Below are 48,592 nucleotides of genomic sequence, written 5' to 3'. Positions count from 1 at the left end.
CTTTTCAGTGTGCCCTCGACCTTCCGGTGCACCCTGGCCCTGATCGGTCCAAGCTTGGGCACCTTGATCCAGTCGTCGCCGGCCTTGACGCCGACACAGTGATAGCTGGATTGTTTGCCCCGCTTGCTCTTGAAGCGCGGATAGCCGGCCTTCTGCTGGGGATCGAAGAAGCATTGGAAGGCATGATCCAGGTTCAGGCATGCCTGCTGGAGGGCCATGGAATCCGCGTCTTTGAGCCAGCCATACTTGCGCGATTTCTTGGCGACTGGCAACAGCTTCTTGATGTCGTGTTTGGCGCTCAACGACTGGCCGTGGTATTGGTAGCGATGAGATATGATGCGAAGGCCGGTGTTATAGACAAAGCGCACCGCGCCGAACTGGCAGTTCAGAAATGCCGCCTGTTCGGTCGTGGGGTAGATGCGTAATCTTTGTGGCCTTCAGCATGTCAGTGCTCGCTGCTACAATAGCCATAGATTAATAGCGATAACGGGGGATTTCAAGTGAGTGCGGATGCAGTCTACCGACGATGGCGGCACAGCGTCACTCGTATTCCGCGCCTCAGCAAGAGCGCCGCGCTGTGGTCGAGATCGTATTTCGCTTGTAGCGCGGGCGGGGTGACTATCGAAACGTTGAAAGCCTATGTTCAGGGGCAGAAGACACAAAAATAGGGCCGCTTGCGCGGCCCCCGCTGACCTCCCCGCCCGAGTGGGCGAGGGTTCACGCGGGTTTTTGCTGAGCCAGCGGATCAAGACCTGGGCGCTGGAACTGGGCTTTGATCGGGCCGGTATCTGTGACACTGACCTGACCACCCACGAGGCGCATCTGCTGCGCTGGCTGGATCAGGGCCGCCATGGGGAAATGGACTATATGGCCCGTCATGGCACCCGGCGCTCCCGTCCCGAGGCACTGGTCCCGGGCACCCTGCGCATCATCTCCGTGCGCATGGCCTACTGGCCACCTCAAACCCGGGATGCCGGGTCCGTGCTCCACGACTCCGAATCGGCCTTCATCACCCGCTATGCCCTGGGGCGGGATTACCACAAGGTGATGCGCAAGCGTCTACAGACCCTGGCCGAGCGCATCGAGTCGGTCACTGGCCCCTTTGGCTACCGGGCCTTTGTCGACAGCGCCCCGGTGCTGGAAAAGGCCCTGGCGGAGAAGGCCGGACTGGGCTGGATCGGCAAGCATACCAACCTGCTCAGCCGGCACCACGGTTCCTGGTACTTTCTGGGTGAACTCTACACCGACCTGCCCCTGCCCCTGGATACGCCGGAGCGCAGTCACTGTGGTCGCTGCCGGGCCTGCCTGGACGCCTGTCCCACCGGGGCCATCGTCGCGCCTTATGAACTGGATGCCCGGCGCTGCATTTCCTATCTCACCATCGAGCATCCCGGCAGCATCCCCGAGCCGCTGCGACCATTGATGGGCAACCGGATCTACGGCTGCGATGACTGCCAGCGGGTCTGCCCCTGGAATCGCCGGGCCAAGGTGGCGGTGGAACCGGACTTCCGCGCCCGGCATGGGCTGGATGATGTCAGTCTGGTGACCCTGTTCCACTGGGACGAACCCACCTTTTTGCGACTCACCGAAGGCTCGGTGATCCGGCGCATCGGCCATGAACGGTGGCTGCGCAATCTGGCGGTGGGGCTGGGCAATGCCCGGCCCTCACCCACCATTCGGGAAGCCCTGATGAAGCAACTGGAACATCCCAGCACCTGGGTGCGGGAGCATGTGCGGTGGGCCCTGGACCGTCAGGGTCAATGAGACAATGCCGCGGTCATCGGGCCTCGGCCAGACACCGCTCCACCGTCTCCACCATTTGCCGTGACCCCACATAGAACGGTACCCGCTGGTGCAGATCCTCCGGGGGAATCTCCAGAATACGGCGGGCGCCGTCGCTGGCCTTGCCGCCGGCCTGCTCCGCAATCATGGCGATGGGGTTGCACTCGTACAACAGACGCAGCTTGCCCTGGGGGGCCTTCTGGGTGGAGGGATACAGGAACACCCCGCCCTTGAGAAGATTGCGGTGGACGTCCGAGACCAAAGAACCGATGTAGCGGGAGGTATAGGGACGGTGGGTGTCCGGGTCCACCACCTGGCAATGCTTGATGAACTGCTTCACCCCCGCCGGGAAATGGGCATAATTGCCTTCATTGATGCTGTAGATGGTGCCATGCTCGGGGGTGCGGATGTCCGGGTGGGACAGGCAGAATTCACCGATGGTCGGGTCCAGGGTGAACCCGTTCACCCCCTTGCCGGTGGTGTACACCAACATGGTGGAGGAACCGTAGATCACGTAACCGGCCGCCACCTGCTCCGTCCCCGGCTGCAAAAAGTCCGACAGGTCCGCCGGGGTGCCCCGCTCGGTGCGGCGACGATAGATGGAAAAGATGGTGCCGACGGAGACATTCACGTCGATGTTGGACGAGCCGTCCAACGGGTCCATGCAGAACACATATTTGCCATCAAGCGGGAGGCCGTCATCAAAGACGGTGATTTCCTGATCTTCCTCGGAGGCGATGGCGCAGCATTCGCCGGTGGAACGCAGGGCGGCGATGAAATGCTCGTTGGCGAACAGGTCCAGTTTCTGGACATCCTCGCCCTGGACGTTCACATCGCCGGCCCGGCCCAGAATGTCCACCAGTCCTGCCTTGTTGATCTTCTTGTTCACCACCTTGGCCGCCACGCCCACATGGTGCAGCAACCGGGACAGCTCCCCCTTGGCATAGGGAAAATCCGCCTGGCGCTCGATGATGAATTCATTGAGGGTGGTGATGTTGTAAGTGCCGGTTGCTCTTGTCATGATTTATCCGTCAGCCATCATTATGATCGGCAAAAGCATATCATGGGCCTTGCTCCATGACCCTCGAAGCCTGCGGGCTGCCCCTTGCTCGCCGACAGTTTCGGTATCCTGACACCCACCAGCGGTTGCAATACCGCAACCGCCATTCCTCGCGGAGAGATTATGACTGCGTCCACGGAAGCCGGCACATCCACCGCACCCAAGCCGGCCTCGCCTTCCCTCTGGCGGCCCAGGCTGGGGCTGGTGCTTGGCCCCCTGGTCTTTTTCGGCATGTTGCTGGCGGGTCCGCCGGGGGAACTGGCCGCCCATACCTGGGCCGTGGCCGCCCTCACCGCCCTCATGGCCATCTGGTGGGTGACCGAGGCCATTCCCATTCCGGCCACCGCCCTGCTGCCCATCGCCGTGCTGCCCCTGCTGGGGGCCAGCACCATCGCCGAAGCGGCGGCACCCTATGCCAACCCCCTGATCTTTTTGTTCCTGGGCGGCTTCATGATCGCCCTGGCCATCCAGCGCTGGAACCTGCACCGGCGCATCGCCCTGTTGATCCTGGGCCTGGCGGGACAACGACTGGATCACCTGGTGGCCGGCTTCATGGGGGCCACGGCGGGGCTGAGCATGTGGGTGAGCAATACCGCCACCGCCGCCCTGATGCTGCCCATCGGCATCTCGGTGCTGATCCTGCTGGAAGACCGGGGCATGGACAAGGCCCAGGTCCGCAACGTGGGGCTGGCCCTGCTGCTGGGAATCGCCTTTGGCGCCAACATCGGCGGCATGGCCACCCTCATCGGCACCCCGCCCAACGCCCTGCTCGCCGCCTACATGAACGACCATTACGACCATCAGATCGGCTTTGCCCAGTGGATGATGGTGGGTCTGCCGCTGGCCCTGACCCTGCTGGTGGCCTGTTGGTGGGTACTGTGTCGCTGGGCCTTCCCGGTGTCCCGGCGGCCGCTGGAAGGCATCGCCGAACTGCTCACCCAACAGCGGGAACAGCTCGGCCCCATGACCCGGGCGGAACTGCGGGTGCTGCTGGTGTTCGTCGCCGTGGCCCTGGCCTGGATCCTGCGTCCGCTGCTGGAATCCCTGTTCCCTGGCATCTCCATCACCGATCCGGGCATCGCCATTGTCGGCGCCCTGGCCCTGTTTCTGATTCCGGCAGATTTTAGGCGACACCAGTTTCTGCTGGACTGGGAATCCACCCGCCAACTGCCCTGGGGGGTGCTGATCCTGGTGGGGGGCGGCCTGAGTCTGGGTTCTGCCATCGGCGGCAGCGGCCTGTCGGATCACATCGCCGCCTCGTTGGCACAACTGAGCAACTGGCCCACCTGGACCCTGGTGGGCATTGTGGCCCTGAGTGCCATGCTGCTCAGTCACGTCACCAGCAACACGGCCACGGCGGCCACGGTGCTGCCGCTGGCGGCGGCCCTGGCCATCAGCCTGGGTCACGATCCCCTGCTGCTGGCGATTCCCGTGGCCCTGGCGGCTTCCTGCGCCTTCATGCTGCCGGTGGCCACCCCGCCCAACGCCATTGTCTTTAGCAGTGAACGGATCACGGTGCCGGACATGGTGCGGGCGGGATGGCGCATCAGCCTGATCGCGCTGGTACTGGTGGTGGCCGCCGTGTTCGGCCTGGCCATGCCGCTGCTGGCTGGAACCTGAGCCGGGCTTACTCCCGGGCCAGCCGCTTGTAGTAATTGATCAGCCCGTTGGTGGAGGCATCATGCCCCACCACCGGGTCCGGGTCGTGCAGTTCCCCCAGTACGGTGCGGGCCAGTTGCTTGCCCAGCTCCACCCCCCATTGATCAAAGGAATTCACGTTCCAGATCACCCCCTGGACGAAAATCTTATGCTCGTAGAGGGCAATCAGTGACCCCAGGGTACGGGGTGTCAGGCGCTTGAACAGGATGGAATTGGTGGGCCGGTTGCCCTCGAACACCCGATGGGGCGCCAGGGCCTGTACCTGGGCCTCGGACATCCCGGCGGCCCGCATTTCCTCCTGGCATGCCTCCAGGGTCTTGCCCCGCATCAGGGCCTCGGTCTGGGCAAAGAAATTGGACAGCAGAATAGGGTGATGCTCCCCCAGGGGATGATGGCTCAGGCAGGGGGCCAGAAAATCACAGGGGATGAGCTGGGTCCCCTGGTGGATGAGCTGATAGAAGGCATGCTGGCCATTGGTGCCCGGCTCACCCCAGATGGCCGGCCCGGTGTGCCAGCTCACCCGCCGCCCCTGCCGGTCCACCGACTTGCCGTTACTCTCCATGTCCCCCTGCTGGAAGTAGGCGGGGAACCGGTGCAGATACTGGTCATAGGGCAGGATGGCATGGCTGCGGGCGCCGAAGAAATTCACATACCACACCCCCAGCAGGGCCAGGATCACCGGCATGTTCTCCTCCAGCGGCGCGGTACGAAAATGCTCATCCATGGCGTGGGCGCCATCCAGCAGGGCTTCGAAATGCTCCATACCCAGGGACAAAGCAATGGACAGGCCAATGGCGGACCACAGGGAATAGCGTCCCCCCACCCAATCCCAGAACTGAAACATATTGGCCGGGTCGATGCCAAAGGCGGTCACCGCTTCCAGGTTTGTGGACACTGCCACGAAATGACGGGCAATGGCTGCCTCACTGCCCCCCTGTTCCAGGAACCAGCGCCGGGCCGAATGGGCATTGGTGAGGGTTTCCTGGGTGGTGAAAGTTTTGGAAGCGATCACGAACAGCACCGTCTCCGGGTCCACCTGGGCCAGGGTCCGGGTCAGATGGGTGGCGTCCACGTTGGAGACAAAATGCATCTGCAGACGCTCATGGGCATAGGGTTTCAGGGCCTCGCAGACCATCAGCGGCCCCAGGTCCGAGCCGCCGATGCCGATATTCACCACATGCTGGATTGGCTGGCCGGTATGCCCGGTCCATTGTCCCGATCTCACCCGCGCCACAAAGTCCCCCATCCGGGACAGCACCTGGCGCACCTGGGGCATCACGTCTTCCCCATCCACCCACATGGGCCGGTCACTGCGGTTGCGCAGGGCCACATGGAGTACCGCCCGGTCCTCGGTGGTATTGATGCGCTCACCGGCGAACATGCGGTCCCGCCACTGGGACACCTGGGCGGCCTGGGCCAGTTCCATCAGCAGATGGCGGGTTTCTGCCGTGATGCGATTCTTGGAGTAGTCCAGCAAAATATCTTCAAATTGCAGGCTAAAACGCTGAAAACGCTGGGGGTCCTGGCGAAAAAGCTCACCCATGTGAAGATGGCGTACCGCCTCATAATGGGCTTCCAGGGCTTGCCAGGCGAGGGTTTGGGGCAATGGGTTGCTCATCGGTGACTCCATTTCTATGTTCACGAACACGGGATGATTTATTTATTATGATGGCCCTAAACCCATCATAAACAGGGAGCGCTTCATGGTCGTGACCTCACCCTACCGGGACGGCGCGACCGTGACATCGGCCTATGCGAATTCTCTTCGCCACCAGCGAGGCACACCCCCTCATCAAAACCGGCGGCCTGGCGGATGTGTGCGGCAGTCTGCCCCCGGCCCTGAAACGGCTCCGGCACGATATCCGCCTGATCCTGCCCGCCTATCCCGCCGCCCGGGCTGCCGCGGGCAAGCTGAAGACGGTGGCCGAGTTCTCCGTGGCCGGCAGTGAGCAACCGGTACAGATTCTGGAAGGACTGCTACCCAAAACCCGGGTCAAGCTCTATCTGGTGAACTCACCCCTGCACTTTGATCGTGCCGGAGATCCCTACCGGGCCTCCGACGGGCGTGACTGGCAGGACAATCACTTGCGCTTTGGCGTTTTTGCCCGGGCCATTGTGACATTATCCCTGGACCAGGCCGGTCTGGACTGGAAGCCCCAGGTTCTGCATTGCAACGACTGGCAGACGGGTCTGGCTCCGGCGTTGCTGACCCAGCATCGGGACCGGCCAGCCACCCTGTTCACCATCCACAACCTGGCTTACCAGGGCCTGTTCCCCCGTCATGCCCACGAGGATCTGATCCTGCCGCCGGAATTTTGGGGCATGTACGGCCTGGAATTTCATGGTCAGCTCTCGTTCATCAAGGGGGGGCTGGTCTATGCGGACCATCTCACCACGGTCAGCCCCACCTATGCCCGGGAAATTTGCAGCGCCCAGTTTGGTCATGGTCTGGATGGACTGCTCAACGCCCGTGCCCAACATCTCAGCGGCATCCTCAATGGTGCCGATTACCGCCACTGGGACCCGGCCAAGGATCGGCATCTATCCCGGCGCTACAACGCCGAACAACCCGAAGGCAAGGCCGACTGCAAGGCTGACTTGCAGGCCCGGTTGGGTCTGGAGGTCAATCCCCACATCCCGCTGCTGGGCCATGTGGGGCGTATGGTGGCACAAAAGGGAGTGGACCTGATCCTGTCTGCCTGTGAACCCCTGCTGGCGGCTGGACAGGCGCAACTGGTCATTTTGGGCAGTGGCGACCGGGCTTTGGAGTCCCATGCCCGGGCCATGGCTGGCCGTTATCCGGGGGCCATGGGCCTGCATGTGGGGTATGACGAGGCGCTGGCGCACCAGGTGGAGGCGGGGGCAGACCTGTTCCTGATGCCTTCCCGATTTGAACCCTGCGGCCTGAACCAACTCTACAGTCTGCGCTATGGCACCGTGCCCGTGGTCCGCCGCACCGGTGGACTGGCAGACACGGTGGTGGATGCCAATGCCGAGCATCTGGAAGCTGGCACGGCCACTGGTCTGGTTTTCGACGCCCCCACCACTGAGGCCCTGAGCGAGGCGATTCAACGGGGCCTTGCCCTATACCAGGACCATGGCACCTGGACCCGTCTCATGGGCCACGGCATGCGCCAGGCATTCAGCTGGGACCGCAGCGCCCAGACCTATCAGGATCTCTACAAAAAACTGGTGAGCCGCTAATGTCATTCAAGGATACCTCCCGCTTTTTGGTCCCCAGGGACCGGGAACTGCGTGCCCGGGTGAAACTGTTCGGCAATCTGCTGGGCAACATCATCCGGCGCCTGGAAGGGGACGCGGTACTGCAGGCGGTGGAGACCCTGCGCAAGGGTTTTGTTGCCCTGCGCAAGAAAGACAACCCGGACAAACGGGAACGTCTGATGCGCTATATCGACGCCCTGGACCCCAAAACCCTGGAAACCATCATCCGGGCCTTCAGCATTTACTTCAGTCTGGTCAATCTGGCGGAAGAGGAATACCTGCATCGGGAACGACGCCGTCAGGTGGCGGAAGGCGGCCCCCTGTGGCTGGGCTCCTTTGATCACACCATCCGGGTGTTCCAGGCCCAGGGCATTCCCCCCGAAACCCTGGCCAGCCTGCTCAGTCATCTGGAATACATGCCGGTGTTCACCGCTCATCCCACCGAAGCTCGTCGCCGCACGGTGATGGAGGCCCAGCGACGCATCTTCCTGGCGGCGGAGCGCCTGGACATGCCGCGTCTGGGTCGGGAGGAACGGGAAGAACTGACCCGCCAGCTTGAGATGCAGATCCAGATTCTATGGCGCACCAATGAAGTACGCATGAAAAAACCCCAGGTGCAGGACGAAATCAAATACGGACTGTTCTATTACGTGGAAAGCCTGTTTGCCGCCGTGCCCCATACCTACCGCCTGCTGGAAAAGGCGATCCGGCGCAGCTACGGCAGCGATGAACACGGCAATCCGGCCATTCCGGTGCCCGGTTTTCTGCGCTTTGGCTCCTGGATCGGCGGCGACCGGGACGGCAATCCCTACGTCACGCCGGCCATCACCGAGATGGCCTGCCGCCTGGCCATGGAGCAGGTGCTGTCGGAATACCTGCGCCGGGTCCATACCCTGCGTTTTGTCCTGACCCATTCCCTGCTGATGTGCCGCCCTACCGAGGCCTTTATGGAAAGCCTTGAGGAGGACGAAAGCCTTTCTCCGGCGGTGTTCAAGGATCTGCCGGACACGATGGAATCAGAGCCTTACCGGCGCAAGCTCTACATCATCCGTTACCGGCTGCGGGAAACCCTCGATACGGTGCAGCGCCGGCTCGCCGGGGAAGCGGCGGTGATCCCCACCCATGCGGCCTATGGGTCCAGCCAGGCCCTGCTGCGGGATCTGACCCTGATCCGGGACTCCCTGATCAGCCACGGGGATGGCAATGCAGCCCGTGGAGAACTGACCGACCTGATCCGCCTGGTGGAAACCTTCGGCTTTCACCTGCATCACCTGGATGTGCGCCAGGAGTCCACCGTACACACTGCGGCGGTGACAGATATTCTGGCCCAATGGGAACCAGAGCCGGACTACAGCACACAGGACGAAGCCTCCCGCCTGGAACGACTCTCGGCCCTGCTGGCACGGGAACAGTTGCCGGACCTTCCCGATGACGCCCTGTCCGAAACCACCCGGGAAACATTGGAGGTTTTTCATGTCATTGCCCGCATGCGCGGCGAGGTGGGGGCAGAAGGCATCGGTACCTATGTGATCTCCATGACCCACGCCGCTTCTCATGTCATGGAAGTGATGTTGCTGGCACGGCTGGCGGGGCTATGTGGCCATACCGATCCGGGCCAGCCCTTTTGTCATCTGCGGGTCTCGCCCCTGTTTGAAACCATCGAAGATCTGCGCCATGTGGAGTCGGTGCTCAAACATCTGCTGGGCAACAAGGTGTACCGCGACCTGTTGCGGGCCTCAGGCAATCTTCAGGAAATCATGCTGGGATACTCAGATTCCTGCAAGGATGGCGGTATCCTGGCCTCTGCCTGGAATCTCTACCAGGCCCAGCAGCAGATTATCGCCCTCACCGATGCTCATGAAGTGGAATGCCGTCTGTTCCATGGCCGGGGTGGCACCATTGGTCGGGGCGGCGGCCCCACCCATGAATCCATCCTGTCCCAGCCACCGGGCACGGTACAGGGCCGGATCAAGTTCACCGAACAGGGGGAGGTGCTGTCCTACAAGTACAGCAACACTGAAACTGCCATCTATGAACTGAGTATGGGCACCACCGGGCTGATCAAGGCCAGTGCCGGCCTGATTGGCCTGGGTCACGAGGATCAAGCGGCCCACCTTGAGATCATGGATACCCTGGCCCAGTACGGAGAAACCGCCTATCGCACCTTGACCGATCAGACCCAAGGGGTACTGGATTATTTCTACGAAGCCACCCCGGTGGAGGAAATCGGTCGTCTCAACATCGGCTCCCGCCCCTCTCACCGACGCCAGACGGATCGCTCCAAGGGGTCCATCCGTGCCATTCCCTGGGTCTTCGGCTGGGCCCAGTCACGACATACCGTGCCAGCCTGGTACGGCCTGGGTACCGCCCTGAAACAATGGCGGGGAGAAGACCCCAGACGCCTGGATCAGCTTCGCCGGATGTACGAACAATGGCCATTCTTTCGCGCCCTGCTCTCCAACAGCCAGATGTCCCTGGCCAAGGCGGATATGGACATTGCAGGGGAATACGCCCGGCTTTGTCATGACCGCACTCTGGCGGCGCGGGTGTTTGGTCTGATTCGGGAAGAGTACCTGCGGACGGTAGAAGAGGTGCTGACCATCTCCGGCAAGGATAACCTGCTGGATGACCACCCGGTACTGGCCCTGTCCCTGATGCGCAGAAACCCTTACCTTGATCCCCTCAACCATATTCAAATCACCCTGCTGCGACGTCATCGCGCCCTGCAAGGGACCGGGTCCGGCACAGCCTATGACCCCTGGCTCTCCCCGTTGCTGCGTTCCATCAACGCCATTGCTGCAGGCATGCGCAACACCGGCTGACCAAAGGGCTAATTCACAAGACAAAAGGTAGCGTCCAGACGGCGGGATGGCGGGCAAAATCCGCCAAATCAGCCATACTCGATAAGGCATGGCTTAATGCACCATTATGGTGCAATGCAATATGGCCCGGTGAGTGGACGGTCCACCACCACTTCCGCGGCTGTCATACTACAGCCGCCATCCCTCCCCGCCCTGAAGGACGGGTTTTCTCGCGGAGGAAACAATGAATCTGGCCACTGTTCGCTATATCGCACTCAACAAAGGCATCGACCCCGGCGGCCTGCCCAAGATGGAACTGATCCGCACCATTCAGGTCACAGAAGGGCATTCTCCCTGCTTCGGCAATGCCGAAACCGGGTATTGCGAGCGTACGGAATGCCACTGGCACCTGGATTGCCTGAGCCGGTCAAGACACCAGCGCAGCTGCTGATCCCGTAACTGTACTTTTTTGCGCCCGCCCCGTCCAGAGGGCGGGCGCCGTCGGATCAGGCCGCCTGGGTGGCGATATCATCGCCGGTACCGGTAACGTGATTATGTTCGTTCAAATAGACCAAGGAAGGCTTGAACAGATCAGCCTCCGCCGCTGTCATCTGGGCATAGGCACAGATGATCACCCGATCTCCCGGGCTGGCCTTATGGGCGGCGGCACCATTAACTGAAATCACCCGACTGCCCGCCTCGGCACGGATGGCATAGGTGGTGAAACGCTCTCCATTGGTCACGTTATAAATCTGGATCTGCTCATAGGGGCGAATGCCCGCCAGTTCCAGAAGATCCGAGTCGATGGCACAGGAGCCTTCATAATCCAGCTCGGCATGGGTCACTGCCGCTCTGTGCAGCTTGCATTTGAGCAGAGTCAAAAACATGATCGCAAACATCCTCCAGGCATTGCGCCCCTTCGAGTCCCCGAGGGGCTTTCGTTGTCGTCCTTGGATTTGAAGACCGGCCCTGGCCGGTGCTGACTACACCCACCCCCTCATTCACTCAAGTGAGGGTAAATCCAGGCATAGGTTATCAATAAGCCGAGCCCGGCCCAACCAGGCAGCAGCCAGGATCACCCATTGGGTATCTCCAGGCTGAGGCGGTAATAAATCCTGCCTTCGCCGCACTGCAACATAATCGGGCCGTAGCCCCCGTTTTTCAAGTGTTTTCTCTGCATGGCGGGCCAGCCCATCGGGATCGCCCCCATCAGCCTGCAACCCCTCAGCCAGTTCACAAAGGGTCTGATAGAGGGCTGGAGCCAGGGCACGCTCCTGGGGAGTCAGGTAAACATTACGGGAACTCAGGGCCAGACCGTCGGCCTCACGAACCGTGGGCAACCCCTGGATACTCACAGGCAGATCCAGATCGGCCACCATGCGCCGGATCAGCAGCAACTGCTGAAAATCCTTCTCGCCAAATACCGCCACATCCGGCTGGATCAGGTTGAACAGCTTGCACACCACGGTGGTCACGCCGGAAAAATGCCCCGGTCGATGGGCGCCCTCCAGCAGATCGGACAGTCCAGGGACCTCCACCCGGGTCACTTGATCCCGACCTGCCGGGTAGAGGGCATCTTCGGCAGGAGCAAACACCAGGTCCACGTTCGCCTCCGCCAAAAGCCGGCAATCCTGTGCCAGGGTGCGGGGGTAGGCCGCCAGATCGTCTGCCCGGTCAAACTGCAGGGGATTGACGAAGATGCTGACCACCACCCGGTCTGCCAGGGTCCGGGCATGATGCACTAAAGCCAGATGGCCTGGGTGAAGATGCCCCATGGTGGGTACCAGGGCGACACTATGGCCCTGGGACTGCCAGGTCCGGCGCCGGCTCCGCAGTTCCGCAACGTGATGTAGGATATCCATAATCAGATCAGGCAAGAAAACTATGTTCGGGAGCGGGGAATGCACCGGATTTGACCGCCTGAACATAGGCGGCCAGCGCGGCCTGAATATCGGGCTGACCGGCCAGGAAATTCTTCGTAAAGCGGGGGGCGTGATCCGTCATGCCCAATAGATCCTGCACCACCAGAATCTGCCCATCACATTGAGGGCCAGCGCCGATACCAATCACCGGAATCCGGGCCAGGGTGCGAATCTCTGCCGCCAGGGCGGATGGCACACATTCCAGCAGCAACAGGTCAGCACCTGCATCCTGCAGGGCCATGGCATCCTCCACCATGCGTCGGGCGGCGGTAGCTTCACGGCCCTGAACCCGGTACCCACCCAGTTTATGTACTGACTGGGGCCGTAACCCCAGGTGGGCGCAGACCGGCACCCCCTGATGGGCCAGGGCAGCCACCACGGCCACCTGCTGGGCATCTCCCTCCAGCTTGACCATCTGTGCCCCCCCCTCCTGCATGAGTCGGGCCGCATTGCCCAGAGCCTGATCCACCGAAGTGTAGCTCATGAAAGGCATGTCGACCATCAGCAAGGCCCGGCGCAGGCCACGGGCCACGGCCCGGCTATGATAGATCATATCGTCCATGGTCACCGGCACCGTGGTCTCATAGCCCAGCACCACCATGCCCAGGGAATCCCCCACCAACACCAGATCCACGCCTGCGGCATCCATCAGGCGGGCCTGAGTGGCATCGTAGGCAGTGAGGCTGACAATGGGTTCCTGCTTCTCACACAGACCCTGGAGATCCCTGAGGGTCAGTCGTTTTATCTGGGAATGTACGCTCACGCTATATCCGCGGTTGCAGAGAAAAGAAGGGAAACCGCGCCACTGAACCATCCGGCAGGGCGCGGGATGATCACCCGTGGATCAAACTATACTTGGCCACTGCGTCGACTCCAAGCCTGTTAAAGCCTTACCGGTGTCATCGGCAATGAGGGAGCCGGCAACCGTTCCAGTCCCCCCAGGGGACAGCAGGCCAGCAGGGACGTCAGTGGTCCCAGACCGGGAACGGACAGCTCCGGGGCAATTTCTGCCAGGGGATACAAGACAAAGGCACGCGCCCCCAAGCCAGGATGAGGCACCGTTAAACGGGGGGTCTGGATGATCCGGTCACCGTGGAGCAGGATATCCAGATCCAGGGTACGCGGACCCCAGCGTTCTCCCTGACGTACCCGGCCATGCTGCCGTTCCAGGTCCAGTAAAAGCCGCAACAGCGCCATCGGGGACAGGGCGGTATCCAGTTCAGCCACCGCATTGATGTAATCTGGCTGATCTGGTGGTCCCATGGGCGGGCTACGATACAAGGAAGAATGACACCGTAGCCGGGTCCGAGGCAAACACGCCAAAGCCGCCAGAGCATCACGCACCTGCTGTTGTGGCTGCCCCAGATTGGCACCGATACCGATATAGGCCAGGGTGGACACCATTGGGGTCAGGCGTTGCCGGATACGCTACGCCGGGATCGGCGCCGGCGGCGGGTACGGGTCTTTTTGTCGGCAACATCGACCATGCGGCGCTGCTCTGCCTCATCCACCGCCTGCAGACGGGTCCACCATTCACATCCTTCACTGAGCGCTTCACCCGAGGCCGCCCGCAGGCAGTAAAAATCGTAGGCGGCCCGAAACCGGGGATGCCCCAGCAGGCGCAAGGCCCTGGCGCCACGCCGCTGCTCGAACCGGGGTTGTAGTTCCCAGATCTCCCGCATGGGCAAGGCAAACCGCTTGGGAATCAGGATATGTCGGGCCTGCCGGGACAGGATCACCCCACCGGCATGCTGCAGGGCCGGCAATTCTGCTTCACCATCGTCCATCAGTTGCCCAACCACATGCCGAACTGGCTCCCAGAGCAGAACCGCATAGAGAAAAGCGGGATTGACACCCTTGCCGGACTGGATACGTTCGTCGGTGTTATTCAGGGCATTGGCGACGAAGGTGATGGGAAAACCGTCTTCCTCATGGGCCAGGGCGTCCTCGGTCAGCGGGAAGATCTGGCCAAACAGGCCATAATGGCGCAGGGCTTCAAAGGTCTGTAGGCCGTAACCGGCATGGAACAGCTTGATGACTTCGTCGAACAGTCGCGCCGGAGGCACATCCTGCAGCAAAGGGCCCAACCGGAGCAGTGCCTCCTGGGTGGCCTTATCCAGACGAAACCCCAGTTTGGTGGCAAAGCGCACGGCCCGCAGCATCCGTACCGGGTCCTCACGGTAGCGCACTTCCGGATCACCAATCAGTCGCAGCACACCCTGCTTAAGGTCGTCCATACCCCCGGTGTAATCCACCACGGAAAAATTCTCGATGTCGTAGTACAGGGCATTGACGGAAAAATCCCGGCGCCAGGCATCCTGTTCAATGGTGCCGTAGACGTTATCCCGAATAATACGACCGTCTTCTACCAAAGCCTGACCACCGTTTGCGGTGTCTCCATCATCGGCAAAATTGTCATGGGGCGCCCGGAAGGTGGCCACCTCGATAATTTCCTGCCCATAGAACACATGGGCCAAACGGAAACGACGGCCAATCAGACGACAGTTGCGGAACAGACGCCGAACCTGCTCTGGATGGGCATCGGTAGCCACATCGAAGTCTTTGGGTTCCCGACCCAGCAACAGATCACGCACCCCGCCCCCCACCAGGCAGGCGCGAAACCCTGCATCCTTGAGGCGATACAGTACTTTAAGGGCGTTATCGCTGATATGGGCTCGGGAAATCACATGCTCTGCCCGGGCATAGACCCGTGGAGCATGGTCGCCGGTTTCAGACTGGACTGGTTGAATTTCGTTGGACACGCAGGTCTCATGCTGCTGATCGAGGGCGCTATCATAGCAGCTTCCCTTGGACAAAGATTATCTGACAAGGCCGGCGCCCACGGACGGGACAGTGCCCGTCCGGCGGCCTATGGGTCACATGGCCATTTCAGCATACGGCAGCAATGCCACCTGACGGGTCTGGCGAGGGCCTTTGACTTCCGCCAGCAGGGTGCTGCTCACTTTCTGGAAACGCCGGAGATCCTCGCCGGTGAGCCGTTCGCTGCGAGGCAATTCGGCCCGCATGGCATCCACAGGACGACCGTTAACATGGAGTTCGTAATGCAGATGGGGGCCGGTGCTGCGCCCGGTATTACCGGACAGGGCAATGCGCTGCCCCCGCTCCACCGTCTGGCCCGGACGTACCAGGGCACGGCTCAAATGCAGGTAACGGGTGGTATAGCCCTGTCCATGTTCAATCACCAGGAAGCGGCCCGCCAGGGGATGCTCATCCACCCGCACCACCCGGCCATCGGCAGGGGCAAGAATGGGGGTACCGATGGGCATGGCAAAATCTGTCCCGTGATGGGGCGCTACGGTGCCGGTCACCGGATGGCGGCGACGCAGATCGAAGGGAGAACTGATGCGATAGCTGCCGGTAAAGGGCCGACGGTCGAAAGGCGGCAACAGGCTATGCCCTTCGGCGGTGTAGAAACGGCCATCCACATGCCGGGCAGCACTGATGTTCAGTTGTGCACCCTGGTAATCAAAAGCCAGCAGTCGCAGTTCGATGGGGTCGGATTCCCCCGCCAGGGTTTCCTGTTCCACCAGCAGGGAGAACATGTCTCCGCTGCGGGCATGGGCACGTACCGGCAGATGACGATCCAGCAACACAGCCAGGGCGGCGGCAGCGCGGCCAGACAGTTCCTCCCGACCCGCCAGGGCGGCGGAAATGCTCCCCTCAACCTGGGCTGTGATCACCATGTGGGTGATCTCGCGGACGTTTTCCACCTCACGGCGCTCAAAGTCCCAGCCATCGGCCACCCGTTCCCATTCCACTCCCTTGCCCCGTTCGGTCCAGATTCGCAGATGGGTCAGGTAGCCCTCCTCGTCGGTCTGCCACTCCACCTGCTGGCCCACACTGAGGCGATTGAGTATGCGGGCGTTTTCCCCGTCTCCCAACAGCCGGTACAGGGTGGCCAGGGGCAGTCCCCAGTCATTGACCCACAAGGACGACAGACGATCCCCCCGGGCCACGGTATATTCAAACCATTGGGATGCCGGGGAGGAGAGGGTGTCGTCATCTCCCAGGTCAAAAGACTCGTAGGATGTGGGATTGTCATCGACACTGGGGGCGGGGACAGCCCGTTCCTGCTGAATGAACGCCGTACGCTGCAGATCACCGGCACCCACTTCGGCAGCAGAGGCAACCGCCATGCGGCGGCGGGGTTCAGGAGGGGGGGGGTCAAAGGCGACCGGAGCACCATCGGCCGGAAGCTCACGGGGAATCTCAAGGGATGTGACCAGAGGGTAGGAAGCGGTGCTTTGTTCAGTGCTGAATCCGGATAAAATGTTGGGATACAAAGCAGTAATGATAAGACAAATGGCAAAGATACCCATCACCACTGAAAAACTTGGTCTTGAAAACGGCATAATGCCCCCGTAATTTGCTCACATTGCCTTGCCCTGATCCCGCCAGATTCTGACGGCACATCTGCTTCGGGCACCGGACCCTGCCGGCTATCGGCCAGAGCCACATGGTCAAAGCGCTGGAGACATCGGCGGCGCCGACGTCCCTTTTGCGGGCGATGCCATTGCCCGCCAGATGGGACGAAAGTCCCTTGCGGAACAGCTAACCCCAAAAACAGAGGGGAGAATACCCCACATAAAAGTGCCTGGGAATAACTATCATCAAATCAAGCAACCAGGATGCATTTTTACTGTATCACTTTTACTTTTTTGTGATGAGCGTCACACTTTTGAATCCAGGCAGGGCACAAAAAACGGGTCCCGAAGATGGGACCCGTGGGAACGAACGTGCCGCAATTCACCACGTCGCCGTGGCAAGGAGGGATCAGAAGGAGGTGAACAGACCGCCGTTGACGGGGATATTGGCGCCGGTGATATAGCCGGCTTCCTCGTCACAGAGCATGGCCACCACAAAGGCGATGTCATTGGTGCTGCCCATCCGTCCTGCCGGAATCTGGGCCACGATGGCATTGCGCACATCTTCGGGCATGGCATCGGTCATGGCCGTGGCTGTGTAGCCGGGGGACACGGTATTGACGGTGACGCCCTTGGCCGCCGTTTCCTGGGCCACTGCCATGGTGAAGCCGTGCATGCCGGCCTTGGCTGCGGAGTAGTTGGCCTGACCAAACTGACCCCTTTGGCCGTTCACCGAAGAGATGTTGACGATGCGCCCAAAACCCCGACCCGTCATGCCTTCCACCACCTGGCGGGTGACATTGAACACGCTGTTGAGGTTGATGTTGATGACATCAAACCACTGGTCTTCGGTCATCTTGCGCAGGGTCTTGTCCTTGGTGATGCCGGCGCAGTTAACCAGAATGTCGATGGGCCCCAGGCGGGACTCAATGTCCTGCACCATATTGGCGCAGGACTGGAACGAGGACACGTCACCGGGGACGATGTGCATCTCCAGCCCATCCGCCTTCATCTGCTGCTGCCAGGACTCGGCATCAGCCTGCAGTGCAGGCAAATAATTGGCCACCACCGTGTGCCCCTGCCGGGCCAGTCTCTTACAGATCTCGGTACCAATACCACCGGTACCACCGGTTACTAATGCTACTCGCTTGGTCACTATCGGAACTCCTTCAAGGTTCACCCCCGCAGCCGCAGGGAACAGACGGTTACTGGACTGATCGGGGGAAACCGACCTGCATCATGCACATCAGGCCGCTTTCCTGGCGACAGTACCCACATGCTTGACTGTCTCCTCCGCCACCTTCACGGAGTCGTCCATCAACCGGTTCATGGAATGGCGGGCATCGTTCAAAATCTCGTGACCCTGTTTGAATGTCGTGGTCATCTGCTCACTGTATGCCCGCAGCAGGCCGCCCTGCAAGGTCACGAGTTCCTGATATCCCTTGGCTTTGCCCACCTGCTCAAGGTGCTTCATGCTCACACTCACAAGGCTGGTGGTCAAGTCCAGTTGCTGCTCCAGCAGCTTCTGGAAGGTCTGCTGGTTGATGTCAGTGAGCTTGCGGACCTGCTCAAGGCTGGCCTGATTGGTCTTGTTAAACAGTTCGATGGTGTCCATCAGTACCTCCACGGGCACTCCCATCCTTCATGGGCGGGAGCAGGGTTGACGTTGATGTTTCTGAATACCAAGGATAAACAGACGCAGCGGATGATTCCGGCATCGCCGATGCTGCAATGCAACATATACCTTCACCCGATACCGGCGTCAAGCCGGTCACATGATCGATGCCCCGCAGTCTGGGGGATGAGCCCCCTTAGCGGCTATCCCCCCCCTTCGGCCCGGTGGAGGACGGATCTTCCCCCACAGCTGGAGGTTTGGCCTCTACCGAAGGGGTGGATGGGTCCCGTTTGGGGTCATGGCTTCCGGCCGGAAACACGGCAGCCTTGAAAAACTGGTCCTGCATGCCTTTCCAGAATTCCAGATTGCGACGGGTCATCTCCGTGATATCCCAGGTGGCCCGGCCCCCCAGCACATCCCGCATCCGGTCATTGAAATCCCGCTGCTGCTCGGCAAAAAATCGCAGGCTTTGGTCCAGATAGCCGGAAAAGGCCTCATGGACGGCCTCATCGTAGAAACGGATGAACCGCACCAGCATTTCAGTGGTAAACAGGGGTTCTCCTGCGGTTTCCTGCTCGGTGATGATCTGAATCAGGATGCCCCGGGTAATATCCCGGCCTGACTGGCTGTCCACCACCTTCACATTGATCCCGCGCCGCACCAGTTGCTGCACATCGGCCAGCGTGACGTACCGGCTTTCCTCGGTATCGTAAAGTCGCCGATTGGGGTATTTCTTCACTATCCGCGGCTCGTTCACCCGCATCTCCCATCATCTGTCATGCACTGCAAGCAGGCAGCAGGCCCGGCGGCGGAAACACCGCCGGACCCACCCTGGACCCTTCGTCCCGTCAGACGGCCTCCACCGCCAGGGCCACGCCCTGACCACCACCGATGCACAGGGTGGCCAGACCCCGCCGGGCACCGGTGCGCTTCATGCCGTGCAGGAGGGTCACCAGCACCCGGGCACCGGAGGCACCGATGGGATGGCCGATGGCAATGGCCCCACCGCTCACGTTCACCTTGGACAGGTCCCAGCCCAGCTGCTTGTTGACAGCGATGGCCTGGGCGGCAAAGGCCTCGTTGGCCTCCACCATGTCCAGATCCGCGGGACGCCAGCCGGCCTTCTCCAGACACTTGATGGTGGCGGGGATGGGACCGGTACCCATGATCGCCGGGTCCACGCCGGCGGCGGCAAAGGACACAATACGGGCCAGGGGTGTCAATCCCAGGTCGTTGGCCATGGACTCACGCATCACCATCACGGCAGCGGCGCCATCATTGATGCCAGAGGCATTGCCGGCGGTTACCGTACCTTCCCGGCTAAAGGCAGGCCGCAACTTGCCCAGACCTTCTGCCGTGGTGCCGTGACGGGGGAATTCATCCGTATCAAACACCTTGACTTCACCCTTTCGCTGGGGAATCTCCACCGGCACGATCTCGTCCTTGAAGTATCCCGCCTTCTGGGCAGCCTCGGCCCGCTGCTGGGACTGGGCGGCAAAGGCATCCTGCTCTTCCCGGCTGATCCTGAATTCGGTGGCAATGTTCTCGGCGGTGGTGCCCATGTGGTAATCATTGAAGGCACACCACAGGCCATCCTTGATCATGGTATCCACCATTTTCCAGTCTCCCATCTTGCTTCCCTGGCGAGAACCGGGGAGCACATGGGGTGAGGCAGTCATGTTTTCCTGACCACCGGCAATCACCACGCTGGAATCACCACACAGCACCGACTGCCAGGCCAGATGCACGGCCTTGAGACCGCTGCCACACACCTTGTTGATGGTCATGGCTGGCGCGGCATGAGGAATACCCGCTGCCAGGGCAGCCTGACGGGCCGGATTCTGACCCACCCCCGCCTGCAGCACCTGCCCCAAAATCACCTCGTCCACCTGCTCGGCAGACAGACCCGTGCGGGCCAGCAGCGCCTTGATGACCGCAGCGCCCAGGGCCGAAGCCGGGATCTGGGACAGGGAACCGTTAAAGGTGCCAACCGGGGTGCGTGCCGCACCAACAATGACAATGGATTCAGCCATGAAAGTCCTCCTGATCAGGGGCATTTACTGCCTGGATAATGGCATGACCACAACACCACCCCGCCCTTGACGAGCCGGGAACAGCGCACACGACAGGTGACATGCCCTTGCTTTCCTGCCCTGTTTGATCCAAAAGAGAGGCATAACCCCCGAAGGATCGGGCAAGTGCTCCGGCTGTTTATACCAGAACCGGCGCATCCATGACCAACCGGGAATCATCATTGCCAATGTTGCACTGCACAAATCTATGCTAACCTTGACAGATAATCCTGTATGCTGTCGCCTTCTCCCAGACACCGAAACATCCCGACCGCCACCCTATCCGGTCGAACATTTTGATTTTCCGGTCGCAAACCGCGATCCTCTCAATGACAACCACCTGGCCCGGAACGGACCCAAAGGAGATCATTAAATGGCTGATAACCCCTTCACCCCCGAAGACTGGATGGAAGCCCAGCGCAAGTACTGGTCGGCCTGGATGGACATGAGCCGCAAGGCCATGGGCAACCACAATCCAGGCCACACCGGCTGGGCCGATGGCCTGGATCAGTGGTGGAAGACCGTGGGTAGCGGCATGCCCCTCTCTGGCAATGAGGCCATGGAGCAGATGCTCAAAATGGGCCGGAATTATTTTTCCATGGCCGAAAACCTCTACCAGGGCAACAATGCCACCGAAGCCCTCAACCGGTGGCTTGACCAGATGAACAGCGCCTTCCAGGGCTTTACCCAGATCCCCGGTGCCAGCAAGGATGCCAATGCCTTCTGGCAGATGCCCATGGATACCTGGCGACGGGCCACGTCCTCCTTCATGCCCATGCCCGGCGATTTCATGCAGGCCCTGCGTCCCCCGGCCCGCGCCCCCTACGGCGATGCGGTGCAGGAACAGCTTGACCGTTTCCTGTCGGTACCCGGCGTGGGCTACACCCGCGAATCCCAGGAGCAGTACCAAAATCTGGCCAAGGTGGTGATCAATTACCAGCAGGCCATGCAGAACTACCAGGCCGCCTTCAACAAGGTGGGCATGGATTCCATCGACCGCTTCCGCGCCCGCCTGGACGATGCCGGACGTCAGGACCAGCCCATCACCTCCATGCGCGCCCTGTATGACGAGTGGATAGATGTCTGCGAGGAGGTCTACGGCGAATTTGTCATGTCCGAGGAGTACGCCAAACTGTATGGCGAAATGGTCAATCACCTGATGGCGGTCAAGCACCAGGGCACCCGGTTGATGGACGAAGTCAGCGAAAGCCTGAACATGCCCACCCGCTGCGAGGTCAACACCCTCCATCGTCGCCTGCAGGAAAGTCGGCGTGAACAGCATGCCCTCAAGTCTGCACTGCGCAAACTGACCGATCAGGTCAACAGTATGGCACCTCCGGCCAAGGCCGAATCCGGGACCAGCACCGCCAGCCAGAACAAGGACAACGCCAGCGCCTCCCGCACGGCCAGTGCTACGCCTGCCCGCAGCGGCCGCACCACGACCCCGAAACGCCAGACCGCATCCACCAAGGCCAAGCAGAACGACTAAAAGGAGAGCCGGCCAATGCTTCCGATTCAGATTAGACCCGATCAGGTCATGGACGAACTGACCACCTTCCAGAACAAGCTGACCCAAGGCTTGCAGAACCTGGCCGATGCTGGCGATATTCCCGCCGGCGTGACCCCCAAGGAAGCCGTATACCGGGAAGACAAGCTCACCCTGTACCGCTTCCAGGCACCGGCCTCCGTTGTACAGCACCCGGTACCCTTGTTGATTGTTTATGCTCTGGTGAACCGCCCCTACATGACCGACCTGCAGGAAGACCGTTCCACGGTCAAGGGCCTGCTGGATGCGGGCATGGATGTCTACCTGATCGACTGGGGTTACCCGGATCGGGCTGACCGTTTCCTGACCATGGACGATTACCTCAACGGTTACCTGGACCGCTGTGTGGACGAAATCTGCCACCGTCACAAACTGGACAAAATCAATATTCTGGGCATCTGCCAAGGCGGTACCTTCAGCCTGTGCTACAGCGCAATGCATCCAGAAAAGGTGCAAAACCTGATCACCATGGTCACTCCGGTGAATTTCCACACCCCGGATAACATCCTTTCCCACTGGGTCAAGCACGTGGACATCGACACCCTGGTGGACACCATGGGTAACATTCCAGGTGAACTGCTCAACTGGACCTTCCTCAACCTCAAGCCCTATCAGCTCATGGGTCAGAAGTATCTGGATATGGTGGAAGTGCTGCAGGACAAGTCCAAGCTGGACAACTTCCTGCGCATGGAAAAATGGATCTTTGACAGCCCGGACCAGGCCGGCGAAACCTACCGCCAGTTCATCAAGGACTTCTACCAGCAGAACAAGCTGATGAACGGTGGCCTGCGTATCGGTGAGCATGAGATCGATCTGGCCAATGTGACCATGCCAGTGCTCAACATTTTTGCCGAGCAGGATCATCTGGTGCCGCCCGATGCCTCCAAGGCCCTGGCGGGCAAGGTGGGCACCAAGGACTACACCGAGCTGTCCTTCCCCGGTGGCCATATCGGTATCTATGTGAGCGGCAAGGCACAAAAGACCGTGCCGCCGGCCATCGGCAAGTGGGTCAAGGAACGCAACTGACCCCCATGGGCACCCTGTTCCCGGCCTGCAGGCCGGGAACAGGGCTGTCAATCCAGCCCTATGTCTTGCCGATAAAACGACGGATATGCCGCCGGTCCCGGCGATCCGGGCGATGATCGGTATGGGGTGCTGCCAGCCGGGCCAGACGTCGGGCCTCGGCCTCTTCCTCACGACGGACCTGACTGGCCCTGGACTCCTGGTATAAAGTCCGGGCTTCGGCGGCGGGCCGCCGGCGGTCGTTCAATGCCATGACCTCCACGTCCCACACTGCGCTTTGGCAGGTGATCCGCAACTGATCCCCGGTTCTGATCTGTCGAGAAGGCTTGACCCGTTGTCCGTTCACATGGACATGCCCCCCATTCACTGCCTCGGCGGCCAAGGGGCGGGTTTTGAAGAAACGGGCGGCCCAGAGCCATTTATCAATTCTCATCAGCTTTGTACCATGCCGTTGTGATCCCTATCGGGCCAATCTACAATCCGGGCCGTCCAGTCCCCCCGCATCTGCGCTTCACACAGACTTCGACCGCGCACTGATACCCCCGACCGGTGCACACTTTCCGGGTCACCACTGCGCAGGGGATGCCACGGTGCCAGCCCCCGGCCTTCATATAACCGGCGATAGGCACAAGTAGGCGGCAGCCATTCCACCTGGGTCACCTCCGCTGGGGTCAACTGGATACAGTCCGGGACCAGATCCAGGCGATCCGGGTAAGACCGACAGCGACAGGTCCAGGGGTCCAGCAGACGGCAGGCCACATCGGTGTAATAAATGACACCGGTGTCCTCATCCTGCAACTTGTGCAGACAGCAGCGCCCACAACCGTCACACAGGGCCTCCCATTCATGGGGCGCCAGATCGGTGAGCAAACGCCCCACCCAAAAATCGGCCTTGGGAACGGCCCCGGTCATGGCTGGGGCCGGGCCGGGTGCTGACCGGTCAGGATAGCGGTGACCACCGCCTCAAACCGGGCTGGTGCGACGTAATGCAGCACATCCCGACCCTGGGGATTAAACATCAGCACCAGCCCCTGTTGCGGGTATAACCAGTAACGGCGACCGTCGTCCATGGCCACCTCGTCATGGGGTTCACCAAAGCGACCCAATACCGAGGCGTCGTCATAGCGGGCACGGGGCTCATAAATGATTTCGGTCACCGGCAATGCCTGGGCGATCTGGGCCTGGGTGGCCGACAGGGTGCCCTCTGCCCCCTTGGCATCCTGCCACCATTGGGCCGGCGGCGTGTCATCCACGGCAGATACCGCCAGGAACATGGCCTCAAAAGGCCCCAGTTTTACAGGTCCAAAATCAGCCAGTACAGCCGGTGAAGCCTCCTGATACCCCACGACGGTCAACTCAGGCTGCACCACAAACCGCGCCTGCAGATCGGTCAACGGCGTCTGTTCCAGATGGATACCAAAAACACTGGCGGTCCCGTCATCATGAACCGTCACCTCCCAGGGCAGGTCGTCATAATGAATCCGGGGTGGGGCGCCGGTCAGCAACAGGGCCAGACCGAAAAAAGGGATGGCCACGGACAACGTGAGCAGAATTTTTCTGAGCATGATGATGTCAAAAGAGTGCCTTGGAGTCGCAAGGTTAACATTCCTGGCGACACCGGGCGCTACCACCATAGGCAGGAAAATCCAGCCCACGGCAGACAAGTCCCCAATATTGGACTACACTTATAGTAAGCCCCAATCCAAGATACGCTTATGCTCATCTCCGCCGCAAACCACAACGCACTGACGGGTATCCATACCGGCATGCAGGGTCTGCGTGCCGGCGCGGCGGAAATCGCCAGCGCCGGACAGATGGATGGCACCGCGCCGCGAGGTCTGGCAGCGCCCTTGGTGGAGCAGATTCAGCACGTTAATCAGGTGGAAGCATCCGTCAAGGTGCTACAGACGGCAGATCGGATGCTAGGCACACTCATCGACGTGAAGGCCTGAAAACAGGTCTTGAAGGTGCATGGTATGCCTCTGATTTTTGTGGCTGCCCCATCGCAGTAGCCCGTCCACCCCTGACTCCGGTCAGGGCTTTTCCTGCGGAGGTTTTATGATCGTCACGACCCCAGTTATGAATCCCGTACAGCCGGTCATCCCCAACGCGGTGGTTCCCGCTCTGGTGGAGCGGGAAGGCGGCGGTGGCACCATCACCGCTACCGACATCGAGCGGGCCGTGCTCAACAGCCAGGAAGCCGAGCAGGGGCGCGCCGATACCTCCCGTTCTGCAGAAGAGGCCATCGCCCGTCAACAGGGCAGCAGTGAACTGGCGGCCCAGGCCCGGATGCAGGCGGCCCGCGAGGGGGACACCGCACCCAATGCCGGCCCCGATCCTGCCCGGATGGCGGTGACCGCTCCGGCTCCCCAGGCCACCCAGGCCCCCGGCCCGGACCCACTGGGCAACACCGGAAATGACCCCAATCCGGCAGCCCTGTCCCAGCTTCAGGAGCGGCTGGAAGCCCGTATCGCCCGGGATATGTTCCCCGACCCCAACCGTCCGGCAGACTCCAGTCGGTTCTTTGACGTCACCTGATGCCGGATGACACCCGCCCTCCGATACGGGGGGCGGGCCATTATGGTGGTGCTGTGTTGGCGTTGCCTTGCCTGCCCCGTATACTGGGGGGCTTATCCCTAGCTCCCACCAGGCAATGACTGAACCGGACATCCAGGCTCCCGCCCATTTCATCCGCAACCGTATTCGCAAGGCACTGGATGCAGGCCAGTACCAGCGGGTCATCACCCGTTTTCCACCAGAACCCAATGGCTACCTGCATCTGGGCCATGCCAAGTCCATCGCCTTGAACTTCAGCATGGCCCAGGAGTTTGGTGGGTATACCAATCTGCGCTTTGACGATACCAATCCGGCCAAGGAAGAACAGCGTTACATTGATGCCATCAAGGAGGACGTGCGCTGGCTGGGCTATACCTGGAAACATGAGTGCCATGCCTCTGACTACTTTGAGCAGCTCTATGCCTGGGCACTGCACCTGATCGACCAGGGTCTGGCCTATGTGGACAGCCAGGATGCAGAAACCATCCGTGCCCAACGGGGTACCCTGACCGAACCGGGCGTGGAAAGCCCCTTCCGCCATCGCCCCCCACAGGAAAGCCGGGATCTGTTCGAGCGTATGCGTGCCGGCGAATTTCCCGATGGTGCCCACGTACTGCGGGCAAAGATCGACATGAACGCGGGCAACATCAATCTGCGGGATCCGGTCATATACCGTATCCGCCACCTGAGCCACCCCCGCACTGGCGATCAATGGTGCATCTACCCCAGCTACGACTATGCCCACGGCCAGAGCGATGCCATCGAGCATATCACCCATTCCCTGTGTACATTGGAGTTTGAGGACCACCGTCCTCTGTACGAATGGCTGCTGAACCATTTACCCGTGCCATCCCATCCGGTGCAGATCGAATTTTCCCGGCTGAATCTGGATTACACGGTACTTTCCAAACGTCGGCTGACCCGTCTGGTGGACGAAGGCCATGTGAACGGCTGGGATGATCCCCGTATGCCCACCCTGGCCGGGGTTCGGCGCCGGGGATTTACCCCTGAAGCCATCCGGGCCTTCTGTAGCGAAATCGGCGTTACCCGATCCGATTCGGTCATTCCATTTGGGGTGCTGGAAAACGCCCTGCGCAATGACCTGAATACACGTGCCCCCCGCACCATGGCGGTTCTTCGGCCTCTCAAGCTGATACTGACCAACTTCCCGGAAGGGGAGACAGAATGGCTGGATGCTGCCATTCATCCCCAGCGGCCAGAGTTAGGCACCCGTCGGGTGGCCATGACCCGGGAAATTTTTATCGAGGCCGACGACTTCATGGAAGAAGCGCCCAAAAAGTTTTTCCGCCTCAAGCCCGGTGGTGAAGTGCGCCTGCGCAATGCCTTCATCATCCAATGTCACGAGGTGATCAAGGATGAGCAAGGCCATGTGCTGGCACTGCATTGCACTTTGGACCCAGACACCCGCTCTGGCAGACCTGGCGCCGACCGCAAGGTCAAGGGAACCATTCACTGGGTATCTGCCACCCACTCGGTAGCTGCCGAGGTCCGGCTTTATGATCGTCTATTCCAGGTTCCCCAGCCAGACGGTGACAAAACCGTAGACTTTATCACCCACATCAACCCCGAATCCCTGGTTGTGGTAGCCGATGCCCGCATCGAACCGGCCCTGGCGGAGGCCAGTCCTGGTGAACCTTTTCAGTTCGAGCGTCTGGGCTACTTCACCCCCGACCCGGACAGCACCCCAAAGCGGCCCGTATTCAACCGGGCCGTGACCCTGCGGGATACCTGGGCAAAGCTGGAAAAGCAGGGGGCATGATCAGGGGCATTATGGGGCCGTTTCCACCCGGTTCCGACCCAGGCGCTTGGCACTGAACAGGGCATCATCGGCCCGCTTCAGGGCATGGTCCACCTCCTCACCGTGGCGCAACAGGGTGACGCCACTGCTGATGGACAACTGCAAAGGCGGGACAGATGGGTCATCACCGACGGTGATGCCCTCTACCGCCTGGCGCACCCGTTCCAGCACCTGAACGGCCTGGGGCAGGGGGGTATCAGGCATCAGCAGTAAAAATTCCTCTCCTCCCCAACGACCATGAATGTCGTAGCGCCGCACACACCCGCTCATCACTTCCGCAATCCGGCACAGGGCCTGATCGCCAGTTTCATGGCCAAAACCGTCATTGATCTGTTTGAAATGGTCCACATCCATCAGGGCAATGGACAGGCTGGACTGGCGACGACAGGTTCGTTCGGTTTCCTCCTTGAGCCGTTCCATCAGATGACGCCGATTGGCCAACCCGGTCAAGGGATCCTGATTGGCAGCCTGCCGCAAGGTTTCGGTGACTTCCCAAAGGCTGCGCTGATACTGGTCCGAGATCCGGGCCAGTTTTTCCATACGTTTGAGTTGCCGGTCGCAACGCTCGGCCAGGGACAGATTCTGATGCCGTTCAAGTTGATGATAGCCATCAGCAATCCGCAGCAGACGCTCCAGGCGCTGATCCTGGGCATGCAGATAATCCTGCAACTCCATCAGCAAAGGGAGCAGGGGATGGTCTTCATGATCAATACCCTCTATTGCCGCCTGCAAGCGAACCGACAGGGGAATTTCCGATCCCCGCCGGCGGGTGGCAGCGCCGGTCATGGCGCCTCCCTGGGTGTGGGCAGGATATGAAACGGAAAAGTATAATCCTCACGAAATTCTTCAGCCATCTCCATCACCCGTTCATTACGGGGATCGTAATACCAGTTGACGGCAATATCCCTGGTGTCGGCCCAGGCTTCCTCAAGCATGTCGAAAATATCCATCATGGCCTTGACACTGCTGGTATTCATGTAGATCAGCCCAAGTTCCAGATGCAACGGGCCATCCGTGGTGGATAAATGCGCCTGTATCCAGTCAAACACTTCGGTGAAGAACTCAAAGGAATTCTCCGGATAGGAATTACCATCCATGTACAGCCGGCCCCGGGCCCATTCAGAACGGATGGCCGGAGTGGACTGAGTGGCGGGAATATCCAGATCTTTGGTCATCATCAATTACGCCTGTTGACTCAGCTAAATGACAAGGCGGCATCAGACCACGGCACGCAGACTGAACAGCACACGCTCATCATCGGGGATCACGGACACTTGGGCTTGCAATGGCTCTACGGACTTGCGGGCCACATCCACCAGCCCCAGACCGGCGCCGGACAGGGCGCTCCGGGTTCTGGGTTGACGCAATTGCGCCTTGTAGGCCGCCTTGAGTTCGGTTTTATCCATGGCCGCCAACTCTGCCACCCGCTGCTGCAGTCGGACAGCATCTTCGGGTTGTGTCAGATTACCCGACATGATCACATGCCGCCCCTGATCATTGCGGGCCACCACCACGGTGGCGGAACCATCCCGGTCATCATAGCCCATGCGGGTGACATAGTGGCGGATGTTCTGGGTCAGCTCGATATAGATGGCAAACACGTCCATCGCCGCCCCAGGTAATGTGTTATCCGCTTCCAGATAATTTCTCAGAGCGTTACCGATTTCTTCGATCAGACCGCGAGAAATAGGGCCATTGAAACACAGCAGGATCTGGCCGTGATGGAACTGACGCCGCAGGCCAAACAGATCAATTTCGGACATGAAAGCAGGCTACCTTATGATCAATGATGGAAACGGGTACTGGCATCCTGATCCACGCGAAAAGCCAGTACAGTGACGTCGTCCCGTTGCTCGTGGTGACCGCGATAGTCATCCAACGCCTGATTCAGGGCCTGGGCCTGCTCCGACAAAGGGAGTCGGGCATGGTCAATCAAGAGTTTCATGAACAAACTTGAGCCCAGCCCAAACCCCATATCACCACCGGACTGATCCAGATACCCGTCGGTGACCAGATAGTACGTGCTGGCCGGATTCAGAGCCAGTTCCACATCATCGTAGCGGCCACGGCGCCGATCTCCCAACGCCCGACGGCCCCCCTTGATCACCTCAACAGTGTGCCCGTCACTATGATAAAGGCCAATACGGGCGCCCGCATAGCGTAACACGCCCTGGTGCCGGTCCACGAACGCCAGTCCCACGTCCATATGGGTGGCCACTCCCCTGGCCTCACTGTCCCCCAACATATCCCGTATGCTGTGATCTGCCTGCGTCAACAGGGCTGCCGGAGAGGCCATCCCCTGACTGCTGATGGCCTGATCCAGGGCCGCCCGGGCCAGCATGGTCATCAGGGCACCGGCCACCCCATGACCGGCGCAATCCACAATACCGATCAGATACCGGTCTCCTTCGTTGTGAAACAGGTAAAAATCGCCCCCGACCACGTCCCTGGGACGCCAGAGCACGAAATGATGGGCACCCAGCAGGGCAGCCATCCGGTGATCCGGCAGGATAGCCCGCTGAATCAGGCTGGCGTAGTCAATGGAGTCCTTGATCTGCCGCTGGGCCTGGGCCATTTCCTCGTTGGCCCGACGCAGTTCGGCGGTGCGGTCCTGCACCCTGTATTCCAGTTCACGGGTATGCTGCCTGACCTGCTCGGCCATCCGCTCAAAGGCCCGGGTGAGGTCACCGATTTCACCCCCACCTGAAGGGGGCAGGCGAATATCATACCGACCCTGGGACATGACCGTGGCCGATTGTTGCAAGCGGCGCAGGGGACGCAGCACGGTACGATCCACGGCCAGAGCAAAGCCCGTCAGCAGCAATACCAGAATCCCCCCGATGGCCAGCAGGCCACTCCACAACCAGGTGCGCTGAATCACGCCAGCAGCGGCCAGATCCACAGCGACGACCACATACCAGTCCAGTTCCGGAAGGTAGGCCAACGCCAGCAACTGATCACGACCATCGAGCCGTGCTGTGAACAGGGGCACCTGATCAAGGTTGGCCTGGGCCTGGCCCATGGCCTGCTCAAGCCGTTCCTGATCCACGGCCTGGGGCAGACGGGAAAACAAGGTCAGCATCCCGTCGCCACCTACAGTCGTGGAGGCAAAACTGATCAACGCCGGGTCTGGATGGGCCTGCAAAGCGCCATTGCCGTCAAGGATCATGGGGGTGACACCCGGAGGGCGATCCTGGATGAAATCTGCGAGAAATTCCCCCAGTTCCAGTCCGGTCCCGGCCATACCGATGGGTTCCCCGGCCTGATCGGTCACCATCACGTTGAGCCAGACTCTGGTGGTGCCCAGTTGCAGGTCGTGGTTCACATTGATGTTGTGGGACACGCCCTGTTCCAGCAAAGCGAAGAACCAGGCATCCTCGGGCCGGTCTGGAGACAGCCGGTAGCGTGGCGTCTGCTGGAGCGAGCCGTCATCGTTGAAGTAGTAATGCTTGCTGGCAAGGCTGATGATGAAATAGGATCGGGAGCGAAAATCCTGGCGATAGCCTTCGGCTTCCTCGAAAAAATCGGTCCGGGCCTGGGGCGCATCCTCATCAAGCAGGAACCGGTAGGTCAGACGGGAATCGGCCAGCCGCATGGACAGCGCCAGATCCCGGGTCACGGGGGCAAGAATGCGCTCCCGGTGCAGACGGGTGAAATTCTCGGCGAACCCCTGACCAAAATACTGTCGTACCGTTTCCAGCGCATACCAGCCCAGGATACCTGCCGGCAGCAGGACAATCAGCCCCGCCAAGGCCAAGGCCAGCACCGACCTGGCCCGCAGGCCAGGCCCGCCACCGGCGACGGTATCCTTGGATGAGTCAGAGGCCATGGAAAGATCAATCAGGGACATCGGCAAAGCCAGTATAGTTTAAAGCCCCCCTTGATTATACAGGCTGTTTTTCGCTCCCAATGGCCAGGGCCGAAGATGGCTCGGAAAAGCACATATAATCCATGGGCAAGGGCATATTCGGCCACCTCGTCTTCCACCACCATCCCTGCCACAGCCCCCATCACCCGATGAATTCACCTTTTCATAACCGTTTATCCAAAAATGTTCGCCACTGGTCAAAATGGGCCAGACGACGAGGCATCGAGTGTTTCCGCGTCTATGACCGGGATATCCCGGAGTATCCCGTTGCAGTGGATGTGTATGCCGGTATCCCCCATGTACAGGTTTACGAGACCCGCTGGGAGGCGGATGACGCCGCCCATGACACCTGGGTGGCAGAGGTCCGCAAGACGGTGGGGACTGTGTTCGCGCTATCGCCGGAGACGCTGGCGATGAAGGTTCGGCGGCGCCAGAAAGGCACTGAGCAGTATGAGAAAACCGGGCAGGAAGGTGATGAACTGATCGTGTCGGAGGACGGACTGAAATTCTCGGTGAACCTGCACGCCTATCTGGATACCGGACTGTTTCTGGATCATCGCCAAACCCGGAAGATGGTGCGGGAACGCAGCCAGGGTCGGCGGTTTTTGAATCTGTTTGCCTATACCGGGAGCTTTTCTGTCCATGCAGCCGCCGGGGGTGCCCTGGAAAGCCTGACCCTGGATCTGTCACGGACCTATCAGGCGTGGTCGTTGCAGAATTTTCAGCTCAACGGACTGGACTTAACCCGCCATCGGTTGGAACGGGTGGACGTGATGCGGTGGCTGGAGGAGGCACCGCGATTGGGCCAGTGTTATGACCTGATCGTGATGGATCCGCCTTCCTTTTCCAATTCCAGGAAAATGGCCGCCACCCTGGATGTGCAGCGGGATCATGCCTGGATGATCAACCGCTGCCTGGGACTGTTATCGACCCATGGGGAACTGTTCTTTTCCAACAACCGGCGCGGTTTCAAACTGTACGAGGACGAACTGGCCCCCTGCCAGGTGGAGGAGATCACCCGGCAGACGGTGCCTGAGGATTTCGGGCGTGGCCGCCCCCATCGATGCTGGATCATCCGGCGGCCCCGGTAATCCCACCTTAACCGCAACTGATCAAATCCCCAGATACGCCGCCTTGACCTTGTCGTCCTCCAGCAGGTCGCGGCCAGCCCCTTCCAGCACCACCCTGCCCGCTTCCAGCACATAGGCCCGGTCGGAGATGGCCAGGGCCTGGGAGGCGTTCTGCTCCACCAGGAACACGGTGATCCCTTCGCCGTTGAGCTCGCGGATGATGTCGAAAATCTCTTCCACGATCAGGGGCGCCAGACCCATGCTGGGTTCGTCCAGCAGCAGCAGCCTGGGCCGGGCCATCAGGGCCCGCCCCAGGGCCAGCATCTGCTGCTGGCCACCGGAGAGCATTCCCGCCAGTTGATCACGCTTCTGTCGCAGGATGGGAAAGCGATTGTAGACCTGCTCCAGATCCTCGCTCACCTCCACTCCACCCTTGCGGGTGAAGGCCCCCAGGCGCAGGTTGTCGTGTACGCTCAGATCCCGAAACACCTGCCGCCCCTCGGGCACCTGCACAATGCCCATGGCCACCCGCTGATGGGCCGGTATACGGGTCAGGTCCGCCCCGGCATAGACCAGCCCACCCCGGTCCACCGGCTGCAGACCGGACAAGGTCATGAGCAGTGTGCTCTTGCCCGCGCCATTGGCCCCCACCAGGGAGACGATCTCGCCCCGGCAAATGGTCAGGTCCACTTCATGCAACACTTCGATGCGGCCATAGGCGGTGACCAACCCTTTCACCTCCAATAGGGCTTCCGGGGGTGGCGGCGGCGCCAGCCGTCGGGGGTGCTCAATGCCCAGCCCACCCACATGCTCGGGGGCCATGTTGATAATGCGGTGGCGCAGTTCCTTGAATTCCTCCCGCACCCGCTCACCAAACAGGGGATCGTCGTATTGATCCTTGGCCTGAGCGATCTGCGCCCAGTCCGATTCATTCAGCAATGCCCGAGCCTGGGGAATGAGCACCTGTTCCTCCAGTTGCACATGTCGCCGCAGGGTCTGGGTGAATCGGGACATGGCATGGATCACATGGCCTCGCCTGGCCGGCCAGTCATCCAGACTGTCGTGCAACAGGGCGCGCAGGCCCTGCAGGGCCTCGTGGGCGGTCAGGTAATCCTGTTCCAGCTCATCCAGGACCGCCATGCCATCGGGTGCCCGTGTCCGTAGACACTGAAACAGCAAAATCTCGTTGGGACCGCTTTGTACCCGCTCGGAGAAATGCTCGAAATAATCCAGGATGGCGTTGATCAGGACTTCATCTGGTGCCTGGGCTTCCTCGGCAATGTCCTGCTGCAGACGCTCCAGCAACAGGATCATGCGCCACAGGTTCAGATGCTCCCGGGTGATGATGTGGACGGCCTGTTCGCAGGGATCGTGGCGATGCTCGGTCATGGGATTCCGGCTGGCAATAAGGGGGGCGGGACTAGCCGCCCAGGTAGGCGGCGATCACGTCCGGGTTGTCGCGGATTTCCCGGGGTGTGCCCTCGGCCAGTTTGCGGCCATAGTCCAGCACCAGCACCCGGTCGGAAATCGACATCACCAGTTTCATGTCGTGCTCCACCAGGACCACGGTGATGCCGCCGGCCGCCACCTTGCGGATGAGTTGTTCCAGGGCGGCGGTCTCGGTGGAGTTCAATCCCGCCGCCGGCTCGTCTAGCAACAGGATGGCGGGCTGGGTGGCCAGGGCGCGGGCGATCTCCAGGCGCTTGAGAGCACCGTAGGGCATGGCGGCGGCATCGGCATCCACGTAGTCACCGCAGCCGACGAACCGGATCAGTTCCTCCGCCTGCGCCCGGCAGGTCCGCTCACTGGCCCGCAGACTGGGCCAGCGCAGCAGGGCCGCGAGGAAATTGCGCTTGAGATGCAGATGCCGGCCCAGCATGACGTTTTCCAGGGCGGTCATGTTCATGCAAATCTGCAGGTTCTGGAAGGTCCGGGACATGCCCAGCCGCGCCAGGCGCTCTGGCGGCAGTCCCTGCACCGCTTCACCTTTAAGGGCAATGTCCCCCTGATCCGGCTGATACAGGCCAGTGATGAGATTGAACAGGGTGGTCTTGCCGGCCCCATTGGGTCCGATCACCGCGTAGACCTCTCCGGGCAGGATCCGGAAGCTCAGGTCATCCACCGCATGGACACCGCCAAAAGCCTTGCCCAGGCCCCGGACTTCCAGCAGAGGGGCTGGCCGGGCGGTGTCGTCACAAGACGTTTCGGTCTGTTGCACGCTCTGATTCATGACCCTACTCCTGCCCGGACGCCGGGGCGGAGGCCGGCCGCGGTCGCAGACGCCTGACGGCCTCGCTCAGGGTGGGCAACAACCCCTTGGGCATGAAGATCATGGTCAGCATCAGGATCAGGCCGAACATCATCATCTCGTAGTCCTGAAAATCCGTCAGCAACTGGGGCAGCAGCATCAGCAGTACCGCGCCCAGGATGACGCCGTAGGTGGAGGCCATGCCTCCCAGCACCACCATGGTGATGAGTTCGATGGAATGCTCGAAGGACGCCACCTGGGGAGTGATGAAACCGGTGTAATGGGCATAGAAACTGCCCATGACGCTGGCATAGACCGCGGAGATCACGAAGATCAGCAGCTTGTAATGGGAAGTATCCACCCCCACCACCCGGGCCGCCACCTCGGAACCGTGCACTGCCCGCAGGGCCCGCCCGATGGGGGAATCCACCAGGTTCTGGGCGATCCAGACCGCCAGAAGCAGCAACAGGGCCGCCAGGCCGTACCAGAGCAGCGCCCCGGAGACTTCCAGACCCAGCAGGGAGTAATGATCGAAAATGCTCAGCTCGGCGCCCATCACCGTGAGGGGCTCCACCGCCAGGCCGTCGGGTCCGCCGGTGAGCCAGCCCTCGTTGTTGATGACGATGGCGATGATGATGCCCATGCCCAGGGTGGCCATGGACAGATAATGTCCCTTGAGCCGCAGGATGGGACGTCCCAGGGTCCAGGCCAGGAGGGCCACCAGCAGGGCGCCGCAAACCAGTGCCGGGATCGAGGTCCAGCCATAGGTGCCGGTGAGAATGGCACTGGCATAGGCTCCCATGCCAAAGAAGGCCGCATGCCCCAGGCTCACCTGGCCGCCGTAGCCCACCAGCAGGTTCAGGCCCACCACGGTGGCGGCGATCAGGGCGATCTGGGTGGCGATGTCCAGGTGAAACTCGTTACCCAGAAACAGGGGCAACAGCAATAGCACCAGGGCCAGCACCGGCAGGCCCGGCACCCGTTCAGGCAATCGCAACGCCATCAGACACGCTCCGCCACACGAGCGCCGAACAGACCCCGGGGCATGAAGAACAAAATCACCAGGATCAGCAGGAAGGCCACCGCATCCTTATAGTCGGAGGAGATGTAACCTGCGGTCATGGCCTCGGCGATCCCCAGCAACAAACCGCCCACCACGGCCCCCACCCCGCTGCCCATGCCGCCGATGGCGGCGGCCACGAAGCCCTTGAGCCCCAGCATGATGCCGATGTCATAGGCGGTCAGGGTGATGGGTGCCACCATGATCCCGGCCATGGCCCCCAGCACCGCCGCCAGCATGAAGGCCAGCATGAGCACGAACTGGGTGCGAATCCCCATCAGGCGGGCTGCCCCGGGGTTCATGGAAGTGGCCAGGATGGCCTTGCCCATCAGGGTACGGGTAAAGAACAGGGCCAGCAGCAGGACCAGGACACCGGCCACCGCCAGCACCCACAGGCTCTGGGTGTACATGACGGCACCCATCACGTTCACCGACTCCGTGGCGCTGAAGCTGGGCATGGCGTGAAACTCCTTGCCCCAGATGATCTGCGCCAGCCCGCGCAGGAAGATGGAAGCCCCGATGGTGATGATGATCAGGGTGATCACGTCCGCCTTGCGGGCGGGGGCGATGGCCAGCTTGTGCAGCGCCACCCCCAGCACCGCCGCCAGGGCCACCGCCATGGCGATGGCCAGGGGCAGGGGCACCCCCATGGCCAGCAGGGAGACCGTGGCCATGCCGCCGATCATGAGGAATTCCCCCTGGGCAAAATTGATCACATGGCTGGCGTTGTAGACCAGGGTGAACCCCAGGGCCACCATGGCATAGGTGGCGCCGATGGTGACGCCGGAAAAGAGGTACTGGAGAAACTCGGCAAACATGAATGAACCAGAGTGGATGTTGTGTCGGGAAAGTGCGTCACGGGCAGGGGCGGCACCTGTCCGCCCCCGGATCATCAGTCAACCAGTACCCACTGTCCGTCACGGACTTCCAGCAGGCGGAAGGACTCGGGCGCCAGGCCGTTGTGGTCATCCGGTGACATATTGAACGTACCGGTGACCCCCACATGGCCCTGGATCTGCTCCAGGGCGTCACGGACCGCCTTCGGTTCGCTGGTGCCGGCGGCCTCGATGGCGGCCACCGCCAGCATCAGGGCGTCATAGGCATAGCCACCGAAAGTGGACACCGGCATGTTCCAGCGGGCCTCGTAGGCGGCCTTGTAATCCTGCACCACCTGCTTTTGCGGATCATCATCGGGGAGCGCGTCGGGGACCAGCAGGGCGGAAGCCGGCAGGCGCACCCCTTCGGCGGCGGAGCCGGCCAGATCCAGGAAGCGGTCGGAGGCCACGCCGTGGGACTGATAGAAGGGCAGTTCGATCCCCAGATGGGCATAGTTACGGGTGACGATGGCCGGCCCCTGACCGAAACCAAAGTTGAACACGGCCTCCACCCCCGGCGTATTGCGAATCCGGGTGAGCTGGGCGGTCATGTCCGTGTCCTGGGGACCGTAGGTCTGATCCGCCAGCACCTGGATGCCGAAATCGGCGGCCACCGCCAGGGTCTGTTCCCGGCCGGAACGACCGAAACCATCAGTGCCTGAAATCAGGCCAATGCCGGTGATGCCACGGGATTGCATATCGGCCAGCACCCGTTCGGCGGCCATGCGGTCAGATTGGGGCGTCTTGAACACCCAGGGCCGGACCGGCTCGGTGATCACCAGAGCACCGGCCATGGAAATCATGGGACGACCGGCCCGCTCCACCAGGGGCACGGCGGCCATGGTGGTGCCGGTGGTGCTGCCGCCGATGATCAGGTCCACCCGGTCGGAACGCAGCAGGCGATTGGCGAAGTTGCGGGCCTCGTTGGCATTGCCGCCGTCATCGTAGTGGATCAGTCGCAGGGGCCGGCCAATCACGCCACCCTGGGCATTGATCTTTTCCACATACATTTCCAGGGTCTTGAGTTCGGGATCTCCCAGAAACGAGGCCGGGCCGGTGGCGGACACAAAGGCGCCAATCCGGATCGGTTCAGCGGCCATCACGGGAACCACCATGCTACAGATCAGCACGAGGATCAGCAGTACGGCGCGGTACACAGAACGGTTCTTGGTCACCATGATTCCGGACACCCTTGTGGTTGCGAGGGAAAAACCCGCCTATAAAACCACAATAGCGCCGGGGGCGCCACCGGACAGGCGCCCTTCAGGGCGGCAGATGATCGGAACAGGCTTGCCGCGCACCGGCGTCGAGGGCAAAGATAGGGTGTTATAGTGTCCAGACCGCAGGGATGCAGCCAGAGTCAATGACCAGCCCGGATGCGGGCTTCGATGGCCAGATCCCTGGCCGCATTGGCCTTGCGCCGCGCCTGGCGGAATTCACCGGTAGAGAGGTTATCCTCCGCCTGCTCCAGCAAGCGACGGGACTGTTGGTAGGTGCCGGGTACCCGCAGGGGAGCGCCGGCTTCCTCGGCTGCCCGCAGCGCCTGACGGGCGTCGCTCATTTCCTGCACCGGCGCCAGGGTGGCGCAACCTGCCAGCAGCAACGCGGCAAGGCCTGCCAGCAGCAGGTGACCACAGGTCCGGGGATGGCAGCGGGTGCGGGGCACGGGACTTCGACCTACTGGCCTCAAGAGGATGAAAAACGGTAGCACCGCGTCTAAAAAACGTCAAGACAACAACCACCTGGCAGCACAGGCTGCCCCCACTGGGAGAGCTATCCATGTCCCGGATTGACCCGATTGAGATTCTGGTTTTGTATTACAGCCGTTCCGGCACCACGGCCCGCCTGGCCCGTCATGTGGCCCGGGGGGTGGAGGAAGTGGCCCATTGCACGGCCCGTCTGCGCACCGTGCCGGCTGTATCGGCCACCTGTCAGGCCGTTGAGGACGATATTCCCGCCGAAGGCCCCCCCTATGCCACCCAGGATGATCTACGGGAATGTCACGGTCTGGCCCTGGGGTCTCCCACCCGTTTTGGCAATATGGCTGCTCCCATGAAATATTTTCTCGACCAGGGCAGCGACCTGTGGCTGGCCGGCGCCCTGGTGGGGAAGCCCGCCGGCGTGTTCACCGCCACAGCCACCCAGCATGGCGGCCAGGAATCCACCCTGTTGACCATGATGATGCCCTTGCTCCACCACGGTATGCTGATCACCGGCATTCCCTATACCGAGCCGGCCCTGAGTGAAACCACCTCGGGGGGTTCGCCCTACGGAGCCACCCATGTGGCCGGTCCCCTGGGCAACAATCCCTTGACCGATCACGAGCGGGTGCTGTGTCATGCCCTGGGCCGGCGGCTGGCGCACACTGCCCTGGCACTGAGCCGTGGCCGGCAGGCTAATCCTTGAGCGTGGTCAATGGAGGGAACACTCAACCGCCATCAAGCACATGCTTGACAAACGGCACCGTCAACCGGCGGCGAGCCGCCAGGGACTCCCGATCCAGAGCCTCCAGAAGGGTGATCAAGGAGGGGAGATCCCGGCGGTGATGGCGCAATAAATAATCACAGACCTCCGGTGACAGATCGAACCCCCGCTGCCGGGCACGGGCAATCAGGGCCTGGCATTTTTGGGGGTCGGTCAGGGGGCGCAACTGAAATACCGGTCCCCAGAACAGACGGGAACCCAGATCCGGCAAGGCCACCGGCAGGAGGCGGGGGGCGGTGCGGGAGGCCAGCAGTAAGCGACCGCCCGCATCCCGAACACCATTGATCAAATTGAACAGGGCCTGCTCTAGGTCCGGCTCCCAGGGCATCCGGTCCAGTTCATCCAGGGCGATCAGGTCTACCCCATCCCAACCCTGAAGCACATCCGGCCCGCCGCCGGCAGTCATGCCCATGGGCAGATAAGCCACCCGCCCCCCCCATTCAGCAACTTCGTGACAGGCGGCCTGCAATAGATGGGTTTTGCCTGTGCCGGCATCGCCGAACAGGTAAATCTGGCGTTCTCCGGCCCCTCTGGCCAGCCCCCTGACCGCCTCCAGGGTCAGCCCCCCCTGCTCCCCCGGATGAAAGGTCTGGAAATCGGTCCCGTCCCGCAGAGTGACATCCAGCGTCAACTGACGTGCCATGCCGTTTCCCATACCCACAGGGTGATGTCCTCCCGTCACGGGGCCGAACGCCCGTGCATCCAGGCCTTGCGGCCCCAAGTCAACACATAGGCCAGACCACTGCTCACGGTGGTGAACAGCACCAGCAGCAGCAGGCCATCCAGATACCAGACCGGCAACGCCAGCACTCCGGCGTTGACGATCACCGACAGCACCAGCACGATCTGAAAAAAGGTGTTGGCCTTGCTGATGAACAAGGGCTGCATTTCCAGGCTACGGGTCATTGCCCGAAAAGCCATGGCGCCCAATACGATGATCAGATCCCGGGCCACCACCACAGCCACCAGCCACCAGGGCAGCAGGCCGGTCCAGGCCACGGTAAAGTAGGTGCCCATCATCAAAATCTTGTCTGCCAGGGGGTCCAGATACCCCCCCAGCCGGGTGTACCAGCCATATCGCCTGACCAGCCAGCCATCCAGGCCATCGGACAGGCCGGCCACCAGCAACAGCCAGAGCACCAGCACATATTGATGGGTGGCCAGGGCCCAGATGATGGGTCCGGTCAGCGCAATGCGCAGCAGGGTGATGGTGTTGGGGAGCTGGCGCAGATTCACTAGGGCAACCTGAATCCAATGGTGTCCATACCCTGAGCCGGATCACCCCCGGACTCGGGCACCAGGGTGGTACCAAGCCGGACGGCCTGAACCAGATCATGGGCATCACCCTGCAACTGAACCCGAAACACACTTCGATCCGGCAGTACCCCATGGGGCCGCAGATGGGATACCACGGGCATGTTCCCCAAATAGCCGGCCACCCGCAGATAATCCGCCAAAGATGCCACACCGCTTACACTGATCAGGACCCCATCCTGGGCCAGAGGTGCGCTGCCGGCCCTGGCCAGACGGCGACCCAGGTCATCGGCCACTTGATGCAAGGCGGCGGACACGGCCATTGCCGGCGTTGGGTCCGACGCCTCCCATTGGTGCCAGGTCTCGCCGGTAAACAACTGCATACGGGCCAGCCAATGGGTACCCGAGGGCAGTACCCGCACCACCAGGACGCCGCCGGGGCTGTAGCGGCGGGAGGCCTCCAGCAGCGGCTCGTGGAATCCCCCCATCACATCGGCAAGCCCCACCCGACGCTGATCTTCCAGATCCATCAGGGGAAACAACAGGGGCAATCCCCGTTCCCAGGCAGTACGCTCCAGCGCCGTGCGTACCGGATGCCGGTCGGCAGCCGCCACCAGCTGCCGCCCCTGGTCCTCCTGGACCCCCAGCCAGACCAGCAGGGCAGGCCGGTCACCGGACCATACCGGCAGTCCGGCGGCCCGCAGGTGCTGAATCACGGCCACACCATCAAACCGGACCCAAAGCAACTGGGCCAAGTCCGGATCTTCCAGATAACGGTATTGCTGCACATGGCGGGGCGCCTGGGCCAGCAGATCAGCCACCCGATCATCATTGGCCATGTCCCGCTGACCGGTGAGCCGTACCACCACCTGGGCCATGGCCTTGCCCAGGGCTTGGGTGCGCTCTGGCGCGTCACGGGTTGTGACGGCCACCTCTGCTTCCAGCAGATTGGCCGGCGGTTCTGCACCCATGAGCGGGCCAGCCAGCAGGAGCAGCAACAGAGATAACCGGACGCGCTGGCGGGGCAAAGAGACGAAAACGGCCATAAACGCTCCAAAAACAGAACCTTGACAGATCCGTTGACCGGGTCGCACAGCCCACATCCTTCGGGGATGCGGACAACCGGCGCCCCTTTGCACAGCCATCAATACCTGGGGGCGTGATCACCAGTGCTGTGGGCATCGGGTTGGACCTGTTAAAATAACACAAATATCCTGCGCCTATCCTGGGTCCAGGCCCGGCACAAACCGCCACAACGACAGCACGGCCCGAATGGGTCCGTTGCTCCCCCTCTTTATGGTGATAGAGTTTCCATGGCCCATAAACATATTTCCGCCACCCCAGGTCTTAGCTACCGTGATGCCGGCGTGGACATCGATGCGGGCAATGCCCTGGTGGCCCGTATCAAGCCCCACGCCCAGCGGACCCACCGCCCCGGTGTGATGGCGGGCCTGGGCGGTTTTGGCGCCCTGTTCCAGTTGCCCATCGCAGACTACAAGGAACCGGTCCTGGTGTCCGGCACCGACGGCGTAGGCACCAAGCTCAAGCTGGCCCAGCAACTGGGCCGCCATGACACCATCGGCATCGACCTGGTGGGCATGTGCGTGAACGACATCATCGTTCAGGGTGCCGAGCCTTTGTTCTTCCTCGACTATTACGCCACCGGCAGCCTGGATGTGGATACCGCCGCCGATGTGGTCAAAGGCATCGCCGATGGCTGCACCCAGAGTGGCTGCGCCCTGGTGGGCGGTGAGACTGCCGAGATGCCCGGCATGTACGCACCCGGCGAATATGACCTGGCCGGCTTTGCCGTGGGTATTGTGGAAAAGGCCCGTATCATCGACGGCAGTCAGGTTCGTCCGGGAGATGTTCTGCTGGGTCTGGCGGCTTCCGGTCCCCATGCCAATGGTTATTCCCTGATCCGCCGTCTGCTGGAGATCACCGGCGCGGATCTGGACAGCCCCTGCGGCGACGTGACCCTGGGGGATGCCCTGATGGCCCCCACCCGCATTTATGTCAAACCCCTGCTTGAACTGCTGGGCCAGCAGCCTGTCCATGCTCTGGCCCACATCACCGGCGGCGGCATTTTGGAGAATCTGCCCCGGGTGATGCCCGCCGGCACCGTGGCACACATAGACCCCCAGGCCTGGCCAAGACCGCCGGTATTTGAGTGGCTGCAGCAGGCCGGTGGTATCGAGGCGCGGGAGATGTTGCGGACCTTCAACTGCGGTGTGGGGATGATTCTGGTGCTGCCAGAGAGTGCCGTGACCGCCACCGAGACCCTGATGGCCCAGGCAGGTATTGACAGTTGGCGTCTGGGCACCATTGCCGCCGGTGATGGGGAAGCCCGTGTGGAGCTGACCCGCTGATGAAGCCACACCCATTGCCCGGCATCGTGGTGCTCATCTCCGGTTCCGGCACCAACCTGCAAGCGTTGATTGATGGAGTGGCCGAGGGTCGCATCCAGGGCCAGATCCGCGCCGTGATCAGCAACCGCCCCCAGGTGGCTGGACTGGACCGGGCCGATCGCGCCCGGATCCCGGCCCAGGTGATCAATCACCGGGACTTCCCCGACCGGGACACCTTTGATCGGGCACTGATGACAGCCATAGACCTGCATCAACCGGATCTGGTGGTGCTGGCCGGATTCATGCGGGTACTCACCCCGGCCTTTGTGACCCATTACCAAGGCCGCCTGATCAATATCCATCCTTCCCTGTTGCCGGACTTTCGTGGCCTTCATACCCATGAACGCGCCCTGGAAGCGGGTGTCCAACAGCATGGCTGCAGTATCCATTTCGTCAATACAGAACTGGATGGCGGGCCGGTCATCGGGCAGGCTCGCGTACCCGTCCTGCCCGATGACACCCCGCAGACCCTGGCAGCGCGGGTACAGCAACAGGAACATCGGGCCTATCCCCAGGTGGTCCAGTGGTTCTGTCAGGGTCGGCTGACACTTTGCAACGGACAGGTATGGTTTGATGAACACCCCTTACAGGCCCCGCTTGAATTACCCATCGCAGACCAGTGACCGGCATCGTCGCCGATGGCCATCGGTGATCCCGCTGGTGCTGGCTGTCCTGCTGGCTCTGGCGCTGATCCCCACTGCCCAGGCCCAGACCCTGCCCTTTGTTCCGCCCTCCTATACGGCAGAATACCGGGCGCAGAAAATGGGACTGTCAGTGGTGGCCCGGATCACCCTGACCCGGGAGGGGGACCGTCTGCGCTACCGGGCCAGAGTCCGGCCTACCGGGATGCTGTCCTGGGTGCGCAGCGACGAAATTATCGAACAGAGTATCCTGCGCATGACCCCTGCCGGACTGCGCAGCGAGGAATACCTCTACAGTCACACCGGCGCCAGTCGGGACCGGCGCACTGACATTCGTTTTGACTGGGAGACCCTGACCGCCAGTGGCACCCATAATGGCCAGGCCTTCACACTGGACATTCCCGACCGGGCCATCGACCGCTTTGCCCTGCAACTTTCCATGATCCATGACGTATGGCGCGGCCAGCGGGAGTTCACCGAAACCATCGTCGAACCCAATCGCATCCGCACCTATGCATTCACAGTGGGAGAACCTGAAATCATCGACACCCCCATGGGTCGGCTGGAAGCCATTCCAGTGACACGTCATAACGAAGAACGGGACACCACGGTCAGTACCTGGTTTGCCCCTCGCCTTAACTATCTGCCGGTACGTCTGGAGCAGCTCGAAGACGGTGAGCGTCTGGTGCTGACCATCGAGTCGGTGGAGTGGCACGATAGCCGCTGATATGGAACATATCCTCATCCGTGGTGCCCGCACCCACAACCTGCAGAATGTGGATCTGACCCTGCCCAGGGATCGGTTGATCGTGATTACCGGCGTGTCTGGTTCCGGCAAATCCTCCCTGGCCTTCGACACCCTTTTTGCCGAAGGGCAGCGCCGCTATGTGGAATCCCTGTCCGCCTATGCCCGGCAGTTTTTATCGGTGATGGAAAAGCCGGACGTGGATCATATCGAGGGCCTGTCCCCGGCAATTTCCATCGAACAAAAGACCACATCCCATAATCCGCGCTCCACCGTGGGAACCATCACCGAAATCTATGACTACCTGCGCCTGTTGTTTGCTCGTGCAGGTATTCCCCGCTGTCCCGATCACGACACCAGTCTTGAGGCCCAGACCGTCAGTCAGATGGTGGATCAGGTGATGGCGCTGCCCGAAGGGGAAAAGCTCATGTTGCTGGCCCCTGTGATCCAGGGGCGCAAGGGAGAGCATCTGAACGTGCTGGAAGGGTTGCGGACCCAGGGTTATCTGCGCGCCCGCATCGACGGTGAAGTGGTGGAACTGGAAGATCTGCCCAAACTGGAGCCTCGGCGCAAGCACACCATCGAGGTGGTGGTGGACCGTTTCCGGGTGCGGGATGATATCCGGGTACGTCTGGCAGAATCCCTGGAAACCGCCCTGAACCTTTCCGAGGGCATGGCTTTGGTGGTCTGGCTGGAGGCCCCGGAGCGGGCGCCCCTGGTGTTTTCCTCCCGGTTTGCCTGCCCGATCTGCGGCTATGCCATTCCAACACTGGAGCCGCGGCTGTTTTCCTTTAATAGCCCCACGGGGGCCTGCCCCACCTGTGACGGGCTGGGCGTGCAACAGTTCTTCGACCCGGAACGGGTGGTGGCCCATCCACGGCTGAGCCTGGCCGGTGGAGCGGTGCGGGGGTGGGATCGTCGCAACGCTTATTATTTCCAGATGATCCAGAGTCTGGCGCGGCATTACGATTTTGATATTGAAGCGCCTTTTCAGTCCCTGGACCCATCCATTCGCCAGGTGGTGCTCCACGGCAGCGGTGGCACCCGGATCGAATTTGAATATCACAATGAGCGGGGGCGGATTTCCCGCTCCTCCCAGCCCTTTGAAGGGATCATTCCCAATCTGGAACGGCGCTACCGGGAGACGGATTCCAGCGCTGTACGGGAGGAACTGGCCAAGTACCGTGCCCTGCATCCCTGTCCGGACTGCCAGGGTACGCGCCTGAACCGGACCGCCCGTCATGTGTTCATCGGCGACCACACCCTGCCGGCCCTGACCCATCTACCCATCGGCACCGCCCGGCACTTTTTCCAGAACCTGTCCCTGCCCGGCAAGCAGGGCAAGATCGCCGAGAGGATTGTCAGGGAGATTGTGGCCCGGCTGGATTTTCTGGTGAACGTGGGGCTGGATTACCTCACCCTGGACCGATCGGCGGATACCCTGTCCGGCGGCGAGGCCCAACGTATCCGGCTGGCTTCCCAGATTGGCGCCGGTCTGGTGGGGGTCATGTATATCCTGGACGAGCCATCCATCGGCCTGCATCAGCGGGACAACGAACGCCTGCTCAATACCCTGACCTATCTGCGGGATCTGGGCAATACGGTGATTGTGGTGGAACACGATGAAGACGCCATCCGGCGGGCAGATCATGTGGTGGACATCGGTCCGGGAGCGGGTCGTCACGGGGGGCGCATCGTCGCCCAGGGCACCCCGGAAGCGGTCAGCCGTACCCAGGATTCCCTGACGGGGCAGTACCTGTCCGGGCAGCGCCGGATCCAGGTGCCTGCCCGGCGGCATCCGGTGGACCCGGCGCGCCAACTGGTCATCCGGGGCGCCAGCGGCAATAACCTGCGTGATGTGGATCTGTCCATCCCGGTGGGGCTGTTCACCTGCATTACCGGGGTATCCGGTTCCGGTAAATCCACCCTGATCAACGACACCCTCTACCGGGTGATGGCCTTGCGCATCAACCGTGCCGGTGAACAGCCGGCCCCTTATGTGGCCCTGGAAGGCGCAGAACTGTTCGACAAGGTGGTCGATATCGACCAAAGCCCCATTGGTCGCACCCCCCGTTCCAATCCTGCCACCTACACCGGGCTGTTCACCCCCATCCGTGAATTGTTTTCCGGGGTACCGGAAGCCCGTTCACGAGGTTATGCGCCGGGGCGTTTTTCATTCAACGTAAAAGGTGGCCGTTGCGAGGCCTGTCAGGGGGACGGGGTCATCAAGGTAGAGATGCATTTTCTGCCGGATATCTATGTGCCCTGTGATGTCTGCAAGGGCAAGCGCTACAACCGGGAGACTCTGGAGATTCGTTACAAGGGCAACACCATTCATGACGTGCTGGACATGACGGTGGAGGATGCCCTGGCGTTTTTCCAGGCGGTGCCGGCCCTGCGACGCAAACTGGAAACCCTGATGGATGTAGGGCTGTCCTACATTCAGTTGGGGCAAAATGCCACCACCTTGTCCGGCGGCGAGGCCCAGCGGGTGAAGCTGGCGCGGGAGCTGTCAAAGCGGGATACCGGTCGCACCCTGTATATCCTCGACGAGCCCACCACCGGGCTGCATTTTCATGATGTGGAACAATTGCTCAAGGTGTTGCATCGTCTGCGGGATCACGGCAACACGGTGGTGGTGATCGAGCATAATCTGGATGTGATCAAAACAGCGGACTGGCTCATTGATCTGGGGCCGGAAGGGGGAGGAGGGGGTGGCGAAATCATTGCCACGGGGACGCCAGAGCAGGTTGTTGCCGAACCCCGATCATACACAGGGCGTTTTCTGGCGCCGATGCTGGCGCTGGCCCCCGTCGTGTGATCGAATACGGTCCTTAAGGGTAAGTCGGCGAAGTACCCGAACGCCCACATCGGCCTGTAGACAGGCTATTCTCTGGTGGGCGGATGGATAAATTCCAGCCTTGCCCCCCACAATCAAGATACAATGGACGATTTCTGTTTTCAGGAGCGATCTCATGGCGAAAGGCATCAACAAGGTCATCCTCATCGGCAATCTGGGCAATGACCCGGACGTGAAATACATGCCCAGTGGGGCCGCTGTGGCCAACGTGAGCCTGGCGACCGCGGAACGCTGGAAGGACAAGCAGACCAATGACTGGACCGAACGCACCGAGTGGCACCGCCTGGTGTTCTTCGGGCGTCTGGCGGAAATCACCGGTGAATATCTACGCAAGGGTTCCCAGATTTATGTGGAGGGTCGCCTGCAGACCCGGGAATGGGAAAAAGACGGTATCAAGCGCTATACCACCGAGATCGTGGTCAATGAAATGCAGATGCTGGGCGGTCGCAGCGGAGGCAGTTCCACCGAGTTTGGCAGCCAGCGCAGCAGCCCCCATCATGATGACGGCAGACCAGCCCCAGCCCCCCGGCAAGCCCCAGCCCCGGCCCCGGTTGCTTCATCCAATCGCCCGGCACAAGAAGATTTCGAGGACGATATTCCGTTTTAGATTCCACTAAAGTCGGAAATGTCGAATAAATTAATAAATAGCCCGCAGTAGCGGGCTATTCTTATTGGCTATCCGATTTCCGTGATTGAGACGGATTCATAGCTTTTCTGGTGGAGGAAGAATTGCCTCTGCATCCGGGTGGCATCCGGCGAGGAAATCCATCATCTCCGTGGCGTCCTTCGAGAGATAGAAGCGCACCATCTTCTCGTTGAACTCTTGTACTTTGGCCGCTGGCACGCTGATCGCGTCGATACCATGCGACATGAGCACACCGTTCATCATGAAGCGCGAGGTGCGCTTGTTGCCATCGAAGAAAAATTGCTGCAACGTGCCGAACAGAAAGAAAGCCGTTGCACGTTCAAATGGTTCGCACTCTTGTAGTGCTGTCACGCCTTCGTTGAACACTCGGTTCAGTTCCGGTGCGCCGGGTAGTGTCGGCAACGGCGTGTAGCGCCCACGCTCGCCGAGGCCCACATCCGGGGTGTAGTTCGTCTCTTGCCCTTCGCCACGGAATATGCCCCATTCCAAGGCTTCCTTGCGAACGACAATGCCGTTCAGTTCGATGAACACATTCTTGGTCAGAGAGAACTGACCACTCTTGACTATCGTCAGCAGGCGCTTGGAGCTTTCCGCGAGGTTCAGAATTTGCTCTTGATCGGAAATCTTCCGTCCTCCGACAGTCACGCCATCTAACAGGGTCTTGATCTCGGGAAAGGTTAAAGGGTTGCCTTCGAGCACCGAAGCATCCCAGACAAACTCAGGCAACATCTTGTGAAAGCGGAAGCAGACCCGCTCAAGCGAGTGCGTCGGTACTGTCGTCGGCACCGCCGATCTGTCCCATCGGAAACCAAGCGCATCAAAGAGGGTCATGTTGCTGCACTCCATCAATCATTTAACACGGATTTATGATAGAAACTGAAGTTTCCGAATTTCCCTCACGCTGCGAGCGCCAGTAGCCGTGAGATCAGGGTATTTTGTGGTGATTTTGGCGAATCCGGGCAACGGATACC

The 48,592-nt window shown here is 61.2% G+C and carries 47 protein-coding genes and 1 pseudogene; 18 read left to right on the top strand and 30 right to left on the bottom strand.

Going from position 1 to position 48,592, the window contains the following annotated elements:
- A partial coding sequence (locus BMX62_RS10465) for a helix-turn-helix domain-containing protein (protein ID WP_238375958.1) occupies positions 1-389 on the bottom strand: 389 nt, incomplete at its 3' end.
- A 177-nt stretch (positions 390-566) separates the two neighbouring features.
- On the opposite strand from BMX62_RS10465, the pseudogene BMX62_RS10460 reads away from it, so the two are divergent.
- Together BMX62_RS10460 and queG are read left to right on the top strand one after the other, a co-directional pair.
- Positions 567-668 (top strand): annotated as a pseudogene (locus BMX62_RS10460) (transposase); the annotation flags it as partial.
- Between the two features lie 61 nt (positions 669-729).
- Entirely contained in the window at positions 730-1,764 is a 1,035-nt protein-coding gene (gene queG, locus BMX62_RS10455; RefSeq protein WP_238375957.1) for a tRNA epoxyqueuosine(34) reductase QueG, read from the top strand.
- 13 nt (positions 1,765-1,777) lie between these two features.
- On the opposite strand, the gene fbp is transcribed toward queG, so the two are convergent.
- Complete coding sequence (gene fbp, locus BMX62_RS10450; protein ID WP_090208459.1) at positions 1,778-2,803, bottom strand: class 1 fructose-bisphosphatase; 1,026 nt, start codon at positions 2,801-2,803, stop codon at positions 1,778-1,780.
- 162 nt (positions 2,804-2,965) lie between these two features.
- Here fbp and BMX62_RS10445 point away from each other — a divergent pair, with 162 nt between their 5' ends.
- Positions 2,966-4,462: an SLC13 family permease gene (locus BMX62_RS10445; RefSeq protein WP_090208456.1), complete on the top strand. Its 1,497-nt coding sequence runs from the start codon at positions 2,966-2,968 to the stop codon at positions 4,460-4,462.
- Positions 4,463-4,469: 7 nt separating this feature from the next.
- On the opposite strand, the gene pgi is transcribed toward BMX62_RS10445, so the two are convergent.
- Complete coding sequence (gene pgi / locus BMX62_RS10440) at positions 4,470-6,119, bottom strand: glucose-6-phosphate isomerase (RefSeq protein ID WP_090208452.1); 1,650 nt, start codon at positions 6,117-6,119, stop codon at positions 4,470-4,472.
- Positions 6,120-6,253: 134 nt separating this feature from the next.
- On the opposite strand from pgi, the gene glgA reads away from it, so the two are divergent.
- From glgA to BMX62_RS10425, 3 genes are all read left to right on the top strand, one after another.
- The gene (glgA, locus tag BMX62_RS10435; RefSeq protein ID WP_090208449.1) at positions 6,254-7,705 is read left to right on the top strand and encodes a glycogen synthase GlgA; all 1,452 of its coding nucleotides are present in this window, start codon (positions 6,254-6,256) and stop codon (positions 7,703-7,705) included.
- Positions 7,705-10,545 carry a phosphoenolpyruvate carboxylase gene (gene ppc / locus BMX62_RS10430; protein ID WP_090208446.1) on the top strand — a complete coding sequence of 947 codons (2,841 nt, stop codon included), beginning with the start codon at positions 7,705-7,707 and terminating at the stop codon, positions 10,543-10,545. Before glgA ends, ppc begins: the two co-directional genes overlap by 1 nt.
- A gap of 223 nt (positions 10,546-10,768) precedes the next feature.
- Positions 10,769-10,975, top strand: coding sequence for a hypothetical protein (locus tag BMX62_RS10425; protein ID WP_090208442.1), 207 nt, complete (start codon positions 10,769-10,771; stop codon positions 10,973-10,975).
- 55 nt (positions 10,976-11,030) lie between these two features.
- Here BMX62_RS10425 and panD read toward each other — a convergent pair whose 3' ends face one another.
- The 10 genes from panD to BMX62_RS10375 form a co-directional block, all read right to left on the bottom strand.
- Positions 11,031-11,411: an aspartate 1-decarboxylase gene (panD, locus tag BMX62_RS10420; protein WP_090208488.1), complete on the bottom strand. Its 381-nt coding sequence runs from the start codon at positions 11,409-11,411 to the stop codon at positions 11,031-11,033.
- Between the two features lie 114 nt (positions 11,412-11,525).
- The gene (gene panC / locus BMX62_RS10415; RefSeq protein WP_090208439.1) at positions 11,526-12,386 is read right to left on the bottom strand and encodes a pantoate--beta-alanine ligase; all 861 of its coding nucleotides are present in this window, start codon (positions 12,384-12,386) and stop codon (positions 11,526-11,528) included.
- 7 nt (positions 12,387-12,393) lie between these two features.
- Complete coding sequence (gene panB / locus BMX62_RS10410; protein WP_090208436.1) at positions 12,394-13,209, bottom strand: 3-methyl-2-oxobutanoate hydroxymethyltransferase; 816 nt, start codon at positions 13,207-13,209, stop codon at positions 12,394-12,396.
- A 119-nt stretch (positions 13,210-13,328) separates the two neighbouring features.
- Positions 13,329-13,850, bottom strand: a complete 522-nt coding sequence (gene folK / locus BMX62_RS10405) for a 2-amino-4-hydroxy-6-hydroxymethyldihydropteridine diphosphokinase (protein ID WP_090208434.1) — start codon at positions 13,848-13,850, stop codon at positions 13,329-13,331.
- 5 nt (positions 13,851-13,855) lie between these two features.
- Positions 13,856-15,208: a polynucleotide adenylyltransferase PcnB gene (gene pcnB / locus BMX62_RS10400; RefSeq protein ID WP_090208430.1), complete on the bottom strand. Its 1,353-nt coding sequence runs from the start codon at positions 15,206-15,208 to the stop codon at positions 13,856-13,858.
- 114 nt (positions 15,209-15,322) lie between these two features.
- Entirely contained in the window at positions 15,323-16,819 is a 1,497-nt protein-coding gene (locus BMX62_RS10395) for a peptidoglycan DD-metalloendopeptidase family protein (protein WP_238375956.1), read from the bottom strand.
- Between the two features lie 421 nt (positions 16,820-17,240).
- On the bottom strand, positions 17,241-17,987 hold the full coding sequence (gene phbB, locus BMX62_RS10390; protein ID WP_090208424.1) for an acetoacetyl-CoA reductase: 747 nt from the start codon (positions 17,985-17,987) through the stop codon (positions 17,241-17,243).
- Positions 17,988-18,077: 90 nt separating this feature from the next.
- A complete protein-coding gene (locus BMX62_RS10385; protein WP_162273534.1) occupies positions 18,078-18,446 on the bottom strand; it encodes a phasin family protein in 369 nt (122 codons plus the stop codon).
- Positions 18,447-18,642: 196 nt separating this feature from the next.
- On the bottom strand, positions 18,643-19,209 hold the full coding sequence (gene phaR, locus BMX62_RS10380; RefSeq protein ID WP_202906255.1) for a polyhydroxyalkanoate synthesis repressor PhaR: 567 nt from the start codon (positions 19,207-19,209) through the stop codon (positions 18,643-18,645).
- A gap of 85 nt (positions 19,210-19,294) precedes the next feature.
- The gene (locus BMX62_RS10375; RefSeq protein ID WP_090208416.1) at positions 19,295-20,479 is read right to left on the bottom strand and encodes an acetyl-CoA C-acetyltransferase; all 1,185 of its coding nucleotides are present in this window, start codon (positions 20,477-20,479) and stop codon (positions 19,295-19,297) included.
- 412 nt (positions 20,480-20,891) lie between these two features.
- Between BMX62_RS10375 and phaE the strand changes: the two genes are divergently transcribed.
- The gene (gene phaE / locus BMX62_RS10370) at positions 20,892-22,007 is read left to right on the top strand and encodes a class III poly(R)-hydroxyalkanoic acid synthase subunit PhaE (protein ID WP_090208413.1); all 1,116 of its coding nucleotides are present in this window, start codon (positions 20,892-20,894) and stop codon (positions 22,005-22,007) included.
- Positions 22,008-22,022: 15 nt separating this feature from the next.
- Positions 22,023-23,090: a class III poly(R)-hydroxyalkanoic acid synthase subunit PhaC gene (locus BMX62_RS10365; protein ID WP_090208410.1), complete on the top strand. Its 1,068-nt coding sequence runs from the start codon at positions 22,023-22,025 to the stop codon at positions 23,088-23,090.
- A 58-nt stretch (positions 23,091-23,148) separates the two neighbouring features.
- Here BMX62_RS10365 and BMX62_RS10360 read toward each other — a convergent pair whose 3' ends face one another.
- Genes BMX62_RS10360 through BMX62_RS10350 form a run of 3 tightly spaced genes read right to left on the bottom strand, consistent with a single transcriptional unit; the run spans position 23,149 to position 24,652 of the window.
- Positions 23,149-23,520: an RNA-binding S4 domain-containing protein gene (locus BMX62_RS10360; RefSeq protein ID WP_090208408.1), complete on the bottom strand. Its 372-nt coding sequence runs from the start codon at positions 23,518-23,520 to the stop codon at positions 23,149-23,151.
- Entirely contained in the window at positions 23,520-23,999 is a 480-nt protein-coding gene (locus BMX62_RS10355) for a YcgN family cysteine cluster protein (RefSeq protein WP_090208405.1), read from the bottom strand. The genes BMX62_RS10360 and BMX62_RS10355 overlap by 1 nt, the downstream gene beginning before the upstream one ends.
- The gene (locus tag BMX62_RS10350; RefSeq protein ID WP_090208402.1) at positions 23,996-24,652 is read right to left on the bottom strand and encodes a hypothetical protein; all 657 of its coding nucleotides are present in this window, start codon (positions 24,650-24,652) and stop codon (positions 23,996-23,998) included. Before BMX62_RS10350 ends, BMX62_RS10355 begins: the two co-directional genes overlap by 4 nt.
- 150 nt (positions 24,653-24,802) lie before the next feature.
- Here BMX62_RS10350 and BMX62_RS10345 point away from each other — a divergent pair, with 150 nt between their 5' ends.
- From BMX62_RS10345 to BMX62_RS10335, 3 genes are all read left to right on the top strand, one after another.
- Positions 24,803-25,039 carry a hypothetical protein gene (locus tag BMX62_RS10345; RefSeq protein ID WP_090208398.1) on the top strand — a complete coding sequence of 79 codons (237 nt, stop codon included), beginning with the start codon at positions 24,803-24,805 and terminating at the stop codon, positions 25,037-25,039.
- A gap of 127 nt (positions 25,040-25,166) precedes the next feature.
- On the top strand, positions 25,167-25,625 hold the full coding sequence (locus BMX62_RS10340) for a hypothetical protein (protein WP_090208395.1): 459 nt from the start codon (positions 25,167-25,169) through the stop codon (positions 25,623-25,625).
- Positions 25,626-25,740: 115 nt separating this feature from the next.
- Entirely contained in the window at positions 25,741-27,423 is a 1,683-nt protein-coding gene (locus BMX62_RS10335; RefSeq protein ID WP_090208391.1) for a glutamine--tRNA ligase/YqeY domain fusion protein, read from the top strand.
- 9 nt (positions 27,424-27,432) lie between these two features.
- Here the strand turns inward: BMX62_RS10335 and siaD are convergent, their stop codons facing one another.
- From siaD to siaA, 4 genes are read right to left on the bottom strand one after another with little or no spacing between them, the layout of a single operon-like run.
- Complete coding sequence (gene siaD / locus BMX62_RS10330) at positions 27,433-28,248, bottom strand: biofilm regulation diguanylate cyclase SiaD (RefSeq protein WP_202906254.1); 816 nt, start codon at positions 28,246-28,248, stop codon at positions 27,433-27,435.
- Positions 28,245-28,640 carry a biofilm regulation phosphoprotein SiaC gene (siaC, locus tag BMX62_RS10325; RefSeq protein WP_274377170.1) on the bottom strand — a complete coding sequence of 132 codons (396 nt, stop codon included), beginning with the start codon at positions 28,638-28,640 and terminating at the stop codon, positions 28,245-28,247. The genes siaD and siaC overlap by 4 nt, the downstream gene beginning before the upstream one ends.
- 39 nt (positions 28,641-28,679) lie before the next feature.
- The gene (gene siaB, locus BMX62_RS10320; RefSeq protein ID WP_090208388.1) at positions 28,680-29,225 is read right to left on the bottom strand and encodes a biofilm regulation protein kinase SiaB; all 546 of its coding nucleotides are present in this window, start codon (positions 29,223-29,225) and stop codon (positions 28,680-28,682) included.
- A 20-nt stretch (positions 29,226-29,245) separates the two neighbouring features.
- The gene (siaA, locus tag BMX62_RS10315) at positions 29,246-31,312 is read right to left on the bottom strand and encodes a biofilm regulation protein phosphatase SiaA (RefSeq protein WP_238375954.1); all 2,067 of its coding nucleotides are present in this window, start codon (positions 31,310-31,312) and stop codon (positions 29,246-29,248) included.
- 167 nt (positions 31,313-31,479) lie between these two features.
- Between siaA and BMX62_RS10310 the strand changes: the two genes are divergently transcribed.
- Positions 31,480-32,421 (top strand): class I SAM-dependent methyltransferase, encoded by a 942-nt coding sequence (locus BMX62_RS10310; RefSeq protein WP_090208385.1) that lies wholly within the window; start codon positions 31,480-31,482, stop codon positions 32,419-32,421.
- A gap of 21 nt (positions 32,422-32,442) precedes the next feature.
- Here the strand turns inward: BMX62_RS10310 and BMX62_RS13450 are convergent, their stop codons facing one another.
- From BMX62_RS13450 to BMX62_RS10280, 6 genes are all read right to left on the bottom strand, one after another.
- Complete coding sequence (locus BMX62_RS13450) at positions 32,443-33,789, bottom strand: ATP-binding cassette domain-containing protein (protein ID WP_090208382.1); 1,347 nt, start codon at positions 33,787-33,789, stop codon at positions 32,443-32,445.
- A 31-nt stretch (positions 33,790-33,820) separates the two neighbouring features.
- Positions 33,821-34,630, bottom strand: coding sequence for an ABC transporter ATP-binding protein (locus tag BMX62_RS10300; protein WP_090208380.1), 810 nt, complete (start codon positions 34,628-34,630; stop codon positions 33,821-33,823).
- Positions 34,631-34,634: 4 nt separating this feature from the next.
- Entirely contained in the window at positions 34,635-35,651 is a 1,017-nt protein-coding gene (locus BMX62_RS10295) for a branched-chain amino acid ABC transporter permease (RefSeq protein WP_090208375.1), read from the bottom strand.
- On the bottom strand, positions 35,651-36,526 hold the full coding sequence (locus BMX62_RS10290) for a branched-chain amino acid ABC transporter permease (protein ID WP_090208472.1): 876 nt from the start codon (positions 36,524-36,526) through the stop codon (positions 35,651-35,653). The genes BMX62_RS10295 and BMX62_RS10290 overlap by 1 nt, the downstream gene beginning before the upstream one ends.
- A 74-nt stretch (positions 36,527-36,600) precedes the next feature.
- Positions 36,601-37,761, bottom strand: coding sequence for an ABC transporter substrate-binding protein (locus tag BMX62_RS10285; RefSeq protein WP_090208374.1), 1,161 nt, complete (start codon positions 37,759-37,761; stop codon positions 36,601-36,603).
- A gap of 182 nt (positions 37,762-37,943) precedes the next feature.
- Entirely contained in the window at positions 37,944-38,249 is a 306-nt protein-coding gene (locus tag BMX62_RS10280; protein WP_238375953.1) for a DUF4398 domain-containing protein, read from the bottom strand.
- Between the two features lie 113 nt (positions 38,250-38,362).
- Between BMX62_RS10280 and wrbA the strand changes: the two genes are divergently transcribed.
- Positions 38,363-38,989: an NAD(P)H:quinone oxidoreductase gene (gene wrbA, locus BMX62_RS10275; protein ID WP_090208371.1), complete on the top strand. Its 627-nt coding sequence runs from the start codon at positions 38,363-38,365 to the stop codon at positions 38,987-38,989.
- A 22-nt stretch (positions 38,990-39,011) separates the two neighbouring features.
- Here wrbA and hda read toward each other — a convergent pair whose 3' ends face one another.
- From hda to BMX62_RS10260, 3 genes are read right to left on the bottom strand one after another with little or no spacing between them, the layout of a single operon-like run.
- Positions 39,012-39,710, bottom strand: a complete 699-nt coding sequence (gene hda, locus BMX62_RS10270) for a DnaA regulatory inactivator Hda (protein ID WP_090208466.1) — start codon at positions 39,708-39,710, stop codon at positions 39,012-39,014.
- Positions 39,711-39,745: 35 nt separating this feature from the next.
- Positions 39,746-40,303, bottom strand: a complete 558-nt coding sequence (locus tag BMX62_RS10265; RefSeq protein WP_090208368.1) for a CDP-alcohol phosphatidyltransferase family protein — start codon at positions 40,301-40,303, stop codon at positions 39,746-39,748.
- On the bottom strand, positions 40,303-41,367 hold the full coding sequence (locus tag BMX62_RS10260; RefSeq protein WP_162273533.1) for a DUF2066 domain-containing protein: 1,065 nt from the start codon (positions 41,365-41,367) through the stop codon (positions 40,303-40,305). The genes BMX62_RS10265 and BMX62_RS10260 overlap by 1 nt, the downstream gene beginning before the upstream one ends.
- Positions 41,368-41,634: 267 nt before the next feature.
- Between BMX62_RS10260 and purM the strand changes: the two genes are divergently transcribed.
- The 5 genes from purM to ssb all read left to right on the top strand — a co-directional run bounded on the left by purM (position 41,635) and on the right by ssb (position 47,582).
- On the top strand, positions 41,635-42,690 hold the full coding sequence (purM, locus tag BMX62_RS10255) for a phosphoribosylformylglycinamidine cyclo-ligase (protein ID WP_090208363.1): 1,056 nt from the start codon (positions 41,635-41,637) through the stop codon (positions 42,688-42,690).
- Complete coding sequence (purN, locus tag BMX62_RS10250) at positions 42,690-43,352, top strand: phosphoribosylglycinamide formyltransferase (RefSeq protein WP_202906253.1); 663 nt, start codon at positions 42,690-42,692, stop codon at positions 43,350-43,352. The genes purM and purN overlap by 1 nt, the downstream gene beginning before the upstream one ends.
- Positions 43,303-44,097 (top strand): DUF3108 domain-containing protein, encoded by a 795-nt coding sequence (locus BMX62_RS10245; protein WP_090208356.1) that lies wholly within the window; start codon positions 43,303-43,305, stop codon positions 44,095-44,097. Before purN ends, BMX62_RS10245 begins: the two co-directional genes overlap by 50 nt.
- A gap of 1 nt (position 44,098) precedes the next feature.
- Positions 44,099-46,936: an excinuclease ABC subunit UvrA gene (uvrA, locus tag BMX62_RS10240; protein WP_090208353.1), complete on the top strand. Its 2,838-nt coding sequence runs from the start codon at positions 44,099-44,101 to the stop codon at positions 46,934-46,936.
- A gap of 154 nt (positions 46,937-47,090) precedes the next feature.
- Positions 47,091-47,582: a single-stranded DNA-binding protein gene (gene ssb, locus BMX62_RS10235; RefSeq protein WP_090208350.1), complete on the top strand. Its 492-nt coding sequence runs from the start codon at positions 47,091-47,093 to the stop codon at positions 47,580-47,582.
- A 96-nt stretch (positions 47,583-47,678) separates the two neighbouring features.
- On the opposite strand, the gene BMX62_RS10230 is transcribed toward ssb, so the two are convergent.
- On the bottom strand, positions 47,679-48,452 hold the full coding sequence (locus tag BMX62_RS10230; protein ID WP_090208347.1) for a Fic family protein: 774 nt from the start codon (positions 48,450-48,452) through the stop codon (positions 47,679-47,681).
- Positions 48,453-48,592 lie beyond the last annotated feature (140 nt).

This window comes from Ectothiorhodospira magna, from assembly GCF_900110965.1.
In the GTDB taxonomy this organism is placed as follows: Bacteria; Pseudomonadota; Gammaproteobacteria; order Ectothiorhodospirales; family Ectothiorhodospiraceae; genus Ectothiorhodospira; species Ectothiorhodospira magna.
The sequence above is the reverse complement of the archived record's forward strand: the minus strand, read 5'-3'. Positions and strand labels throughout refer to the sequence as shown.

Coding starts and splice junctions, on each gene's coding strand:
- BMX62_RS10310 (WP_090208385.1), top strand. CDS start 31,480: ATGAATTCACCTTTTCATAACCGTTTATCCAAAAATGTTCGCCACTGG.
- BMX62_RS13450 (WP_090208382.1), bottom strand. CDS start 33,789: ATGACCGAGCATCGCCACGATCCCTGCGAACAGGCCGTCCACATCATC.
- BMX62_RS10295 (WP_090208375.1), bottom strand. CDS start 35,651: ATGGCGTTGCGATTGCCTGAACGGGTGCCGGGCCTGCCGGTGCTGGCC.
- BMX62_RS10350 (WP_090208402.1), bottom strand. CDS start 24,652: ATGCTCAGAAAAATTCTGCTCACGTTGTCCGTGGCCATCCCTTTTTTC.
- BMX62_RS10230 (WP_090208347.1), bottom strand. CDS start 48,452: ATGACCCTCTTTGATGCGCTTGGTTTCCGATGGGACAGATCGGCGGTG.
- BMX62_RS10300 (WP_090208380.1), bottom strand. CDS start 34,630: ATGAATCAGAGCGTGCAACAGACCGAAACGTCTTGTGACGACACCGCC.
- folK (WP_090208434.1), bottom strand. CDS start 13,850: ATGGTGTCCACCCTGGCCTATATCGGTATCGGTGCCAATCTGGGGCAG.
- BMX62_RS10290 (WP_090208472.1), bottom strand. CDS start 36,526: ATGTTTGCCGAGTTTCTCCAGTACCTCTTTTCCGGCGTCACCATCGGC.
- ppc (WP_090208446.1), top strand. CDS start 7,705: ATGTCATTCAAGGATACCTCCCGCTTTTTGGTCCCCAGGGACCGGGAA.
- BMX62_RS10445 (WP_090208456.1), top strand. CDS start 2,966: ATGACTGCGTCCACGGAAGCCGGCACATCCACCGCACCCAAGCCGGCC.
- uvrA (WP_090208353.1), top strand. CDS start 44,099: ATGGAACATATCCTCATCCGTGGTGCCCGCACCCACAACCTGCAGAAT.
- BMX62_RS10425 (WP_090208442.1), top strand. CDS start 10,769: ATGAATCTGGCCACTGTTCGCTATATCGCACTCAACAAAGGCATCGAC.
- BMX62_RS10345 (WP_090208398.1), top strand. CDS start 24,803: ATGCTCATCTCCGCCGCAAACCACAACGCACTGACGGGTATCCATACC.
- purN (WP_202906253.1), top strand. CDS start 42,690: ATGAAGCCACACCCATTGCCCGGCATCGTGGTGCTCATCTCCGGTTCC.
- ssb (WP_090208350.1), top strand. CDS start 47,091: ATGGCGAAAGGCATCAACAAGGTCATCCTCATCGGCAATCTGGGCAAT.
- phaR (WP_202906255.1), bottom strand. CDS start 19,209: ATGCGGGTGAACGAGCCGCGGATAGTGAAGAAATACCCCAATCGGCGA.
- BMX62_RS10340 (WP_090208395.1), top strand. CDS start 25,167: ATGAATCCCGTACAGCCGGTCATCCCCAACGCGGTGGTTCCCGCTCTG.
- wrbA (WP_090208371.1), top strand. CDS start 38,363: ATGTCCCGGATTGACCCGATTGAGATTCTGGTTTTGTATTACAGCCGT.
- BMX62_RS10385 (WP_162273534.1), bottom strand. CDS start 18,446: ATGGACACCATCGAACTGTTTAACAAGACCAATCAGGCCAGCCTTGAG.
- siaD (WP_202906254.1), bottom strand. CDS start 28,248: ATGACCGGCGCTGCCACCCGCCGGCGGGGATCGGAAATTCCCCTGTCG.
- panC (WP_090208439.1), bottom strand. CDS start 12,386: ATGGATATCCTACATCACGTTGCGGAACTGCGGAGCCGGCGCCGGACC.
- BMX62_RS10285 (WP_090208374.1), bottom strand. CDS start 37,761: ATGGTGACCAAGAACCGTTCTGTGTACCGCGCCGTACTGCTGATCCTC.
- BMX62_RS10360 (WP_090208408.1), bottom strand. CDS start 23,520: ATGAGAATTGATAAATGGCTCTGGGCCGCCCGTTTCTTCAAAACCCGC.
- pgi (WP_090208452.1), bottom strand. CDS start 6,119: ATGAGCAACCCATTGCCCCAAACCCTCGCCTGGCAAGCCCTGGAAGCC.
- BMX62_RS10365 (WP_090208410.1), top strand. CDS start 22,023: ATGCTTCCGATTCAGATTAGACCCGATCAGGTCATGGACGAACTGACC.
- purM (WP_090208363.1), top strand. CDS start 41,635: ATGGCCCATAAACATATTTCCGCCACCCCAGGTCTTAGCTACCGTGAT.
- BMX62_RS10355 (WP_090208405.1), bottom strand. CDS start 23,999: ATGACCGGGGCCGTTCCCAAGGCCGATTTTTGGGTGGGGCGTTTGCTC.
- BMX62_RS10335 (WP_090208391.1), top strand. CDS start 25,741: ATGACTGAACCGGACATCCAGGCTCCCGCCCATTTCATCCGCAACCGT.
- siaC (WP_274377170.1), bottom strand. CDS start 28,640: ATGATGACCAAAGATCTGGATATTCCCGCCACTCAGTCCACTCCGGCC.
- BMX62_RS10375 (WP_090208416.1), bottom strand. CDS start 20,479: ATGGCTGAATCCATTGTCATTGTTGGTGCGGCACGCACCCCGGTTGGC.
- glgA (WP_090208449.1), top strand. CDS start 6,254: ATGCGAATTCTCTTCGCCACCAGCGAGGCACACCCCCTCATCAAAACC.
- BMX62_RS10245 (WP_090208356.1), top strand. CDS start 43,303: ATGAACACCCCTTACAGGCCCCGCTTGAATTACCCATCGCAGACCAGT.
- phaE (WP_090208413.1), top strand. CDS start 20,892: ATGGCTGATAACCCCTTCACCCCCGAAGACTGGATGGAAGCCCAGCGC.
- siaB (WP_090208388.1), bottom strand. CDS start 29,225: ATGTCCGAAATTGATCTGTTTGGCCTGCGGCGTCAGTTCCATCACGGC.
- BMX62_RS10260 (WP_162273533.1), bottom strand. CDS start 41,367: ATGGCCGTTTTCGTCTCTTTGCCCCGCCAGCGCGTCCGGTTATCTCTG.
- siaA (WP_238375954.1), bottom strand. CDS start 31,312: ATGTCCCTGATTGATCTTTCCATGGCCTCTGACTCATCCAAGGATACC.
- hda (WP_090208466.1), bottom strand. CDS start 39,710: ATGGCACGTCAGTTGACGCTGGATGTCACTCTGCGGGACGGGACCGAT.
- fbp (WP_090208459.1), bottom strand. CDS start 2,803: ATGACAAGAGCAACCGGCACTTACAACATCACCACCCTCAATGAATTC.
- panD (WP_090208488.1), bottom strand. CDS start 11,411: ATGTTTTTGACTCTGCTCAAATGCAAGCTGCACAGAGCGGCAGTGACC.
- BMX62_RS10395 (WP_238375956.1), bottom strand. CDS start 16,819: ATGCCGTTTTCAAGACCAAGTTTTTCAGTGGTGATGGGTATCTTTGCC.